The sequence below is a fragment of the Lentzea sp. NPDC102401 genome (assembly GCF_044765805.1).
Classification (GTDB): domain Bacteria; phylum Actinomycetota; class Actinomycetes; order Mycobacteriales; family Pseudonocardiaceae; genus Lentzea; species Lentzea sokolovensis.
This window is the reverse complement of sequence record NZ_JBIWKS010000022.1, coordinates 1-57,671: the sequence shown is the minus strand read 5'-3', so window position 1 is coordinate 57,671 and position 57,671 is coordinate 1. Positions and strand designations below refer to the sequence as shown.

General features: G+C 68.0%; 30 protein-coding genes (1 of these 30 running past the window's edge). 9 read left to right on the top strand and 21 right to left on the bottom strand.

Annotated elements, in window-relative coordinates:
• From ACIRG5_RS45500 to ACIRG5_RS45450, 11 genes are all read right to left on the bottom strand, one after another.
• On the bottom strand, positions 1–24,265 hold the 5' portion of the coding sequence (locus ACIRG5_RS45500) for a UvrD-helicase domain-containing protein (RefSeq protein ID WP_402917187.1). The gene continues 3,506 nt to the left of window position 1, outside the view; the window shows 24,265 of its 27,771 coding nt (coding positions 1–24,265); it begins with the start codon at positions 24,263–24,265; the stop codon falls past the left edge of the window.
• An 89-nt stretch (positions 24,266–24,354) separates the two neighbouring features.
• Positions 24,355–24,636, bottom strand: coding sequence for a hypothetical protein (locus ACIRG5_RS45495; RefSeq protein ID WP_402917185.1), 282 nt, complete (start codon positions 24,634–24,636; stop codon positions 24,355–24,357).
• Positions 24,637–24,672: 36 nt separating this feature from the next.
• Positions 24,673–25,386, bottom strand: coding sequence for a DUF4913 domain-containing protein (locus ACIRG5_RS45490; RefSeq protein WP_402917183.1), 714 nt, complete (start codon positions 25,384–25,386; stop codon positions 24,673–24,675).
• Positions 25,383–27,263 carry a type IV secretory system conjugative DNA transfer family protein gene (locus ACIRG5_RS45485; RefSeq protein ID WP_402917181.1) on the bottom strand — a complete coding sequence of 627 codons (1,881 nt, stop codon included), beginning with the start codon at positions 27,261–27,263 and terminating at the stop codon, positions 25,383–25,385. The genes ACIRG5_RS45490 and ACIRG5_RS45485 overlap by 4 nt, the downstream gene beginning before the upstream one ends.
• Entirely contained in the window at positions 27,260–28,804 is a 1,545-nt protein-coding gene (locus ACIRG5_RS45480; RefSeq protein ID WP_402917179.1) for a hypothetical protein, read from the bottom strand. The genes ACIRG5_RS45485 and ACIRG5_RS45480 overlap by 4 nt, the downstream gene beginning before the upstream one ends.
• Before the next feature lie 78 nt (positions 28,805–28,882).
• Entirely contained in the window at positions 28,883–29,977 is a 1,095-nt protein-coding gene (locus ACIRG5_RS45475; RefSeq protein WP_402917177.1) for a hypothetical protein, read from the bottom strand.
• An 84-nt stretch (positions 29,978–30,061) separates the two neighbouring features.
• Positions 30,062–31,555: an SCO6880 family protein gene (locus ACIRG5_RS45470; RefSeq protein ID WP_402917175.1), complete on the bottom strand. Its 1,494-nt coding sequence runs from the start codon at positions 31,553–31,555 to the stop codon at positions 30,062–30,064.
• Positions 31,555–32,925 carry a hypothetical protein gene (locus ACIRG5_RS45465; protein ID WP_402917173.1) on the bottom strand — a complete coding sequence of 457 codons (1,371 nt, stop codon included), beginning with the start codon at positions 32,923–32,925 and terminating at the stop codon, positions 31,555–31,557. The genes ACIRG5_RS45470 and ACIRG5_RS45465 overlap by 1 nt, the downstream gene beginning before the upstream one ends.
• On the bottom strand, positions 32,922–33,569 hold the full coding sequence (locus ACIRG5_RS45460) for a hypothetical protein (RefSeq protein ID WP_402917171.1): 648 nt from the start codon (positions 33,567–33,569) through the stop codon (positions 32,922–32,924). The genes ACIRG5_RS45465 and ACIRG5_RS45460 overlap by 4 nt, the downstream gene beginning before the upstream one ends.
• 41 nt (positions 33,570–33,610) lie before the next feature.
• Complete coding sequence (locus ACIRG5_RS45455; protein ID WP_402917169.1) at positions 33,611–33,937, bottom strand: hypothetical protein; 327 nt, start codon at positions 33,935–33,937, stop codon at positions 33,611–33,613.
• 38 nt (positions 33,938–33,975) lie between these two features.
• Positions 33,976–34,671, bottom strand: a complete 696-nt coding sequence (locus ACIRG5_RS45450; protein ID WP_402917168.1) for a hypothetical protein — start codon at positions 34,669–34,671, stop codon at positions 33,976–33,978.
• An 803-nt stretch (positions 34,672–35,474) separates the two neighbouring features.
• Between ACIRG5_RS45450 and ACIRG5_RS45445 the strand changes: the two genes are divergently transcribed.
• Positions 35,475–37,967 (top strand): ATP-binding protein, encoded by a 2,493-nt coding sequence (locus ACIRG5_RS45445; RefSeq protein WP_402917166.1) that lies wholly within the window; start codon positions 35,475–35,477, stop codon positions 37,965–37,967.
• On the opposite strand, the gene ACIRG5_RS45440 is transcribed toward ACIRG5_RS45445, so the two are convergent.
• The 3 genes from ACIRG5_RS45440 to ACIRG5_RS45430 form a co-directional block, all read right to left on the bottom strand.
• The gene (locus ACIRG5_RS45440) at positions 37,927–39,156 is read right to left on the bottom strand and encodes a cytochrome P450 (protein WP_402917164.1); all 1,230 of its coding nucleotides are present in this window, start codon (positions 39,154–39,156) and stop codon (positions 37,927–37,929) included. The two genes, ACIRG5_RS45445 and ACIRG5_RS45440, sit on opposite strands and share 41 nt — an antisense overlap.
• Before the next feature lie 560 nt (positions 39,157–39,716).
• Positions 39,717–41,216 (bottom strand): diguanylate cyclase, encoded by a 1,500-nt coding sequence (locus tag ACIRG5_RS45435; protein WP_402917162.1) that lies wholly within the window; start codon positions 41,214–41,216, stop codon positions 39,717–39,719.
• Positions 41,217–41,675: 459 nt separating this feature from the next.
• Positions 41,676–42,569 carry an MFS transporter gene (locus ACIRG5_RS45430; protein WP_402917160.1) on the bottom strand — a complete coding sequence of 298 codons (894 nt, stop codon included), beginning with the start codon at positions 42,567–42,569 and terminating at the stop codon, positions 41,676–41,678.
• Between the two features lie 290 nt (positions 42,570–42,859).
• Between ACIRG5_RS45430 and ACIRG5_RS45425 the strand changes: the two genes are divergently transcribed.
• From ACIRG5_RS45425 to ACIRG5_RS45410, 4 genes are read left to right on the top strand one after another with little or no spacing between them, the layout of a single operon-like run.
• Entirely contained in the window at positions 42,860–43,681 is an 822-nt protein-coding gene (locus tag ACIRG5_RS45425) for a hypothetical protein (RefSeq protein ID WP_402917158.1), read from the top strand.
• A complete protein-coding gene (locus ACIRG5_RS45420) occupies positions 43,678–44,316 on the top strand; it encodes a hypothetical protein (RefSeq protein ID WP_402917156.1) in 639 nt (212 codons plus the stop codon). Before ACIRG5_RS45425 ends, ACIRG5_RS45420 begins: the two co-directional genes overlap by 4 nt.
• Entirely contained in the window at positions 44,313–45,647 is a 1,335-nt protein-coding gene (locus ACIRG5_RS45415) for an MAB_1171c family putative transporter (RefSeq protein ID WP_402917154.1), read from the top strand. The genes ACIRG5_RS45420 and ACIRG5_RS45415 overlap by 4 nt, the downstream gene beginning before the upstream one ends.
• A 5-nt stretch (positions 45,648–45,652) precedes the next feature.
• Positions 45,653–46,516: an oxygenase MpaB family protein gene (locus ACIRG5_RS45410; protein ID WP_402917152.1), complete on the top strand. Its 864-nt coding sequence runs from the start codon at positions 45,653–45,655 to the stop codon at positions 46,514–46,516.
• 84 nt (positions 46,517–46,600) lie between these two features.
• Here ACIRG5_RS45410 and ACIRG5_RS45405 read toward each other — a convergent pair whose 3' ends face one another.
• Positions 46,601–47,524 (bottom strand): phosphotransferase, encoded by a 924-nt coding sequence (locus ACIRG5_RS45405; protein ID WP_402917151.1) that lies wholly within the window; start codon positions 47,522–47,524, stop codon positions 46,601–46,603.
• A gap of 114 nt (positions 47,525–47,638) precedes the next feature.
• Here ACIRG5_RS45405 and ACIRG5_RS45400 point away from each other — a divergent pair, with 114 nt between their 5' ends.
• Entirely contained in the window at positions 47,639–48,184 is a 546-nt protein-coding gene (locus ACIRG5_RS45400; RefSeq protein WP_402917149.1) for a hypothetical protein, read from the top strand.
• Positions 48,185–48,211: 27 nt separating this feature from the next.
• On the opposite strand, the gene ACIRG5_RS45395 is transcribed toward ACIRG5_RS45400, so the two are convergent.
• The 5 genes from ACIRG5_RS45395 to fxlM all read right to left on the bottom strand — a co-directional run bounded on the left by ACIRG5_RS45395 (position 48,212) and on the right by fxlM (position 54,434).
• The gene (locus ACIRG5_RS45395) at positions 48,212–49,009 is read right to left on the bottom strand and encodes a thiopeptide-type bacteriocin biosynthesis protein (protein ID WP_402917147.1); all 798 of its coding nucleotides are present in this window, start codon (positions 49,007–49,009) and stop codon (positions 48,212–48,214) included.
• A 16-nt stretch (positions 49,010–49,025) separates the two neighbouring features.
• Positions 49,026–50,120, bottom strand: coding sequence for a lanthionine synthetase C family protein (locus tag ACIRG5_RS45390; RefSeq protein WP_402917145.1), 1,095 nt, complete (start codon positions 50,118–50,120; stop codon positions 49,026–49,028).
• The gene (locus ACIRG5_RS45385; protein ID WP_402917143.1) at positions 50,120–52,924 is read right to left on the bottom strand and encodes a lantibiotic dehydratase; all 2,805 of its coding nucleotides are present in this window, start codon (positions 52,922–52,924) and stop codon (positions 50,120–50,122) included. Before ACIRG5_RS45385 ends, ACIRG5_RS45390 begins: the two co-directional genes overlap by 1 nt.
• A 70-nt stretch (positions 52,925–52,994) precedes the next feature.
• Entirely contained in the window at positions 52,995–53,132 is a 138-nt protein-coding gene (locus ACIRG5_RS45380) for a hypothetical protein (protein ID WP_402917141.1), read from the bottom strand.
• Positions 53,133–53,204: 72 nt separating this feature from the next.
• Positions 53,205–54,434 carry a methyltransferase, FxLD system gene (fxlM, locus tag ACIRG5_RS45375; RefSeq protein WP_402917139.1) on the bottom strand — a complete coding sequence of 410 codons (1,230 nt, stop codon included), beginning with the start codon at positions 54,432–54,434 and terminating at the stop codon, positions 53,205–53,207.
• Between the two features lie 863 nt (positions 54,435–55,297).
• Between fxlM and ACIRG5_RS45370 the strand changes: the two genes are divergently transcribed.
• The gene (locus ACIRG5_RS45370) at positions 55,298–56,152 is read left to right on the top strand and encodes a helix-turn-helix domain-containing protein (protein WP_402917137.1); all 855 of its coding nucleotides are present in this window, start codon (positions 55,298–55,300) and stop codon (positions 56,150–56,152) included.
• Between the two features lie 17 nt (positions 56,153–56,169).
• On the top strand, positions 56,170–56,409 hold the full coding sequence (locus ACIRG5_RS45365) for a DUF397 domain-containing protein (RefSeq protein ID WP_402917135.1): 240 nt from the start codon (positions 56,170–56,172) through the stop codon (positions 56,407–56,409).
• 330 nt (positions 56,410–56,739) lie between these two features.
• Here ACIRG5_RS45365 and ACIRG5_RS45360 read toward each other — a convergent pair whose 3' ends face one another.
• Positions 56,740–57,141 carry a hypothetical protein gene (locus ACIRG5_RS45360; RefSeq protein WP_402917133.1) on the bottom strand — a complete coding sequence of 134 codons (402 nt, stop codon included), beginning with the start codon at positions 57,139–57,141 and terminating at the stop codon, positions 56,740–56,742.
• A 52-nt stretch (positions 57,142–57,193) separates the two neighbouring features.
• On the opposite strand from ACIRG5_RS45360, the gene ACIRG5_RS45355 reads away from it, so the two are divergent.
• Positions 57,194–57,487, top strand: coding sequence for a hypothetical protein (locus tag ACIRG5_RS45355; RefSeq protein WP_402917131.1), 294 nt, complete (start codon positions 57,194–57,196; stop codon positions 57,485–57,487).
• Positions 57,488–57,671 lie beyond the last annotated feature (184 nt).

The following is a 57,671-nucleotide window of genomic DNA, read 5'->3' as shown; positions in this document are numbered from 1 at the left end:
CGGCGAGCATCGTCGCCATCGAGATGCCTCGGCCGTAGGAGATCTCGGCGCGTGCCCGCTCATCGGGGTTCATCTGCTGGTCGTGTGCGACGCCGTAGATCGCATCCCGGACCGTCCAAGAGACGACCTGTCCGAGCAGGTCCTCTCCCCCAGGCTCAAGCGCGCGCCACAGCGCGCGCAGGGCTGCAGACGAGTCGGGCAGCTCCAGCAGCGTCGCACGGACCAGGTCTGGATCGGCGCCGGCGAACAGGTCGCGGGCCACCGTGCGGGCCGGCGAGGCCTCATCATCGGCGGCGGGCAAAACCGCAGGAAGCGCCTCCGTATCGATCGGGAATGGCAGGTCCAGGCCCGCGGTCTGGGCCATGGCCTGGCAAAGCTGGAGCAGATGCTCGCCGACATCGGTCAGGCGCACGTCGCGCAGTGCCTGCCCGGCGTCGTCGGCGATGCCGCCGCGCCTGCGGATCTCCCAGCCCAGTGCGAACAGAGTGAACACAAGCGGGCCAGCGTTGGTCGACGGATTCGCGGGTTCGGTGTCGAGCTGACCGTGACCATGAACTGCGCTGAACGTGTCCCGCAGGATCGCCACAGCCCGCGGATCGACGACCTGCCCGAGGTTGGCGGGCAGCCGCCTGACGAGGCGCTGGCCGGGGCGCAGCCCGTCATCGCCGCCGCGCTGGATGGTCTCCCGCAGGCCTGCGGACTGCAGCGCGTCCAGCACGGCGGCCGCGTGAGCGTGAGCCAGCGGCCACGGCTGCGCCACGGTCTGCTCCAGGCGGCCGGCGACGAACCGCAACTGGTCGGACAAGCCACGGCCTTGCGGGTATCGGCCCAGCGGCGCGGGATCACCGGAGCGTTGTGCCGCCGCTGTGTCGATCGCGTCAGCGATCTGCCGCATGCGGCCCGCCGTGTGCAGTGGCGCGCGGTCGTTGCCCGCTACCTTGCGCACCGTCGCGGCCGTGTCGAAACCGCGCTTGGTCTGCAGCAGGCGATCAGTCACGCGAATCGCCAACCGCGTCGGCGCGTTCTCCGGTGCGGGCGGGAGCTCGCGTTCCCACGCTGAGAAGCGGTTCCGCAGCGTGACCGGGTCGGCCACGTCGCCGGGAACGACCGTAAACGGAAGGTCGCTGAGCAGGTCCGCAATCGACGGCACGATGGCCGGTGGCGGTCCGAAGAGCTGCTCGGCGGGGACACCGGCGTAGACGTCGACCAGTTCGCCGAATCGTCGTTCCACCTGATCTGCCTCAGCGACGAACCGTTCGGACAGCTCCCCCGCCGCGTCCTCGTGCGTTGCAGTGGCCAGGCGCAGCGTCACCCAGTCCTTCCCATGCAGGACCTGGTGGTGCACGCGGTACAAGCCGTTGGCCTCGCGGTCGGCGCCGATGAGGACCTCATCAGTCAGCACGGCGCGTACGCGCGCCTGATCCTGCGCCCCTGGCTGATCCGGGGGCCGCGTTCCGGTCGGCGCAGCAGGCAGCTCCGGTGCGGTTGCCGGCAAGAGGGGCCCCGCGAGCTCCGGCGCCTCCGCCTGCGCTTTGGCTCCCTTGGCGCGCAACTGGAACACGACGCCTGTCAAGGCAAAAGCGTTGATATGACTCAACGTACGGCTGTTGACCAGCAGTACTCGCTGGTCATGAAGCGGCAGCAGCGGCGCTTTCGCGTGCTCGGCGGTGGGCCGGAAATGCCGCACCGTGTAGCCATGTGACTCGGCCTCGCGCACAAGGGCCACGAACCACGAGCGAGTCGTGCGCTTATACCCGTCAGCGGTCCTGTCGTTGAAGACCTGACCGGTATCTGGGTCTTGGCGCAAGAGCTTTCGGACGCCCCGGTCACCTTCCGGGCCCCGAGTGCGTGTCCTGATCAACTCGGCGATCATGGAGGCGGTCACGCTAGTGACGTCCTGGGCGAGTGCGGCGTCGGCACCATGGTCCATGACGGTGCCCGAGGGCAGTTCGCGCAGCAGATGCGAGTCGTCCGGGCGGCCGTCGCCGAACAACGCTCCCAGCCCCGCACTACCGATCGAGTCAAACGGCTCCAGCCGTGGCTCTGGCTGAACGGTGACAGCACCACCGACGACAGGATTTCCCTGCGGGGTAGACACATCCTCGGCATGACAAGGCTCGTCAGCGGACTGGTTCGCGGCGGCCCGTGCCGGTGCTGGTTGCCGCGTAGCGTCCGAATCCGCCGCGACCTGGGCGCGTAGCTCTGCAAGAGCACCAGTGAGTTGGCTGGCGATGCCTGACAGAGGAATCTTGGCGTTCACCAGCACCACCCGAAGGTCTGTATCCACTGCGCGCTGGACGTAGGGAGGCTCCGAGACTGTCCGGAACAGCCGCACGGTGAAGTCGTGCGCGGTGATCTCCCGATTCAGCGCGCGGACCCACTCGGCAGCCACCCGCTGACTCTCCGGGTCGTGGCCCGCGTAGCTGCGGCTGGGATCGGCGGGGTCCGACGCGAGCAAGTCATACATCGGCTTCCAGCTATGCGGATCGAGGTCGACGCCCAGCCCGTGCAGCGCCAGCAACTGATCCACCTGGGAGGCAGGCACCGACGAGTTGCCCACGAGCACCGCCTCGGCGTCCGGGTCGAGATACGCCCCGTCAGGAAGCACCGCAAGGAGCGCTTCATCACCAGGCAACGGATCAGGTTCAGGGAAGTCGATTCCGAGCCCAAGACGGATCATCCGCGCGACAGCCCCAAGGTCACCCCTGCGGACGGCGTCAAAGATCTCCGGGCGCAGCATGATCTCGTCGTAGGTGCTCTCGGTGAACATCACGCCCGATGTGTCCGCGTAATCCGAGGCCGAGGCCTTGAATCCCGGGCTCGCGGCGACCTCGAACAGCGACCCCGCATCGGCCGCGGAGCCGTCGTGCGCGTCCACTGGTGTCGGCGTAGCCGGTCGGTCCGCGGTCGAGTCGGCAGTTCCCGCCTGTGCCGCCAGTTCCGACCCCTCGCCAGCCAGCGCTGCGGGTGCCGTGCGCGCCCGCACCTGGGCGAGCGCGCCGGCCAGCACGGGGATGGAGTCGAGGATCCTCGCCCTGCCGTTCACCAGTACCAGCTGCCGATCGTGATGCACGTCAGCCCGTGGCGTTCCGGCGTGTTCCGCAGCTTGGCGCGCCCGGCCACGCCCTGCCGGTGGTGCGGGTGGCGTGTCCGCAGCGAAGTAGTGCCGCACGGTGTAGCCGCGAGCCTCGATCTCGCGCGCCAGCGCGATGTGCCACGCGCGCCGCACCGCGGTGAGCGCAGGATGCATCCCGTAGTAGTTGTGGCCTGGCTTCTCCAGATCCGACTTCAGCAGGTTGTCCATCGGAATCCAGGTGTCGGGTTTGCCTTTGACGCCCTGAGAATGCAGCTCCAACAGGTGATCGAGTTGGGCGGTGTTCACCGACGTAGGCCCGCCAAGCCGCACATCTGCCATCACATCGAGCAGAGAGCCGGGCGGCAAGAGCGCCATCAAATCCGCGTCCGCGTCACCGGCCGACGTCGACGAGCGGGCTCGCAGATCCTTCAGCGCACCCCCCAGCGCTGCCGTCAGGCTGATAACCGGGTACGTGCTGTTGACCAGCACCACCCGAGGATCGTCGAGCACCTGCACCGAGAGCGATGACGGAGCCGTCGCTGGGATGAAATGCCGCACCGTGTAGCCGGTGGCCGCGATGTCGCGCGCCAGCGCCGCCCGCCACGCCCACGTCACCCGCTCGTGCTCGGGTTCTTCCGGCCGATACTTTCGGTGCGGTTCAGCGGGATCAGTCGCCAGGAGGTCCCACAACGTCGTTACGGACCAGCCCGCTTCGACCTGGTCGCGCAACTGCACGAGCTGGTCGATGTGCTTGGCGGTAACCGATGTCGGTGTCGCGAGCATGAAATCGGCAGCGGGGTCCATTCGGGACCCCGCGGGCAGCGTGGCCAGAAGCTCGTGGTCCGGCTCGGCGATGTCGTCAGGGGGTGGTGTGGCCAGGTCGTCTGTCTCCGCCGCACCTGGGGGGAGTTCGCCGGGCTGCTCCACGTGGGGCGCGGCGAGCATGACGCCTGGTGCGGTGGTGATGCTCGACGCGGGTGCTCGCAGGGCGGCAAGTGCCTTGACCAGGTCCCAGAAGTGGCTGTTGACGGGAAGCCTGCTGTTGATCAGCACCACTCGACTCGAGTGCAGCACGTGGGTCTGTGGTGCGCTGACGCCCAGAGCGGGCTGGAAGTGCCGCACCGCGTACCCGTGAGCTGCGATGTCTCGTGTGAGCGCCGCCAGCCACGCCCGCGTGATCGGCTCGTTGCCGCGCGAGGCCGTGAGCGGCTTGCTGGGATCCGCCGGGTCCCGCCGGTAGAAGTCATAGATCGCGTCGAACCGAGTCTGCCCGGCCTCGACCTGATTCCACCTGTTGACGAGGTCGTTGACCTGGTCAGGCGTGATGGACGTGCGCACCGACAGGGCGGCATCGGCGCGACGATCCATCCGGGTGTTCGCCGGCAGGACCGCCAGCAGATCCGCGTCAGGGTCGAGGACGTCAAACAGGCCGTCAGCGGCCTCAGCACCGTCGAGATGCGCGTCCGCCACGGGCGGCGTCGCCGCTTCGGCGTTGACGGGATCGTGGTCGACGCGATCGAGGGCCTTCTGCGCGCTGTTCGGATCAGCCGCGCCCGGTACGGTGCGCGCAAGGACGCTCACGAAGGCGTCGGTGAGGTTGTGCGCCTGAGTGCTGGTGTGCAGGCGTGTGTTCACCAGAACGGTCTTGAGGTCGTGGCTGATCACGTACGAGGGGTCGCCTTGTCGCGCTGGCGTGTAGTGCCGCACGGCGTACCCGCGGGACTCGATCTCGCGTGCGAGCGCGATGTACCAGGGCGCGAGTTGCTCGCCTGAACCTGGCCTGGCGTAGATCGTGGCCGAGGTGTTGTCCTGCTTGACCACGCTGGCGGGGTCTGTCTTGAGGTGGTCGCCCAGCGGCAGCCAGGTGCTCGGCTGGCCCATCACGCCATCGGCGTGCAGTTCGAGCAGTCGTTCCACCTGCGCGGGTGATGCCGTGGCGTGGGATCCAGCGAGGTGTCGATCGGCGTCCCGGTCCAGCGCCGCCCGGCTGGGCAAGACCGCCAGCAGGTCGGCGTCAGGAATCTCGGCACGTGAGAACAGGACATTCGCGTCTTCCATGCCACCCTCCGCCGGCACTGGGCTCGGCGCCGTGCCGGGCACGGGCGGGCGTTCGGCATCGGCGGCCGGGCGCGGCAGCGTCTCAGCGTTGGCCTGGTCAGGCTCGTGCCGCTGTGGGCGGGTAGCAGGATCTGCCAGTGGGACTGTGCCGTCGATCGGGAAGTCACGGTGCGTCTGGGTCGCGCCGTTTGCGTGGGGCACGTCGCGCTCGATGATCACCCGCATGCGGGCGCGTGGCTGCGGCGTCACGTCCACCACGACGCCGCGCACCGGGCGGACGGGCTCGACCGCTGTGCGCTTGAACTCGGTGAGGTCCGGGTCGGGCTCAGTCACCTCCGCGTAGTGACCGATGCTGTTGATCGGCAGGGATGGGTCCCCACCGGCCAACCTCTCCAGCGCTGCCCGCGCTCGCGCGACGTCGAACGGACCGGATGTCGCGCGTCCCACTGCGGCCGTGACCGCGCGCCGGTACACCTGCTCATCGAGCTCGGGCAGCGTGCGCAGCACATCGTCGAGGTAGACACCCTGCCAGCTCGTCTTCCCGGACAGCACCGTCGTGACCATCGCCGTGATCTTTTCGTCGGTGCTGCGGTCACCCAGGACGTGCGCCACGACGTGCTCTCGCTTACGCAGGTCCAGCTCGGGCATCGGCGTTGCGAGCACCACAGGCTCGCTCGTGTCGGCGAAGTACCACGTGTCCTCGACAGCGTCGGCGTGCCGCTGCACAAGCGTGGTGTTCTCGACGCGAGCCATGACGAGGGCCGCTTCGGTCGTGACGGACGGTTCGACCAGCCACTGGTCAGGATCAGATGCCCGGCGTGCCACTCCGGAGAGACCGCACTGCTCCACCAGCATGTGGATCTCCTGCGCGGACGCGAAGTCGACTTCCCACCAGTCCGCTGAGTCGAACGGCCCGAATCGGATCGACACGTATGGCATCACCTGACCGTCGTGAGTGACGCCGAGCGCGAGCGAGGCGTCGAGCCGCCGCCAGTGCTCGGTGGTGATGCCGGCCAGTTCGGCCGGCTGGTCCTCCATCAGCGTCCAGTGCTGATCACGCAGCATGCGGCGGATGTCGCTGATGCCGTCGACGACGCGGATCTCGTCGTCGTATCCATCCTCTTCCAGTGCGCCCCCATCACGGAGCTGCACAACGTCAGGCGCACCGGATATGTTGTCGCCCCGCGGGACTGCGGGTGATCCGTCGGCGCCACGATCGTGTTCCGTGGCCCCACCGTCGCCGCGAGTCTGCGCACCTTCCGGCTGGCCACTTACCTGTACGCCGGGTGCTGGGGCCGAGGCAGGTGTGGGCGCCTCTTGTTCTGCCGTGGCTGCGATCATCTGCAGCGCCGGTCGGGAGATGTCCGCTTCGGACTGCGCGGGACCACCGTGCTGGAGGACCCACGACAACGACCCGAGATCGAGCCGCTTCTTGCCGCGGGTCACCGCGGCGTAGCCGAGCCGCAGCGACTCGTCGTCCGGCATCACCAACTTCTCGGCCTTGTCGTCCCAGACCGGACCGAGGAAATCGCCGGCGATCAGGACCTGGTCCCACTCGCGGCCTTTGGCCTTGTGAGCGGTGCTCACGATCAGGTCGGGCTTGATGTCCTCGGCGGTTTCGTCCTCATCAGCCAAGGCCTTGGCCATGTCGATCACGGTGTCGGGGCCATACTTGTCGATGAGGAGTACCAGCGTCAGCAGCGATTGGGCCTCCTCGTGGTCATGGGCGTAGTCCTGCACTGCCTGCCAGTCGGGGAAATGCCGCAGGTCCTCGTGCCACGTCCGTTTCCCTCGTTTGAGGAGGATTGCCGCCTTGGCGATGTCCTCGATGGCCTTGCCGCCGCCGACGAGCGCGACTCGCTTGCCGTTGTCCATCGCGTCCAGCACGGCCGCGACGGCTCCCGCGTTGGTGCGGCACAGGATCGCGTCCGGTTCCTCCACTGGGCCGAGCACGGTGGGGATGGCCGGTGTGCCTTCCAGTCGTAGATCGGCCTTGAGTAGCTGCAGGAATCGGTTGCCCACGTTCTCCACCGCCGCGCCGAACCGCCACGACTGAGTGAGCGAGAGCCGTACCTCCGCCGGCCAGCGGGTCAGGTAGTCCTTGGCACCACGGAAGCCGTAGATGGACTGGTAGCGGTCTCCGACGACCACGACCTGTGCTGACTGCGCCTGCACGACCATCGCCTGGACCTCGTTGCAGTCCTGGACCTCGTCGAAGAAGATCACGTCCGCAGGCAGCCGCGGGTTGCTCAGCGCCCAGACCTTTTGATAGTCGTCGTGCACCAGGTTGAGCAGGCCTCCGTCCGCACTGGACTTGTCCGCCCAGATCCGATGAGCGAGCTCCAGCACTGCCTCGTCGACCCGGGTCAGCGCTTCAAGGGGCGGTTCGTGCCCGAGGTGCTTCATGCCCAGGTCGACATCCGCGCTCTGCCGGTAGCGCTCAACCACGCGCAGTGCCAGCCGGACGAGGGTCTCCGCTTCGATCCACTCTCCGGCAAGGCCGGAGCTCACCGCGAGGTCGGTGACGCCGAGGGTTTCCGCGATCTTGCTGGGAAATCCGTCGTTCTTGGAGATCGAGGACAGTCGGGCGCCGTAGGGGGTGTTGATCAGCGCTGCCCGCGCGAAGCCGTGCATCGTGTTGACCGCGACGTTGCTCTGGAACTTCTCCTCGGCCTCGTTCGCGATCGCTCTGTTGAAGGCGACGTACACAATTCGCAGGTGCGCGACCATGGCGGCCAGCATCAGCAGGGTCGTCGTTTTTCCCGTTCCTGCCAGTGCCTCGACCGCGATGTCCGCGCCGGTGGCGAAGGCATCTCGGATCGCTTGCTGCTGCGGGGTGGGCGGGAACGCCAGCACCTCCTCACGCTTCTTGGCCTGCACCTCGCGGTTGCGCGCCTTCGCCTCGGGTTGGCGCGCCTTCGCCTCGCGGTTCGCGACGAGCTCGGCCAGGTCGAGCGCCGCGATCTCGGCCAGCACGTCCTTGACGGCTTGGGCGGCATCGGCCAGGCTCGTGCCTCCCGTGCGCGGAACCTTGTAGCGCCACACGTTGCCGCTCTCGCGCCGGCGGAACACGAACTTGTGCTGAGGGTCCTTGAGCACATCGCGAAGGCGCTGTTCATGGTCGACGCCGGTCGTACCGCGCACGACCACGGCGTCGCGGCCGATAGTGACCTGGATTCGGCGTGTCCAGTGGTTGCCGGGCAGGGACACGCTGTCCTTGGCCGGAGGCGTGTCGACCGGCGAGTGCTCAGCGTCCGAATGAGTCTGCTCGCCCGCGGTGTCGGCGTGGCCGCCGTCGGCAAGAGGCGTGCCTGTCGGTGTTGTGGGGGCTGACGTAGGGCTCCCAGGTCCGGCCTGCGGTGTGCCGGTGTTGCCGCCCTCGGTGACGCGGGCGGCCGCGATCCGCTCCGCCAGTTCCACAGGGTCGACGCCCAGCTTCGACGCGGCGCGCGCTCCGTGTGCCGCCACTGGCCCTGGTTCGTCGACGCGGTTGCCCGGCAGCAGCGTGAACAGGTCGACCACCAGGTCGACCACGGCGGGATCGTCCCTCCACGCCGAGTCTGGCCAGCTGTCGAGCATCGCACCGAGCACGGCGTCGCCCAGCGCACCGATCTGCAGCGGGTGCGCTTCGCCCGCACGGCGCGTGCTCGCGCCGATGTGGCGCGGGGGCAGCGTGGCGATGAGGGCGGCGGCTTCGCGGACCGCGCCGAGGTGACCTTCCACCTCGGTCAGCTTGTCGGCCCACCGTGCGACGATCTCGTCGACGAGCACGTCCTGCGCGGGACGGCTGTGCGGTGGCCCTAGATAGGCCGCGACATGGTCCTCAGGTGTAGCGCGCCCCGCGAACACGGCCGGGTCCATCCCGTCGGGCAGGGTCGTGATGGCCAGCTCCGGATAGACGCACACGGCGTCCCTCGCGGTCGCGAGGGCGGCCTTGTGGCCCGCGCTGTCCGGGTCGAGGGCGAGCACGCGGCGCCGGTCGAGCGGAACGACCGTGTCCAGCGCGGCAAGGTGCTCGGTCGTCAGCGCGGTTCCGCAGGTGCCCACGGGCATCAGTTGCCGGTCGTCGCCGGTGCGCGCGAGGATCGCCGCGGTGTCGAAAGGGCCTTCGACGGGAACCGGAACCGCCGTGCTCGCCTTGTCGCGTTGCTCGTAGAGTCCGAACAACAGGGTGCGCTTGGAGAACAGCGGGGTCTCGGGGGTGTTGAGGTATTTCGCCCCGTCGTTTCCGGGCATGGCACGGCCGATGAAACCTGCGACGCGGCCTTGCAGGTCCCGGATGCCGAACATGATCCGGTTGTAGAAGAAGTCCAGCAGAACACCGTTCTTGACCCGGGCGACGCCGGCATCGACCAGGTCCTGGTCCTGGAATCCTTTGGACCGTAGGTGCGTCACGAGACCGCCCCACCCGGCCGGCGCGTAGCCGATCAGCAGGCCGACTTCGCGAGCGCGCTCCAGCCCCTCGGGGGATCCGAGTCGGTCCGGCTCGGCGAGGTATTCGTTGGCTCGCACGGAGTTGCGCAGTTGCTCGTCGAACCAGCGAGCCGTCTCCTCGTTGATCCGGGCGTAGGTGTCGTCCTGGTGCGTCGGGGTGATCAGCGTGGGCTCGGCCTGCGGTTGTGCCGTGGTCGCCAGGCCCTGCTCGTCGCCGGCGTCCTCGGGGACGGGAGCACCGGCGGACTCCGACCGCACGTGACGGGCCTGTGCCTCCGCGACCGCGTGCCGCGCGCGCTGCCACCGATCGTGACGGCCTGGGTCGGCGAGCTCGGCCAGATCGAGCAGGTCCAGCGCGGTGTCGAAGTCGCGATTGGCGTTCGCGACCGAGGCCTTGCTGAAGTGACTGTCCGCTGCACGTTCTGCGTCGGCCTTTTCGGTGTCGCGGCGTTGCTGGATCGCGGCGTGATTGGGCAGGCCGCGGGTCACCTCGGGGTGCTGGCGGACCCACTCGGTGATCCACTCCCATTCCTGCCAGCTGCCGTTGAGGTGGCCCTCAGCGGTCAGATAACGGCCGACATCGGTATCGAGCTTGTGATAGCCGGAGGCATGCTCACGGATCTCGCGCAGCACAAGGGCTTCTCGTTCCGGCGTGAGCGTCAGCGGCCCGGCGAGGATCTCGGCCTCGCGCATCGCGTTCTCGGCCGCCCCGGCGTCGTAGACCTGCTCCAGCGCCTCGCGGACGAGTGTCTCGATCTCGAAGGCGTGCGGTGACTCGGCCAGCATGTGCGGGGCCAGTTGCGCCAGCCTGCGCGGCCAGTCCCGCACCGTGGTGTCCGCGGTGAAGTGTGCCGCGTTGAGAACGAGTCGGTGAGCGGCGAGATGCTCAGCGGCGGAGCCCTGCAGTAGCCGTCCAGCACCGTCGAAGATCTCGCCTGTATCGGCCTTGTACGACAGCACCGGAGGATTCGGGGCTGCGGGCTCGTGAACGGTGACGAACGCCGCGTCGCCAACGCGCACGACAGTCGCGTGCAGCCCGTACTCGGCTGCCAGAGCCCGCCAGGCGCGCAAGGTCCCCGGCAACCGCGGCGTGGTGTCGTGCAGCCCTGAACCGAGCGCGGGAGCGGCGTCACCAGGGTCGAGCGTGCCGGGAACACCCGTGCTCTGCAGATGCGGGGGCAGATCCAGAACGAACGGCAGTGCTGCCCGCGCGGGCCTCACATGCGGGTGCGCCTCCGCACCGGTCAGCAGGGCGACGTCGACGGGCTCTGCGGCGATTCGCCGCGACAGCCACAGCACCCTGTCGCGCACCGGCAGCGTCGCGACGAGCGCCCACTGCTGGCCCTGCGCCATGGTGGCGTCAGGACCGGTGTTGTCGAGCAGCACCCCGTCGTCGTCGACGCGTGCGACCAGGCCGCGGCGGGCAGCCACCTCGACCAGGCGCCGCCACCGGTTCTCCAGCCGCTGCGGATCGATCGCGTCACCGCTGATGAGCGCGTCGCGTCGGACCCGCAGGGAATGCGCGATCGCCTCCGCCATCGTGACGATGTTGAGCGCGAGCTGTTCGCGAGGCTGAGAGCCGCGCACCCGAGCGGGAGGGACCGAGACGAGTGCGCGGGCGTGATCGACCTCGACCGTGCCCGTCGTCGACTCCACCACGGTGAACCCTGCCTGGAACAGACGCATCTCCAGGACATGCGCGATCTGCCCGGCCATCTCGAACACAGGCTCACGCGGCTCACCCGCGCGCAGCGCCCAGGCGACCAGCGCGTCGGGGTCGGACACGGACGGCGGGTCCAGCGGTTGGGAGCTAAGGCACTCCTCAACCGTGGGCAGGTGTCCTTCTGCCATCAGCCGGAGCAGGTTCCTGTCGTCATCGGCCGCGTTGCCCGTTGCGCCGGCGATCACCTGCGTCAGCGCTGCTTCCAGTATCGACACCGAGAACATCGCGCTGTGTCCGGTTTTGACGTCGATCGCGCCGTTCTCATCGAAGTGCGAGCCGCCATAAGTGCCTGTGCGGACCACCTGGGTGTCCAGTGCGTGTGCCTCGGCCAGCAGCAACCTCCAGCGCTGCTCAAGCTCGGGGCCGGTCATCGTCATCAAGTCGGCCCGGTGCCCGCGCAGTACTCGCTCGCCCAGGGGCGCGTCGGCGAGCAGTTTCAGCGGCTCACGGTCGAGATCCGACACCGCGAACAACTGCTCACCCGTCACCTGGACGGCTTCGCCCGGACCGCTGGTCGCGGCCCTGTACTCGTCGATCAGAGCGATCACTCTGTGCCGCAACACGTCCGCTCTGCGCCCGGCATCAGCGCAGGCGTGCACGAGCGTCGTGCGGATCTGGTTGCCGCCCTCGGCGGAACCCAGCCAGGTCTCGTCCAGAACGATGCGTTCGACCTCAGGGTGCCCAGCGACCGACAGCTCCGCGAGGACGTGCCCGTGGCTGCTGACGAAGTCGATCCCGACCGATCCCCAGGTCAGTTCCACGTTTCCGCCGAGTTCTGGCTGGAAGCCGTCGCGGGCGCAACGAGCAAGGTAGGCGAGCAGCTCTCCGATCGTGTCGGGGTCTGCCCACCGCGGCTCAGGCTCCGGCGCGAGGCCGAATCGCGCGTCCGCGACCAGACTGTGTGGTGCGGACGCCGCGGCGATCAGGTCGAGCGTCGCGGCCTGAGCGGACAGCGCTCGGGCCTGGGTGGCCCGGGGATCATCGCCCGATACGGCAGCCAGCAGTGCCTGTTCCTGTTCGGCGAGCCGCTCGCGCAGCGCACGAACCTCACGCACTTGCTCCTGCAGCACGCCCTTCAACTCGAAGAACGGCAGGTCCCTGTTCGTGTAGACGTCGCGCGTGCTGTCCCGGCGCACCACGTCCTCGGACTGCGTCGCAGGCCTCCACGCGTAGCTGGCCTGCTCCAGTTCGATGAGCAGCGTGCGGCGCAGCTCCTCCAGGGCGTCTTCGCGCTGACCTCGCCGGGCCAGCACGTCTTGCGCGACGTCGTCCTGCTCGGTGACGGAGCCAGGTGCGCCGGCCAGGCGACGCGTCAGCTCCACATCGCTGTTGTCTGTGGCGGAAAGGTCGCGCAGGTCGAGGTCGACCGCGATACCCGCGAGCCGCAGCGCCGCAACGACGCCCTGAACGCGGTAGACGATCCGGTCCTCGGGGTCGTCGCGGATCGTCGCGGCAGACGGGGTTCCCGTCGAGCGTGGCAGCGTCCACGCCAGCGTCATGCCGACCGGAGTGTCGACGGTGCGTGGCTGCCACCCGGCACGCTCCCCTCGGATCGCCTCGGCGGCCTGGCTGCCTCCACCGCCGTACACCAACGCGCCGAACTCACGGGAGTAGTGGACAGTCACCCTGGGCCCGTCACCGGCTCCCACAGAACCGGTCCTCCCGGCACCGGCCGTCGTGGCGCTGGCCGGTGGCGGCCAGGTCAGCTCGCCCGAGTTCATGAACTCCAGCAGTTGCGCGCTCGTCAACGCGACGCCATCGACCTTGTAGACCAGGCGCGAGTCGCGTCCGACCTGCTCGCTGCTCACCTCGATGTTGTGCCCGTTGTCCTGGCCCCAGGCATGAAGCCGATTTGGCAGAGAACTGCGAGTGTGCTCCACGACCACCGACGGCGCCGGATCACTCGCCGCCATCTGGTCACCACTGTCGATAGGGCCATCAGTCCTGGCCCCGGCAGCGGCGTGCTCCGATCGGGCTTGTCGTGCGCGGGCACCTGCCGAGTCCGCCCGTTCCGTTAGCCTCTCCCTCAGCGTGGGCGACGCTGGCTGGGTGAGCCACGCCGGGTCGATGCTGAGGGTGTCGAGCACCGTGCCGACGGGCGAACACAGCTCGACCACGGAGTCGCTGAAACGCAACCGCAGGCCGCGCCACCGAACGACATCCGGTCCCTGCCCGAGGCCCAGCCGTGGGGGCGCTGTGCCGTCACGTGCCGCCCGTGCGTATCCGACAAGTGCCCGGTCGGCTTCCTGCACGTGCAGGATGTGGGACATCACGCCGTCGACGACGAAGCGATCCGCGTGCGGTTCGCCTGCCAGCGCGCGTTCGCTCGTCGCTGCGAGTTCTTCCAGCGCCGTGGCACGCTCAGCCGACATGGTGAGGGGGATCGGTCGATCCTCGGCAGCGCCGGTCTCGGTACCTGGTTCCGGTGAGAGGCCGTCCGCGGGCACATCGCCGCCGGCTTCAGCGGCCTGTGGCTCATCCAGGGTGCTGTCACCGTGCACTTCGCTGGTGTGATGCGGTTCGGTGACGGGGGCGAAGGCGAGTGCTGCTCGCAACGAGCGCTGACTGAGGTCTTCCGCCGATTGCGGGAGGTCGGTGGCGTTCTCGAACACCGCCCAGCCGTCGGTCGCTGCGATCCAGTTCAGGCGTGTTCGGGTCGTTGGGCTGGGCTCGAAGTCTGGATAGGACACCTCGACGAAACGACTCATCCGGTCGTCGTGCCAGGTGGTCGGCACGCGCAACACGGCTCGGCCAGGATCCTCGGCCTGGCCGTTGTCGTTGACGCGGTCCACGGAAATGTCGGTCCACTTGCGATCCGGTGTGATGGCGGAGACCCGCCACACGGCGAGCTCTTGCTCGCCGTCGGCGGACAAACTCGTCCAGGCGACGTGGTCACCGGCCTGCGCACGTGAGAGCCGTTCGATCTCGGACGGTTGCGGCGAGTGCAGCTCCGCGATCACGTTCGCCGCGCGGCGCAGGACCCACGCCCTCGGCTGCCTCGGGTGAAAGCGGTCATCGTCCGCGACCACGTCCGCGCGCTCCCGCAGGAGGCCGACGGCCTTGTGGGGATCCCCGCCGAATCCGAGCGCGATGGCGACGCGCAGGAGGCGCATCGACTCCTCATCGGCCGCCTGCAAGGCGCTGGCACGTTCGTATGGCACGTTGAGCGGCTGGACAATCTGCACAAGTCGGGTCAGCGTCTGCAGTTCACGCCATGAGGGCTCCGACAACCGGCCGCCGATCGTGTCGGGTGTGCGTTGCGCCAACCGGTCCACCGCGTGCGCGAACTCGTCGGTGGCGGTGACCGTGGGGAAGGCGGCCGCGAGGTGCATGATCGCGGCCGAGTGCAGCGCCGTGACGCCGGTGTTGCGGCCGAGGCCAGCGGCAGGCATGGACCCGTCGTCGTTGAGGTCGGTCCACTGGCGCACCGCGCGCCGCACGTCGCCGGCGCTCTGGGTCCAGTCGATCTGGCGGCCGGTGATGTCGGTCAGGCACTCCAGCGCCTCAAGGTAGCCGGGGATGGCCTCGTCCGGCAGGGTGAAGCTCGCCGGAGTGCGGTCGTGGTTGGACTCGCGGGTGCTGACCTCGTCGATCTGGTGCGGGGCGTGGTCGACGCTGCGCACCAGGGTGCCGACCTGCATGCCGGAGGCAACGTGGACCACGAACCACCGTGTAGGCCCGTTGTGGAGCTTCGCCCGCCAGGCCCACAAGGCCCCGGACGGTGACGCCTCCGCACGGGACTTGGAGAACGAGCTGACCGTCGGCTTGCCGATACCCAGCGTCTGCAGGTGTGCGACCGCGGCCTTTTTCGTGGAGAACGGCGACATCGCGATCGGTCCAGGGCTTGCCGGACGCGACACGATTTGAAGCAGCCGCCCACCGTGCCCGGTCTGCGTGGCTCGCGCCGGAGGGGCTGGAGTGGCCGCCATGAGTGCCGGGTGGTCCGGGTGCGCCGGGGCCTGCTGTGCCGGGTCCGCCGCGTCCGCAGCGGGAGCGGGACCGGCGTCGTTCTCGCCAGGTGCCGCCGCCGGGATCTCGACCGACGCCTCGTGTGCCATGGGGATCGGCTCCGCCGCCGAGGGTGCGGGCAGGTTCCACACAGCGCGTGCTGCCCGGACGAGTTCCTCGTCGGGGTCGAGAGTGAGATTCGGGTCGTTGCCGTCCAGGAAGAACACGTCGAACGTGCCGTCGTCGAATCGCACGACCTGCGCTGGGGCCCGATGCGTCGGGTCGTTGGGCCGCACCATCGCGTCACCGGTGACGCGGCCCACGCGCGGGCGCCCATCGAAGCCTTCGGCGGCGGGCGCAGTGAACAACACGACTGTGCCCGCAGGGACGTGCCGCTCGTCATCAGCGGGCTGCACGATCTCCCGGTCCGCACCCCACGTTCCATGCGAGGTCGGAGCGGACAGCCTCCGCCCCATGCCCGGATCGAGCCCGGCGCGCTCGTGATCGGCCGCCCCGAGGAAGCGGACGTCCACCCCGGGATTGCCGGCGAAGTCGAACTGGTGAACCCCGCCGTCGGTGAACTCGATGCGGTAGGCCTCGGTCATCGGCGTGTGCCCGCGGTTCATGCCCTGCGCGCGCCGGCGCTTGCCCTGCAGCCAGGCCTTGCCCACGCTGGCCGCGACAGCGACGTGGTTGTCGAGGCGGACCTCGTCGCCAGGCGCGACTTCGGTGATGTCGCGGCGAAGGTGGAAGCCCTCGACATCGACCGCGCCACCGACTGGGCCAGGTGCCGCCGCCAAGCCGCGGCGGGGCACATGAACGATTCCGTGTCGTTCCGCCCACGCGCTGGCGATCTCGGCGCGCACGTCATCGAAGCGGCGCCCGGCGCCGTCCCGCCAGCCTGCCACCCAAGCGTTGCCCTCGGCGGTGAAGGGAATCAGTGTGCCGTTGCCGCCCCGCAGGTCGGCCAGCTCCTGTGCGAGCTCGGCCACTGCTTCCCGACTGACCTTCGGCGGCTGGCGGCGGTCGGCGCGGCGGAAGTCACTGCCCTCCAGCACAGTCCAGCCGTTGGCGAGCAGACTCCACTTCGAGGTGTCAGGAGAGGTGATGAACAGGCAGCCCTCGGCGGCGCGGTAGGACTTCGGTGGCTGCTCGAACGTGAGCGGCGCGGCCTCCGCGATCTCCTCGCTGGCGATGATCTCCCGCTGGCTGCGCTCGAACTCGCGTCGCTCGGTGCGCACGTGGCTCGCACGCGTGCGGCGAGCCTGTGCTCGCGTCCAGCTCGCGCGATAGGCCTGATCGTCGTTCTCCCGAGGCACCACGACGTCCGTGTCGCGTGATGGGGTGACCAGCCGCTCGGGTAGTTCTCGCTCTTCAACCCAATGACCGCGCACAGCGCTCACCAGCGCCTGTGGCGTCGGCGGCCGTTCCTCGCTGTCAACTACCAGAAAGTCGATCATGCCCTGGGAGGACGCGACGAGCGTGAGCCGCTGCTCCCCCCGATACCACTGCGAGGACCGCGAACCGGCCGACATCTCAGGCCGATCGTCACGACTCCACTCGTGCGCAGTGAGAAGCACCTCCCACAGCCGAGTGCCCATGGCCGCATCAGGCGCAGTCCCGCCGGGCAGGGCACTGCCCGCGCGGGCGACCTGCCCGATGACGGCGTGACGCCACAGCTGCGCGGAGGCGCCCGCGCCCTCCACGGTGTCCACGATCGTGGCGCGGATCGAGTTGCTGTCGCGGCTTCGCGACTCCGGCAACCGCACCCCGTAGCCCAACCGCGGTTCCTCCGCGGCCGAGATCCGCGCCCGAAGCCCATCGCTGTGCTGGACCATCGTGATCTCAAGGCCCGCCCACTTCCACGGACCGCTACCGACTCCCACCCAACGGGAAACCGCCTCATCGTGGGTGATCTCCATGCCGCCCGGCGTGTACCAGGGAGTGGCGTCGATAGAGGCCGCGTGCGCCGACAGGCGCGTCAGCGCGGCAACCTCGGCCAGACGATCCCGCGTCCACGACAGGGTGCGCCCGCGCAGACCGGTCGCCGCCAAAGCGGCGATCTGCGCCGGCCGAGCCTGCGGATCGGCGAAGTCAAGCTCGCCGAGCAGGGAGTCGACCAGCTGAGCGGCAGCCAGGTAGTGGCGGTGCTCGCGCACCTCGCCCACCTGTGAGGCGAGTTCGAGGACCTCATCCTCGAGTCGCGAATGGCGCGCGGTGGCCACGGTGCGGTTGCGGTGATCCACCCGGCTGCCTCCGGCGCCGGCGCCGAAGGTGTGGACGTAGCCGTTCGCCGCGAGCTCGGCGAGCAGCACCGACATCCTGGCCCAGGACGGATCACTGTCCTCGTCGACGCCGAGGGTGTCGAGAACGTCCTGCCCGCGTCGTGCGACCGAGGGCTCCGCCACGGCGAGCGCGGAGGCCTGGTTCGCCTCGCCGCTGCTATCGGAGTCCGGTGTGACTGCCACTGCGTGCGGAGAGGACTCCGTCGCCGTAGCCGCGACGTCGCGGGAAGAAACGTCCTCGGTCTGGTCAAGCGGCTCGTTTGAACCAGGCAACTCAGTGGCTTCGACCACGAGCGGCGGCAGTCGCATGCTGCGCGCCAGTTCGCGCACCACCTGCGTCCAGAGCTGGTCTGTGGTCTCGTGCGCGGACTCGATCGCAGTGGTGATCGTGTGGAGAACGGTCGAGCCCTGCTCGCCTGCCGAGCCAGGCAGCCGGATCCACACCGACGCGGCGGGTTCCGAGGCGGGCGTCACCTGGGCGGTTCGTCCCGCCGGAGAGGCGTGCAGTCTGATGTTGAGGTAGCCGAACGTTATCGGGGCGCGGTCATAGCCGGTCCAGGCGTCGAGGTCGGCGTCGGTGGTTACTGGCTGCTGATTGGGAGCGAGCACTCCTGCCGCTGGTTCGGCGGCATACGAGGCCGCGACGCCCGCCCACGCGGCAGCATCGGACAACCTCTCGCCGGCGAACTTTGCCGACGGTCCCCGCACACCCGCCTCCACGATCCGGCGAATGAAGTCCAGTCGGGATTCGCGTCCGTCATGGTTTGCCAGGATGTCGCGGACTACGGACTCGGCGCGGGCTTGATTGAGCCGTGTACGCAAGACCTCGACCTGCCCTGCGATCTGATCTAGTTCGGCTTCAGGGGTCTCATCGGGGCCAGTAACAACCTCGCGTCGCTCGAGGTCGAGGTAGGCCCACGGGACCTCGCTGTTGTAGCGATAGGTGTAGCCGGCACTGGCCAGCTCCTGAAGTAGGTCCTCACGCCGCGCTGCCACCTCTGCATCGGACTGTGAGCCGCGTTCCTGCTCGAAATCCTCAGGTGGCTGGCGGTCGGAAGGACGGCTTGGCGGTCGCAGGCGGGTTCCAGCCACCGGCGCGGGCGGCAGAGGATGCTCGTGCTGGGCCGCGGACGCCTGCTCGGACAGCGCACGGTCGGTTGGCGCAACGTCGATGCGTTGTGGCTCTGCCGTGGAGGCGAGTTCGGTGGTGTCGGCTGGTGGCGCGGTCTTGGCTCGCGTGGGTGTGGTGGCGCCCATGGGGGACAGCCGGGTTCGTCCGTCCGCCGCTGGGCGGCCGATGCTGAGCCACACATCGAGGGCGGCGTCAGCGGGTGGGCGTTGTTCGGCGAGGACTGGTGAGGTGATCTCGGCGTACCAGCTCCCGTAGACCTCGGCGACCTTGTCGGGCAACCCGGCCAGTACCGCGGTCTCACGCGCGCGGGAGGTTAGTTCGCTGCGTTGCCGCATCCACGCTTCGGCTCGTTCGCGGCGGGCGATCGCCGCGGGTGAGTTCGGGTCCTCGTTGGGGTCGTGCCTGTGGTCCTCCTCGTCGTGGCTGAGCTCCGCTATCAGCGCAGCTCGGCGTGCACTGACCTCGCTGAGTCGCCGCTCACTGCCGAACGGCTTCCCCAGGGCAGCGCGAGCCTGCTCGATGCTCTCCTTCTCCTCAGCGATCTCGGCGCGGGTGCGGTCCCCGGCGCCGGAGATTTCCTTGAGTTTGTTCTCCAGCCGGGTTACCGGCCCCAGACCACCAGGCAGATTCGAGACGTCGAGGTAGAACCCCTCGGCGCTGTTTCCAGCGGCGGGGAACCTGATAAAGATGCCGTACTCGTCGACGTCGAGCGTGTAGTAGGTCGCGGTTACCTCGAGCCCGCCGATCATGCCCAGGGTGGTGGGGAAACCTTGGGTGCGGCGCGGTGCAGCGGCCATCGCGGCGGTCAGCTGCGCGCGAATCGCGTTTGCAGCCTCCGTGCGCTTGGCGTAGGTGGTTTTGCCGACCCGCATCGAGAAGTTCTCGCCGTCCGTGTTGATCAACGTCGCGGCGAGAGCGTCTTGCTGTTGTGCCTGCTGTTCCAGCCTCGGGATGAGGGCCTCGCTGTGCGCAATGGACAAACGCAGCGCCTGCTGGGTGCGGCCGTGACTGGATCGCTGGCGAGTCAAGGTCTTGAGCTCGACGTCGAGTTCGGCCTTCTCCTTGTAGCGGCGGTCGCCAGTGGCCGCGGCCATGGTGTCGGCGAGGCTGTCGGCCTCCTCGGTCTTGATCTCGCGGGTCCGCTCCGGCGGAGTAGAGGAGTACAGCGGCGCGAACATCTGGTGCTTCTGGGCGGTGATCTCCCACTTCTTGGCGTCCATGCTCGGCGCAAGAACGACGGGTTTCCAGAAGTAGGTTGGATTCTGGTTGCCCTGGCGTTCGATACGGCCACGAGCCTGCGCGGGGATATCGGGCCGCCAAGACCCAGTGATCACGTAGCCGCCGATCCCCCGGGTCTGCACGTTGATCCCGGCGCCCATCTTCATCGTGGAGCCGACCAAGACCGACACCGCGCCCTCGCGGGCGGCGGCGAGCAGATCCGCCTTGCGCTGCGGGCTGCTCGCCTCGTGAATGAAGCGGATGGACTTCTCGGCCATGCCGTGCATGACGAGCAGCTGGCGCAGCTCGGTGTAAAAGTTCCAGTGCGGGCTGGGAGTGGACTCGTCACAGAAAACCAGGATCAGGCCACCGCGCACAGGGTGTTCTGATCCGTCATCGCGCAGGTAGACGTTGTCCTTGGCTGCTGACCACTCCATGAAGATGTCCTCGGCGACGACATCGACCTTTTGCGGTTCGGACGTGGTGATGCCGACGGTGCGCAGGTCGGTCGCGGCCAGCTGACCGTCGTGGGCGATGACCAGGTGGTTGTCCGCGCCCTTCTCGGGTTTGCCGCGCAACTGGCGTTCTCGGCGCGCCAGGTCGAGCGTGAGGACACGCTTCTGCACCGAGGCGGGAACCTCGATGATCTCGTCGCGGCCGCCGCGCAGCGCCGGCGTGGGCAAGTTGAGGTCCTGCTTCATCTTGACGTCGGAGGTCAAGCGCAGGGACCGCCAGAGATCCGTTTCGTTGATCGGGCTTCGCGTGCGGATTTTCGGCCGCAGTGTGCCGCCGGGAGTCATCTCCAGGTACGGCTGGGGAATGACGTAGGTCCGCGCCCAGGTGTCGAACCGGGGCATTACGTGCCCCAGCCGCCGTTGCCACAGGTACACCTCGGAGTACTTGCCGGTCCACGGGGTGGCGGTGGCGAGCACCACGCGCGCGGTGCCGTACTGCTCCTGCAGGTAACCCAGCTTCATGTCCAGGTCGATGGCGCGGTTGCTGCCCTCGATCACCAGATCGGGAATCGCGGACAGGACCAGGCCGTTCTTGTAGTTCTGTGCTTCGTCGACCACGACGAAGTCGAAGCCCGCGTCGACGAAGGTCATGCCGGCGGTGTCACGCTCGATCTCGGCGAGCCGCTTCTGCAACCGTTGCTCAAGGGACTCCATCGTGCTCTCGATGCGTTTGGTCATCGACCGGCTCAGCTCGCCCTCGCGTGCCTCCTTCTCCGCCCGCACGTCGGCCAGTTCGGCGCCGAGGAACTGCTCCTGGATGTCCGGGGGCAGCGGAATCCTCTGGAAGGATTCCTTCGTCATGATCACCGCGTCCCAGCGGTCTGTCGCCACGCGCGCAACGAACTCGGCGCGTCCGTTACGCCCCTTCTTCTTGTCGTCGGCCAGTTCGGCGCTGCCACCGGTCAGCAGGCGCGCCGCCGGGTAGGCCTGCAACCACTCGCGCTCGAACTGCTCGGCGATGGAGTCGTTAGGTACGACAACGACCGGTGTGTTGGCCAGCCCGCGCCGCCGCCGTTCCATGACCCCGATGATCATTTCCAAGGTCTTGCCCGCACCGACTTCATGAACCAGTCCTGTGCCGCCCTGGTAGATGATGCGGGCGACGGCGATCTTCTGGTGCTGGCGCGGCGGCAAGGCCTGGGACAGGCCGGGAAGGGCCAGCTCGATCCGTGAGAAGTCGACTGGGATCTCGGCGTTGAAGGTGTCGTTGTAGATACGCATGACTCGCTGCGCGCGAGCGGAGTCCTCCCAAACCCAGTCGGCGAAGCGATCGGAGATCTCCGCCGCCTTGTCCATGGCTTCTTCGGTGGCAGTGGGGTCCAGGATCTCGCGCTCATTGCCGTCGAAGTCGGTGATGGTCGTGGTGATGCGGATCGGCGCGCCGATGAGGAGCCGCTCGGTGAGTTCGTAGGCGTCCAGGCCGCCGCCACCCCAGACCTCGTTGGCCTTGAGCACTGTTGCCTTGGTCTGTTTGTCGTTCTTCGTGGACACGAGCCACATGCCGGCAGCGGTCTCGACGAGCACGTTGGGGTCGTCGAGCAACTGCTTGAGGAACTCCTGGACGTACTCCGGGCCGATCCAGGAACCGAGCCGGACCTCGATGTCCTTCGGGCCGAGGTCGGGCGGGATGACGGGCCGGAGAGCGGCGACGTTGACCTCGAACCGGGAGTCCTCCGCTGCGGCGAGCTCGGCGCGGGCCAGTTTCTGTCGCACGTTCCCGCCGAGGTAGAACGGCGCCCACACCGGTTCGTCGGTGTCGGGATCGTCGAAGACCAGCTGCCCGAGCGCGGCGCGCGCTTCCTCGGCGCTGTGCAGACCCAGCAGCCGGGCGATCTCGTCCAGGTCGATCCGTGAGTGGGTGTCCAGGCAGATCGACAATGCCTCTTCCGGTGTGTCCGCGCCCAGCCGGGTACGCGGCGGGTTGATCACACGTTTGGTGAAGATGTCGGCCTTGCGGGCGCTCTGGGTGGTGGGGTCGAACTTCTCCAGCGCGCGCGCGACGTTGGCGAAGGGGTCGTCGCGGAATCCGCCCTGCGGCGGACGGACGATTTGCGTAGAGCGCAAGCCCAGAGCGTCGAGGTCCAGCCCTGGATCGGTGACCTCCGGCGCTCCCTCGATCACTTCCCGGCCGGCCGCGATGGTGGACGCAGGCAGGCGGGGATCGTCGACTTCGGCGATGTTGAGCAGATCTTGCCACGAGCGCTGGCGGGCAGCGGCGAGCGTATCCTCGCTGACTCGTTTGGGTGGCACGCCCTCCGATTCGGCCGCCAGCAGCCGTGCACCTTTCTCCACCGCGCGGTCGAATGCGTTCTGGTGAGCCTTGGTGATGCCGTCGAGGTGCCGCTGCAGGCGGTCCTGGCCGAGGCCGCTGACCCGGAGCTCGGAGAGGTATGTGAGGACCGTGTCGGCCGAGGCGGGCAGCTTCGCGCGATCGTTGCGATCACACCACTCTCCGAACACGTGCCAGGCTGCTCGCGTCTGGCGGCGTTCGGTGAACCTGTTGATCGGCCCGAACTCGGCGACGTAGCGGTCGTAGGTCACGTTGAGCTGGCTGCGCAGCTCCAGCACGTCCAGCGTGTCGTCGACCGTTGCCTGCTCGGCGCGGATGAGCGCCATGGCGACATCGCGCACCGCCAGCAGAGCCCGCAACTCCTCCACCTGTGTGGCGGGTGGCTCGTACGAGACATCCTCGGCGCCGACCCTACGGGTGAACGTGCCGTCCGGATGCGCGGTCAGTGACCCCTGGAAGCGCGCGGCGTTGGGGTCGATGACGGCGACAGTTGCTGCTGGACGTGGTGTCGTCGCGGTCCGCGCGGTCATGGTCAGGCCGCGTTCGGCGGCCTGGTCGGTGATGCGCCGGACCGCCGCCGTGAAGTCGCGGCCCAAGTGCTCGATGTCTCCGCGCACTGCCAAGGTGTCGGCGTTGTGCATGCCGTGGCCGAGCGCGAACGTGCCGAGGACATGGTCGGGGTGGTCGAGGAAATACTGGTTGATCTCGACCTCGGCGAGCGCGTCCTGGCTGCCGATCGCGGTCGACTGCACATACTCCCAGGTGGCGGGGTCGACCAACGCGGGGGCGTCGTCCTCGCGGCGGCGCAGGATCAGCAGATCGGTGACGGCGTCGGTGCCGGCTACGCGATCGTGCGCCCCGGTGGGAAGCCGCACGGCGCCCACCAGGTCGGCAAGCTGCGCCATTTCGCGGCGGGCGGCCGGGTTGCGGGCGTCCATTGTGAACCGGGAGGTCAGCACGGCGACCATGCCACCGGGCCGGGTCAGCCGCAGTGACTTGATGATGAAGTGATTGTGGATGGAGTGCTGTCGGCCGGGATTGTGCTTGTCGTCGTTGAGCTTGACCCGGTCGAAGGGCACATTTCCGATCACCGCGTCGAACGCGCTCTCCGCAGCGTCAATCTTGGCGAACGACGCGCGCAGAACTGTCGCGTGTGGGTAGAGCGCGGCCGCGATGTCGGCGCTGACCGGCTCGCGTTCCACACCGGTCACGCGCGCGGAGTCTGGTGCCAGGCCGATGAAGTGCCCCGAGCCGCAGCCGGGTTCGAGGACCTCGCCGCCGGCGAACCCGAGTTGCTCCAGGCCTTTCCAGATGGTGGCAGCCAGGGAGGCGTCGGTGTAGTGAGCATTGGTCGCGGACAGTCTCGCGGCCGCGTACTGCGTCTCGGTCAGCAGGCTGGCGAGTTCCTCACGCTGTGCGGCGAACTCAGGCTTGTCGAACAGTTGGCCGAACGAGCCCCAACCCGACCAGCGTGCGAGAACGGCCCGTTCCGCAGCGGTGGGTGTCCGTCCGGTGCCGGGCCCCCAATCCAGGCGACCATCACCGCTGGCGGTACCGATGCCATCGGCTGTGCCGCGCAGGTGCACGAGCAGCTGCAGCGCGGCGAGGTTGGCGTTGATCCGTGCCTTGCGGCCGGCGGGACCGAAATCGTCTTGGCTTTGGGGGCGAAAACGCTCTAGCTCAGCGCGTCCGGCTCGGTGAAGGCCATCTCCCTCAGCACTTCGCCCTCCACCGAGTGCCGCACGTTGTTCAAGCTCCCGAGGTTGTCCAGGAAGCTCTCGCTCTGCCCCGCCCCGCTCGTCCGCTCCAGGGTGGAGCAGCGCAGGTCGATCTCCGCCGCGATCTGTTTCCCCAGGTCCGTGAAGAACCGTGTCGGATCCTCGAGTTGGGCGTACTCCGCCGCCCGGTGCACTCTCCAGTGATCCTGCGCCCGTGCTCCGTACTGGTTCATCGTCACGGCCTCCATTGTGGCCAAACAGGTCGGGCTGGTCGCTCATGGCGTCTCCCCCGTATGCGGCGGAAGTTCGGCGTGGCCGAGTTCCTGGGATCCGGTGCTGTGCCTTTGGGGGGTGCAGGCGTTGAACGGGCCGATTGGGCTGGTCAGGACGGACAGGTGCGGGTCGAGGTGGTCGCGCAAGAAAACGCTGAGCCAGGTCGCCGACTCCTCGGCCGACAGTTCGCGGAACGCCAGGTACAGCGCCATGAACCGCTCCACCGCGTCGATGTGCTCCCACCACTGCCGGCACCAGCGGATCCCGCCGCCCTCGCCGGTGGTGGTCGTCTTGCGGGTCAGTGGCGCGATGTGGGTGTCGACCCACGCGTACACCTCGGCGAGCTGGGGGAAGTCGTCGGCGGGCGGCGGGGGTGTCTGGCCGCCGGGGAGGGCGGGCGTGGCCAGCCCCAGGGTGGCCAGCACCGCGGCGTTGTCGGCGGGCCTGGTGTCCAGGTGGGCTTGACGTTGTTGCAGCGCGACGGCCATCGCGTCGGTGCTTTCCGCGGCGGTCATCGAGACCTCGGTGAGCACGGCCTCGAGTTCGTCCAGCCCGCGACCGGTGGCCTCGGACTTGTCGGCGGTGACGCGGACTTGCTCGGTGAGGAAGAACTGGTCGCGTTCCACCGCCTCAAGGCGCCGTTGCATGGCGTCCTGGGCGCCCGCGACCGCGGCGAGCTGTGCGGCCAGCTGCTCCAGCGTGATCGGCGCGCTCATCGCAGACCACCCGCCATGGCGGCGTGCTCGGCGCGCAGCGCGGCCGCGACCGGGTTGTCCGGGCCCAGCTGCTCGACCGCCGCGTTCTGGATCAGCGCGGCGGCTTCCTTGGCGTAGTGGGAGATCTCCTGCTTGGTGCGGTTGTCCTCGGCGTACCAGGGCCGCAGAGTGAGCATCGCCGGACGGCGACCTGAGGTGAACAGCAGCGCGTTGGTGCGGTTGAGCGCGGCGATGTCCGCGGCGGTGAGGATCCGCTCCGTGCGCAGGCTGCGTGAGGTCGAGGTGCCGCCCGCCGAGTGGCTGGTGGAGGTCTCCTCGATCTTGTGGTCGCCGACGAGGCGGGACAGGTCCTCGCAGAAGTCCGGGTCCGCGACGCCCGCCCCGATCGTTTTGATGGTCGCCGCCGACCACAGCGCGTCGAAGCCGTCCTTGCCCCAGACCGCCCGGCCCTGCTCTCGCGACTGCAGGATCGTGGTGACCATGATCCCCATCGACCCGAACCACGAGTACCACGAAGGCAGCTGATCCAGGCCGCGCACGATGTTGGCCGCCTCGTCCAAGGGCACGGTCAGCGGCGGGTCCAGCCGCCCGCCACGGGCACTGGCGGCCCGCGTGGCGACCTCGAACAGCTCGCCGACGATGGCCGCCACGATCGGGCGGGCACTGCCCGCGCCCTCACGGCACAGCAGGTACAGCGTCGGATGCCGGGTCGCGGCTGGGTCGGGAATCAGAGTCCACAGGTCCAGCCGCGGGATCGAGGCCAGGTCGGCGGGCGGTTGCTTCCACGTGTGCGGTGGCGTGATCCAGCGCAGCACCCGTTCCGATTGCAGGCACGCCAGGGCGGTAGCGACACCCTGGTAGATGCCGCCCCGGGTCTCCCAGGGCAGTTCGGTGGTCGAGCGCAGCGCGACCGCCTGCTCGCCGTAGCCGACTGACTCCAGGTGTGCCGCGGGTTCATCTGACCGGGTGGCGACCCAGGACACGACGTCGCGGAAGGTCAGCTTCGCGCACGCCGCCGCGAGCACGAGCTGCTGCAGCAGCGCCGCCGACGCCGGGGTGAAGAACGGATCGGCGCGTTCGGTGCGGCCGACACCTCCGCCGACCTCGGACATGAAGTAGGCGGCCAACCGCGCGGAGGACTCGTAGTCGGTGACCGAGGCGAGCAGGTCGATCCACCAGGCCTGCGGCTGGAAGGTGATTCCGGAGGGGTCGAACAGGTAGACCGGGCCGACCTTGGCGCGCAGGCCCGCGGTCAGTGACCACACGTCGCTTTTGTTGCTGGTGGCGATGACCGCGCCGGGCGCGGTGAGGATCTCCGGGACGACGCGCGCCGAGGTCTTGTTCGATCGTGGCCCGCAGATGACGAGTTCGACGTCCTCGGGGGACTTGAACACCGTCGCCCCGCCGACATCGCCCAGCGTCGCGCCGATCTCGCGGGCTGCGAGCGTTTTTGGCTTCTGCTGCGCGAGGGAGGGCCGCAGTCCCTGTGCCCGGATCGCCATCGCCTCGTGCTGCAGCTCGGCGAACTCACGCGGCGAGGTCATCGCGCGCAGGCCGTCCTTGGGCCGGCGCCGGGTGGTGACGAACACCGCCACGGTCACGCCGGTGCCGAGCAGCATGATCGCCTGTCCGATCAGGACGGTGAAGAACAGCGGCCGGGAGCCGTCGGGGCCGATCAGCCCGGCTACACCGTCGCGCTTGAGAGCGGTGGCCATGTCCCCGAAGTCAGGCACCGAGGACGAGTCGCCGACAGCCAGCTGCGCGGCCACCCATACCATCGACAGGACGAGGAAGAACAACCCGACCGCGCCAGAGACCAGCCACGGAGCCACGGGCATGGCTCCGCCGGCGTGGCGGCGGCCGTTCGGGTTGCTCATGCCACTGCCCCGCCAGCGGTCTGGAACGCCGAGTCGGTGTTGTAGAGCGCGAGTTCGTTGGGGGTCAGCCGCATCCGTACCGGCAGTCCGGCGCGCTCGCCGGACTTGACCAGGTACAGGCCCCGGCCTGGATGGCGATGGCCGGGCACCCAGGTGCCTGCGGACTGCCAGCCCGCCAGCATCTGCGCTTCGCGGTGGGACAGGTGCACCGCGAGCGAGCCAAGCTCACTAGCCGGTAGGCCGCCGTAGATGTGGACGCCGCAGCGCGCGGCGATGCCACGGGCCTTCGCCACGTCCTCCGCGGTGGGCAGGGCCCGCAGATCGTCCATCGAGTGCGACAGGAACAGGCTCGCGACGCCCTTGTGCCGGTTGAGCCGGGTCATTCGGTCGCTGCGCTCGACCATGCCCGGTCCGGCGCGCAGGGCTCGCCACGCCTCGTCCTGGATCCACAGGATCGGCCGTCCCGCGCCCGCCTGGCGGGCCTCGATCATGCCGCTGCCCCACGCCCAGGAGCACAGCATCGCGGCGGCGACGATCTGGTCGGTCTCCTCGTCCAGCACCGACAGGTCCAGGCTGATCGCGGGAGAGTCGGCGTCCAGGCGGGCTGTGGTGCGCCGGTCGAACAACCCGCGCAGCGGCCCGTCGACGAGCAGGTCGAGCGCGGACAAGACCTCGCGCATCAACTCGAAGTAGCGATCGAGGTCGCCGCCGACCCGTGCGGCGTTGAGCATCGGCTCGGGCGGGTGGTCGAGGACCTCACGGACCTCGGGGATGGTGGGCTGGCCGTCGGCGCAGGCGTCGGTGGCGAGGTCGAGTGCGCGGCTGATGAGGTTGCGCTCGGTCGGTGTGGGCGGTCGATCCAGCTCCAGCAGCAGCAGCCCTTCCAACAGCGCGGTCTGCCGGGCCCGGATGTTCTCGCGCAGTGCGTCGCGTTCGCGGCCGCTGATCGTCGTGGCCAGCAGGTGCCGCAGCGGGCCGGGGTCGAGCGGGTTGATCGCGTCGTGGCCGCGGCCGAGCTTGATGACGGTGCCGCCGAGGCTCCGGATCAAAGGGGAGTACTCCCCTTTGATGTCGGCCGGGACGAACGTCAGCCAACCGAACGCCGACAGCCCGAGACCGAGCCGTTTGGCGAACGCGCTTTTGCCGACGCCCGGTTGCGCCTGCACCCACACGCCGGTGTTGGTGATGAGGCCCTCGCGCAGCCACTCCCCTGGATGCAGGCCCACTGGTTCGTGGGTGTGCAGGTCGTGGCCGATCGGGACGCCGCGCACGCGGGCGCCGGAGCCGCCGACGAACGGGAAGAGCCCGGCGAGTTGTGTGGTGGTGCCCTGCCACAGGGTCGCACTGCCGACGTGGTGGTCACGGCCACCGCCCGGCACCGGCCAGCCGCGCGCCGGCGGCACCGGCATCGCCCGCAGGTCGGCGAGCGGATCGGATGGCGCCGCCGCGCGTTGCGCCGCGGCGTCGGCCACGGATCGTGCGATCTCGCGGGCCGGGTCGGGCGCGTGTGTGGTGCGGCGTCGGAACAATCGGAGCGTCATGAGTGTCGTCCCCCCGGTTGACACAAGGTGTTGCGGTGATCCGCGCCAGGTCCCCCCGGACGGCGCGAGCGGACGCGGCTAGCCGCTGGTCATCGCATCGAGCCCCCACACGGCGGCGATGTCGCGGGCGATGACGGTGTTGGCGATGGCGGCGTCGGCCGGGCGACGGCCCAGGCCGCAGCCGCCGGCGATCGCGGTGACGGGCCCGCCGAGCAAAGCCTCGACGAGGCCCAGCGCGAGTTCGGACCGCGCGCGGTGCCGTTCGGCGACCACGCCCGCGATCAGCCGGACGTCGCGGTGCAACCGGCGCAGCGGCCGATAGAACTCGACATCGAGTGACGGCGCGTCGTCACCGGTGGCCATCGGAATGTGGATCAGCGGCACCGTCTCATCGAGGCGGTCGCACAGGTCGGCCAGCGCGTTGGCGAACAGCACCGCCGGGGTGAGATCGCGGGGCTGGAACAAGGGCTGGTGGTCCAGGTCGCCGTAGCACAGGTGCACCACCCACCGGACGGAGTGCGGTGCCCCGATCAGCAGATCGACGACCTGTCGCGCGAGCCTGCGTGCCAGCGCAGGCCGCGCCCAGGCGGGCGCGCGGTGCAGCAGCGTGAGGATCGCCGGGGACTCCAGTTGCACTTCGAAGTCGCCACCCCACTGGTAGACGCACGCGGAGACCTCTCGCGCCACCACTTCCTGGAACACGCTCATCCAGCGCAGCACCGCAGCGGGGTTGCCCAGTGTGAACAGCGCGAGGTCCAGTGCGTGCGGGACACCGACTTGCTGGGGCGGCAGCAAGTCACGCGGATACTCGAACCGCAGCTGCTCCCGCACGGCCATCGCCTCGGCCAGCGCGCGCTCCCGGCCCAGGACGAGCTCGTCCGGATCGAGCTCGAACCCGCGCCGCACCCGGTAGTAGCGCGGGTCGCTGTAGTCGCTGTAGTCGCCGTGACGCCGCACCTGCAGGCACCGTGCGGCGGTCAGGCCGAGCACGTAGTCACGGATCCAGTTCGGGCCCGGTTCCCAGACCAGCGCTCGCAGCCCGGCCGCGCCGACGGTGTCCAGCTGCCAGCGCAACGCGGTCGTGGGATCCGCGCACAGCGGCTCAGGCAGCGACCCGACCAGATGAACCCGGCGCGCCGGGACGGATGTCGGTGGCCTGCTGGTTGCGGTCATGGTGGTGTCCCCCTGAAAGTGATGCGCGAGTGCGCGGCAGAACGCGAGAACGGCGGCGATCGGGCCGGGGCAGGCGGTGGTGGTTCATCGCGCCCACCTGCCGCGCCGCGCGAGTTCGGTTGGATAGACCCCGCACCCGAGTGAGGCCGCGAACGCCACGTGCTGCCACCCCCACGCCCTGCGCAGTCGCAGCTTCGCGTTGCGCGCGCGGGACTCGAGGTCGGCGATCGCGTCGGGTAGCTCTCGTGGATCGGTGACCGTGGTGGTCACGTACATGGCCCACAAGCCGACGCCGGCGCCGTGGGCCTCTTCCTCGGTGGCCTGGATCGCGCGCTGTTCGTCGGCGCGGTCGCGGGCGGTCTCGTCGACGCCGCGGCGGCGGCGCAGCTGGCGCCGGAAGCCCGCGCCGGAGGCCTCTTTCGTGACGACTTCGGCGGCGGCGTCGGCGGGGTAGGGCTGGTAGGTGATGGCGACGCGCCGGTGGTAGCGGCCGGGTGTGACCAGTGGCGCGAGCACGGTCGAGGTGACCTGCTGGTTGGGCAGGTCGGCCATTGCCCACGACACCGACCAGCCGGACCCGTGCCAGTAGTGGTCGTGCAGCGATTCGCTTTCCATCGGGCCGGCGTCGGCCCAGGCGAGCAGGTGGTCGGTCTCGGCGAGGCGGGCGAGCTCGCCGCGGGAGTCCGGGTCGTAGGCGCTGCGCAGCCAGCGGGTCCAGTGCCCGGCGGTGGCTCGGCCGAGCGTGGCGACCCCGCACAACGGCAGGTCACCCTCTACTCCGGACAGAGCGCGGCTGACTTCCGCGACGCGTTCGGCGTCGTCGCGGGGCTGGGGCCGGGCCCGCATGGGCGAGAAGGTGAAGTTCACGCGCACGCTGATGTCGGCGGTGGCTCCCCGGTGCGCGTCGGCGATCTCGGCCATCGTGGCGCGCGCGATCGCCGGTGCGCTGGGGTCGAGCTTGTCGGCCACGTAGTCGGCCAGCTCGGTGCCGGAGGAAGGCGCGGATTCCACCACGATCGCGACCCAATCGATCGTGGGTTCGAAGCCGAGCGATGCCTTCCAGGAGGCGAAGTTCCCGATCCACAGGTCGGTGCGCTCCTGGTCGGCCAGTACCGTGCCGATCGGCGCCACCCGCACACTGGCGGTCAACCGGCCGGTGCGGCGATCCCACAGCACGCCGAACGGCTGGCCCAGTCCGTCGCGTGTGGACAAGGGCATGATCGGCGCGAGCACGCCGGGCAGCTCGTGGCGCCGGGGATGCTTGGTGAGGACCCCGCTCTCCCAGGTGTTCCAGCCTTTGCGGCGTGCGGTGTAGGTGCGGGCGGTGATGACCAGGGCACCGCCGAGCGAGGTGCCGTGACCGCGATGCGGGATCAGGGTGAGGGCCGCGCCGACAAGCGCGGCCGCCACCGTGATCGGGAGCACCAGCAGCGGAAGCCGGAACGTCGCGATCGCGACCCAGCACCCCAGTGGAACGAGGACGCAGGCCGCGACGACGGCGGTCTGCGTCTCGCTCAACCGGCCGACGCCGAATCCGCGTCGCGGCCGCCAGCCTCCGTAGGTTCTGATCTGCGTCATCAGTTCGAGTCCCCTGACGTGTTGGAGCCACTGGTCATCGCGTTCGACACCGCGCCCGTGGCGGCGCCGCCGGTGTCCTTCGTGGCCTCTGCGGCCAGGACCGCCGCGCCTGCCGGAGTCGCTCCGGCCGCGGCGGCTCCCGCACCTGCCGAGCCCGCTGTGGCGGAGCCGCTGGCTCCCCCGGTGGCGGCGGTTCCCCCGGCTGAGCCGGTGCCGGCTGCCGACGTGACCTCGCTGCCAGTCGGGCCGCTGGTGCCCGCGTTGCCCTGGTTGGCGCTGTACACGCTGGGCTCGCTCGGCGCACCGGTCTGGCCTTGGGGGTTCGGTGCGGGACCTGAGGAGCCGTCGCCCTGGTGGGCGGACTGCACCGAGGGCGGCGCGCCGCTGTTGCTACCTGTGCTGCTGGCCGGGCCGTTCTGATCCATGTAGCGGGTCATCGCGTTGCCGCCGGAGCCGAGGCCTTGTGCGAGCTGGGACATACCGCCGGCCATCGCCGCGCCGACGCCGCTGCCGGAGCTGCCGCCGGAGACCAACGACATGCCGCCCCAGGCGAAGAACCGGTACATCGCGGGCATCGCGACGGTGGCGAGTCCCACCGTGGCCACTCCGGTGAACGCCGTGCCCAGGGACTGACCGTCGCTGGTGAGCTTGAAGCCCACCGCGTAGATGACCGAGCCGACCGGCTGGTAGCAGACGATCACCAAGCACCACGAGATCGTTTTGGGCAGCCAGGGTTTGGTGGATTCGGTGAGCTGCCCGGCGGCCGCCGTGGGCAGCAGCGACAGAAGGATCACCAGGGCGCCCATCTTGATGTAGCCGAGCACCCACTGGATCAAGCCGAGTACCCACAACAGGCCTGCGACGAAGAAGATCGTCCACGGCCCGCTGGTCGGGTTGGCCATCATGTAGGCAGTCATCGCCCCGGCGAGTTTCTCGGGGAAGCCGTCCAAACTGGACTTCAGCACCTGCGTCGACAGCACCACACCGCACTGGTAGAGCAGCAGCGCGATAGTCGTTCCGAGCGAGGACCAGCCCAGGAACTTCAACAAGCCCATGGCGGTGGTCACCAGCGGATCGGCTTTGCGTTTGATCATCATCTGGACGCCCTGCCACATGACTCCGCCGGTCAGCAGGACCAGGCCGACGAACAGCAGCAGGCCGCGGATCTCGTTGATCGCGGGCTCCTGCAACATTGACGAGCGGTCCTCGTCGGTCCACCAGGTCAGGGCGTAGGCCAAGGTCTCCACCGCGCTGGCCGCGAGATTGTTGACCTGCTCGGTGAACCAGTCGCCGACCGCGCCGCCGAGGTTGCAGCCGATGTCGAGGGCGCCGCACTCGTCGGCGGCCTGCGCGAGTACCGCGGTCGTCATGACACCGCCCCCGGGATCGCGCCCAACGACGCAAATCCCGTGGTGCTGGACGCCGCGTGCGCGCGTCGGCGAGGGAGCTGGACCTTCCAGTCGCCGCTGTTCCAGCGCAGTACGACGGTCAGCTGCGCGTACTGGCCAGAAGCCGTGGCCTGCGCAGTCGCGGCGAGCAGTTCAATCTCCACCAGGTCGCCGGCCGGATCCCCGGCGCTGACCCTCGACCACCACTGGGTCGGGCGAACCTCGGCCGGGCGGGCGGTCGTCGACTCCCCCGCGAGCTCGGCGACCGCGGCACGCGAGTCCCCGACGGTCTGTTCGGCGAACGTCGGGTTGAACACCGCCGGGCCTGCCGCTGCCGACAGCCGCATGGATAAGTTGATCGCGGCGAACACCGCGCCTTGCTCGTCGTGGGAGAAGCCCTTGGCACGTCCAGCATTGGTGTAACGGGGGCCGTGGCAGGCCGAGCGCGGCACCTTGGTCAGATCGGGCGCGGTGAACCACACGATCGCACAACGGTCCACTGAGGACTGTGCGGTGGACGGCGGTGGTGGTGCCGGGTCCGCTGGACCTGGCGACGCGGCATGTGGCTTGTCCTGGAGCAGCCACACACCGCCGACGGTCGTGAGCACCAGCAGCACCGCGAGCACAAGCCATCGTGCGCGAGGCCGGAGAGGGCGAGACTCGGTGATCATTGCGATGAAACGAAGAACGAGACCAGGGACGCCGAACCGAGGATCAACGCGATGCCGCCGATGATCCACGGGATGCTGATGGCGCCTTCGATGGCCATGTTGTTCCTGTTGCGACGGCCGATCGCCATCATGATCCCGGCAGCGACGCCCGCGAGGACCGCGCCGAACAGGCCACCCCACTTGATCCAGGACAACAGCGTCTCCGCACCGCGCTTCAGCGGTCCCGGTGGTGCTGACGGCGCTGGATCGAGGCCGTCGAGCACATCGGCGGGCTGCTGGGCCAGAAGATCGAGTGTCTGTGCGAACAAATGCAAGGTCGACATGTGACGTTCCCCCCGGAACCTCGCTGCGGGCCCCACGATCAGCCAAATCGGCCAAGGGGCATTGCGTCGTGGTGAGCGCCGTTGGCCGACGCGTGCGGGGGCGGCGGACCGGCCCGAATCGCCGGATGCCCACCAGCCAGGCCGAGTTGGTGCGCGGGGAACTGGTGCCGCATCCCAGGCGACATCTGTGCCGACTGGGGCACCGCTGGTGTCGGTGGCGGCGTGGAAGTGGCGGGACCGCCGAGATACATCTCTTTGATCGCCTGAGGAATCGCGACGAGCGCGTCCACGATGTCCTTGTGCGACAAAGCGGCATCGCCAGGTGGCTGCTGCATGAGGAGCCACTCCGGCTTGTGCCGGATATGCAACGTCGTCGTGAGATGAGGCTGGACGGTGATCAAGTCGGCTTTCAGCGTGCGCACAGCACCCGCGACCGTGTGCATGACGACCAGCACCGGTGGTGGCTGGTGGTAGCCGTTGCGGTCGGCGAGCTGCTGCATTGTTCTGAGCGTCGAGCCGATCCGGCTGGTCGAAGCTGCGGTGTTGGAACTGACCAAGACGTCGACGCGGCCGTTGGTGTAGGCGGCGACGCGCCCGTTGACGTAGATCGGGACGCGCCCGTTGGTGTAGTGGCCGTGGTCTTTGATGTCGATGCCGAAGGCGCCACCGTGCGCGGCGAGCCAGAGCCGTACCCAGGTCGAGGTGCCTACGCCACCGGCCACGCCGGCGACCACCAGCGGATCGAAAACTGACTGCCCATCCGTCACCGTGCCCCCCGACACCGGTTGCCCGACGCCGTCATCGGCGTCGAGGTCACCGCCGCCCGGATGGGCCAGATACGACGGACTTCGTGTTGTGCTGCCGCGTCTGCGGCGGCGGCCCTGTTCTATGGCCGCGCGGCTGCGTTGTCGCGCGAGCTCGCGGACCCTGGGCGGAACCGGACTAGGTGCGCAACCGCGAACCCAACCCAGTCCCGCCCAGGGCGTCGCCTCCCGATCACGGGAACGCCGCGTTCGAAGGAGTCTTCAACTACTCGTGAACCGCCTCAGCCCCCCGCCCAGGCCAGTTCACGCGCAGTTCGTTTGGTCACTCACCGTTGCCGAACTCAGTTCGACCGCGCCGGTGGCCCTCTCCGCCGAAGTGACCCGTTCGGCCGCACTGCCTACGACCGATTGCGAGTCAACTACACCGCGTTACCGCAATCCCCCCTGAATGGAGGCCCTTCGATGTCTACATCGTTGCGCTCAGTGAGCGCCAGTCTCGATGCCGACTCCAGTTAGATTACCACTCGAATGGAGTAATCAGTCAGTTAGACAGTGCAATTTGTTCACGGACCGTGTACGAAGTACAAAAGTCGTCGTGGCGTGGAACGTGGGGGTCCGACGTCTTGGTCCAAACGAGGGGGCGGCTGGACATGTCCACCACGAGACGTGATCACGATCGCGAGGCCAGCGGCCTAGATGGATCACGGCGCATAGCGCCGAATGTCGGCAACCGAGCGGACTGACACGTCATGGCGTCGCCGACACGAGGACCCGTGACCACCGCGCCCACCCGCGGACTGCCTGCCGACACCACGTCGTTCGTGGGCCGCGCCGACCTGGTGGAACACACGCGTGAGCTGGTGGCTCGCGAACGATTGGTCAGCCTCACCGGACCAGGAGGTGTCGGCAAGACGCGGCTGGCCGTCCGGGTCGCGTCGACCATGACGCGTGCGTTCACCCACGGCGTGTACCTCGCCGATCTACGGGTGCTGGCTGGCGACCCCGGCACGGACCTGGCGGGCGTGGACGCCTCGGCAGGTGAGCGCGCGGTCGTCGCCCCGCTCGGCGCACTGTCCCGGGTTGTCGCGGACGCCCTGAACTTGCGAGACCACTCGGACAAGCCGGTCATCGCGAGACTGCTTGAACACGTTCGCGACCGGCAACTGCTGTTGGTGCTCGACAACTGCGAGCACGTCGTGCACCTCGTGCGCCGCCTGGTCGCGGTGCTTCTCCGCGAGGCCCCCGAGTTGAAGATTCTCACCACCAGCCAGCACCGGCTTGGAGGACCTGATGAACACCACGTGCCGGTGGAGCCACTGGCCTGTCCCGATCCGGGCTCGCGGGCGTGGACGTCGGAAGCAGCGCACCGCAGTGAGGCCATAAGCCTGTTCCGCGAACGGTCCGCCGCCGCCGGGCACCGGATCGCCGAAGACGAGCTCAAGGATGTCGCCCGGCTGTGCATGGCGTTCGGCAGTTTGCCGCTCAACATCGAACTCATCGCCGGGACCATGAGCACCTACTCCCCCGCCACGTTGCTCGCGCGGCGAGAGGAGTTGATCCGGCAAGGACGCTTCCTGCAGCCGGTCGAATGGAGCTACGAGAACTGCGATTCTGATGCCGAGCGCCTGCTATGGCGGCGACTGTCGGTCTTCTCGGGCGCGTTCGACCTGGATGCAGCCGAGGCCGTCGCGTGCACGGACGTCATCGCCGACGAGCGGGTCCTCAGCCTGATCGGCGGCGAAGAGGCTCCCGGCGCCAGCGCTGTCACCTCGTGCGAGCCTTTAGCCAGTGGTCAGGTGTTCGACCTCATCGAGAACCTCGTGCACCACTCCGTACTGTCGATCGACCGCAGCACCGGAAAGGTGCGCTACCGGCTCCTCGAAACACTGCAGGCCTTCGGGGCCCGCCGCCTGGCCGAGTCCGGTGAGGACACGACGGTGCGCCTGCGGCACCTGTTGCACTGCCGTGACCGAGTCGTCGAGGTCGCGCAGAACTGGTTGTCCCCCAAGGAGACGGTCCTGCTCGACCAGCTCAGGCTGGACATGCCTGATGTGCGCGCGGCGATGAGTTTCGCCCTGTCCGCACCACGCGCGGCCATGCTCTGCGGTCTGGAAGTCTCGACCATGCTCACCGTCGGGCGCGCCTGGTTCTTCTTCGGCTCCCTCTCCGAAGGCCGAGACTGGCAGCTGCGTTTCCTGGGCGCGCTGACCGACGTGCCGTCGGCCTTGCACGCGATCGCTCTGACACAGCTCTACTGGATCGGTATCTGCCAAGGCCGCGTGGAGCTCACCGACGAGCGCTTCAAGGAGGTTCTCGCCCTCGCCGAGGCCACTCGCGATCCGTTCGCTCTGGCCAGCTACAGCTTCCTGCGCGGAACACACCTGCTGCTGGGCACCGGGGAACCAGAGGCGCTGCAGTGGCTTGAACGAGCGACCGCCGAGTTCGACGCGGCGGGCGATCCGACCAAGGCCTTCATGCCGAGGATGTTCGCCGCTGTCGCGGCCTCGCTGATGCACGACGATCCCGACCTGTCACTGCGGCTGGCGACCGAGGTGACGAAACTCGCCGAAGAATCCCAGTCGGCGCAGTCCGTGGGATGGGCACGCTTCAGCCTCGCGATGGCCTTCCTGCAGCGCGGCGAACACGCACGAGCCCGGATACTCGCGCAGGAAGGCTTGCGCATCCAGCGCGACATCGGTGACCTTTGGGGACCATCGTGGTCGCTGGACGCCCTGAGCTGGACCACCGCGGACGACCGACCTGAGCTCGCCGCCGAGCTCGCCGGTGCCGCCGACAGCGTCCGCAGGGACACCGGCGCGCAGATCGAACGGTTGCCGGCACTCGCAGCCCAACGAACGCGGGCGATGGCGACGATCCGTGTCACGCTCAGCGCGCCCGCCTGCGCCACCGCCTACGCACGAGGTGCCGCGCTACCTCCGGACCAGGCCATCGAGTTCGGAATCTCCGTGTTCACCGCGGAGGAGCGGGATTTCCGGCCTGTGGATCAGGCGATGGTCGAACTTGCGCGCAAGGGCGTCACAGAACGAGAGCGTGAGGTGGCGTTGCTGGTCGAGCAGGGCCTGACCAACCCTCAGATCGGCGCACGACTGCACGTGGGCTCCCGGACCGTGGAGACGCACGTGCGCAGCCTGCTCAGGAAGTTGGGCTTGACCAGCCGGACGCAGGTCGCGGCGTGCATGGCGGCCAGTCGAGTGCCCGCAGTGGTCACTGCAACCACACCGGGAGCCGATGAAGACCGTTCATGATGGAACTGGCCCGCCTGCGCACGTCCTCGAGCCCCATCGCCAGCCGCGCGCTGGGAAACCGGGCCACCAGTTCGGTGAACGCGACGTCGCCGACCATGCGCGCCTGCGCGGCACCCAGGCAGTAGTGCATGCCGTGGCCGAACGCCAGATGAGCGCTCACCTCACGGGAGAGCCGCATGTCGTCAGCGGCAGCGAACTGCTCGCCGTCACGGTTGGCCGAGCCGAGGCAGATCAGCACGATGTCGCCGGCAGGGACGATCGTGCCATCGACGTCGATGTCCTCGCGCGCGAATCGGGGTGAGGCTGCACGCACAGGACTGTCCAGTCGCAACAACTCCTCCACCGCACGCGGCACCAGCGCGGGCGTCCGTGCCAGCTGCTGCCACCGGTGAGGATGCCGCAGCAACCAGAAAGCGCCGTTGCCGATCAGGTTCACCGTGGTGTCGTGCCCCGCCACGATCAGCAGGAAGCAGGTACCGAGCAGCTCCTCAGTGCTGAGCTGGTCGGAATCGACCGACGCCGATACCAGCGCCGACAACAAGTCCTCGCCCGGCTTGTCTCGTTTGGACGGGATCAGTTCGGTGAAGTAGGCCTCCATCGCCACCGAGGCGGGCTCGGTGTACTCCGGCTCATCTCGCATCAGGTGCTCGGTCCACGTCCTGAACTGCACCCGGTCGCTGTGCGGCACCCCCAGCAGCTCGCACATCACCATCACCGGCAAGGCGATCGCGAACTCCTCCATGAGCTCCGTCGGTCGTCCGGTGTCCCGAGAACGTGTCTGTGCGGCGTCCAGAAGAGACTGTGCCGTCGCGGTCACGCTGGGCCGCAACGCTTCCACCCGTTTCGGCGTGAACGCCGAGGACACCAGCTTGCGTAGGCGCCGGTGCTCGGGCGCGTCGGAGTTGAGCATGTTGCGCTTGTACATGCCGCTGAACGAGACATGCCGGTGCTCGCCGGCCATGAGCGTGCTGATCGCCGCGCGCAACTCGTCGGCGTCCTTGCCGAGCGCGGGATTCAGCAACGCCGCTTGCGCCTCGCGGTGCCGCACGATGAGTGTCACCGGCATCCCGTTCGCCAGACGCGTCCGGTGCACCGCACCCACCTCACGCAGATCCGCGAAGATCTCCTCGGACCGGCTCCACACGTCGTCCGCGAACATGCTCGCGGCGACGTTCCTGACCTCCGCCATCTATCCCCCTTGGAACCGGCCGGCCCCCAGTGCCGGCCGGGTCACGCTCTGCCGTGGCCGTTGCCCATCGGCGCACGAGCAGTTGTGATCGATCAGGAGGTTCTGTCGCGAAGGCTCGCGCCTCGCCACGAGGAGGCCTGTGCAGGTGAGTGATCCCTCGGAGCCTGCACAGGCCCGCACCTCCCCCGATTGGCCTGGTGGCTCCGCGATTGCCCGATCGCGGCACCTGGCCCATCTCCGGTGTCCCCCCATGTGGATCACGCTGGCCGCGATGCTTGCCACGCCCGCTAACGCTCATCGTGATCCGCCCCTGAGGACGAGCACAGCCTGCCGGGGACACCGGGTTGCGCACATCCGTCATCTGCCGGAGCCGGGCCCTCTCGCCTACTGATTTCGCTGGCCGAACACGCGCCGACCTACGTACCGCTCACCCGTAGATCTCGGCTGCCCGCGGATCAGGACGCGATGCCAGTCATCCCGCTCAGGCCGGTGATAGCAGGCCGCAGAACGGATCGGGGCCCCGGCAGCATTGCTGCCGGGGCCCCGATCCGTTCTGCGGCTCAGCTCTCCGCGGCCTCCACCAGCGAGGCAGATGCGATCGCCACCGGGGGGACCTTCCAGCACGCAGAGTCCGCAGGGTTGTCCGAACCTTCCGCAACGACGACGCGATTGCGGCCGAGGGTCTTGGCCCGCAGCACTGCCTGGCTGCCGTAGTGCGCCAGGACGTCGAGGGTCGTCCCGTGTGTGGGTGACATCGCGACACCGATGGACACGGTGCGCCCCTGCCCCGGCTCGCCGTGCGGGTTGATCAGGTGCGTCTTGTCCCCCGCCGGCAAGCGGACCTCGATCGTCAGGCAGGCGACGTCCTGGCGGATGCGCTCGGCCAGCGCGACGGCTTCGTCTGTGCCGGTGCCGGGAAGGGCGACGATGAACTCCTCGCCGCCGAAACGGCCCACCACGTCACCACTGCGGATGCTGGCACGGATTCTGCGCGCCACCGCCTTGAGAACCTCGTCCCCGCCGAGGTGACCGAACTCCTCGTTCACACGCTTAAACCAGTCGAGGTCGATGAACAGCAACGCGGTGTCTTTGTCCAGCGCTTGGTCAGTCGCGAGAGCCAGGGCCACCTGCGGCTCGAATCCGTGTCGGTTGCTGACCCCGGTCAGCTTGTCGGTCCACGCGTCGGTGGTGCGCTGGTCAAGGTCAATGCTGAGCTGCTGAATGCTCTGCTGCGCCCTGGTGGAGTGCACCGCGACCACCACCATGATCACCGGCAGTATCACGCTGACGGTGATCAAGGTGCTCGCCATCACCGCCATGAACAGTGTGACCAGGATGAACGAGTTCGTCCGTGCGTCGCCAACGAGATCGGCGACGCTCGTGCGCCCGGTGGTCACCAGGGCGCGGGCCATGCCCACGATCACCGCCTGAGCCAGAAAGTACGCCGCGACCGCGGCCACGATCGCCGCAGCGGCGGTGAGCTGCTCGGCGGCGGTCACCGGCAGCCGTTGGTGGCCGGTGATCCACGCGTGCAGCGGGGTCCAGCGCGCGATCCAGTAGACGCCGAGCACGCTGGCCGCGATGGCCGCGGTCGTGAACACGAACCTGTGCGGGCTTTTGCGCGCGTACCGGTAGCGGTCCAGCCGCAGCGCGACCAGCAGCGCCAGCACCAGCGGCGCCGGCGACACGATCGCCGCGGTGAACAGCCAGATGCTCGTCTGATCGACGTGTTCACCGCCACGGGCGGCGCCACGACGCCGTTCTTCTGGTTCCCGCGTCGCGATGACGTGGGCGAGCGCGAATGCCGCAAGCGGGCCGAACCGCAGCAGGTCGTCGATCCGGACTACGGCAAAGGCGCTGGTCACCGCTGCGCACGCGCCGATCATAACGTCGACGCTGAGCAGCCACACGATCAGCGTGGACGGGTTCTTCCACAGCGCCCACTGCGTCGGTCGCAGATCTATAGCCCCTCGGATATACCGCTTCAGGCGCGTCCACGAGAGACTGAGCGCGCCTGAAGACGATGTGATCCCTCGTGCGAGCGGCGACTGGTTGCCCACCGGTTTGTCGGCGCTGTCGCACGCCCTGGGACGCCCACCCGGTGGAGGTGACGACCGTGCCCGAGTTCGAGCCTGGTGACCGCGAGTTCTGACCATCTCCTGTTTGCCCCCCATTTCCAGCCCCCCAGCAGGAGGTGACGACCGTGCCCGAGTTCGGCGACCGCGAATTCTGAGCTGCGCGCTCTTCTCATTTCACCTGGCCAGACCGCACCCCCCGGTGCAGAAGCAGGGCACTGAGCCCCGCGATTCCCAGCCCTGCTGCTCCGGCCAGAGCCACCGCCGCCGAGGCGGACCCCAACCACAGGGCCGCGGCGGCGCCCGCGAGCACCGCGAGACCTTGTCCTGCGGACAAACCTGCGTTGAGCAGGCCGTTGGCGCCCGCCGTGAACCCAGGTGGAACACGCTCGGTGATCTCTGCGCCCGCCCCCGCCAAGTAGGCGGCGCCGAGGCCGGAGACGATCAACAGCCCCCCGCGACGAGCAGTGGCGGCTGGAAGAAGAACGCGACCAGCGGTGCCTGGCACAGCAGCGCCAGCGGCACGACGAGGCGGCGCTGGCGATCCGAGGACTGTCGCTCCAGCCAGTGCCCCATGATGATCACGCCCACGCAGTCGGCCGCTAGGAGCACGGCGACCATGCCGTCAGGGCCGTGCGTCTGCTCGACCAGCGGCGCCGCCAGCCCGTCGGGTACCGCCGCGAAGCCGATCAGGACGATGAGGATCGCCATGAGACGTGCCTGGCGATCCTGGCGCAACACGCGCGCGAACATCCGCACCGACGATGTCTTGGGACGCGCCGCCGCTCCCGCGGAGATCGTGCGGGCGGACGGACGAGGGCGCAGCCCCCACCACAGCAGCGCGGCGGCGATGAGGAAACTCGCGATGTCCAGCAGCAGCGCTGCGATGGGGCCGATCGTGCCGATCACGGCCGCGGCCGTGGCGAGGCCGAGAAGTTGTCCCCACTCCCGCACCACCATCAACCGGGTGCGCCCGGACTTGTGGTGCTCGGCGCCGAGCACATCGAGCGCAACGGCGGCTCGCGCGGCTGCATAGAGCGCCTGCACACCCGCGACCGACACGGCCGCGCCGGCAAGCACAATCACCGACACACCAGGCAGCGTCATCACACCTACCAGGCCTGCCTGCACCACGCAGCTGGCGACCAGCACCTCCCGCCGAGGGAGACGATCCGCGAGCGGTGTCAGCACCACTCCCGCGAGCAGCGGCGCCAGCAGCATCAACCCGTACGTCGCGCCGCTCCAGGCCGCCGAGCCCGTGCGGTCCAGCACCAGAAGCGCTATCGCCACTTTGGCCAGCTGGTTCCCGATGACCGAGGTGGCCTCGGCACGCCACAAAGCCCTGAACTCCGGCCCCAGATTCGGGCGCGCGGACCTATCCTGCTCCACCCCCGCCCCCCGTAACGTCTAACTGGCAGCCCCCGACATTCCACCCGAGAGGCTAGAGCAGTTAGACGTTTCTCGGTCAAGCGTAAACACTGTCAAACACCAATGGACTAATCGAGTGACTGTGTGTGAAACTGGTTGATGCCACGCAAGTAAACGCTAACGCACCGTAGTTATTCGCTTTCGCCGTGCTCTCAGAGGCCAGTTAGACGCGCGGCATCGCGAAGGTCTGGGGGACCGCCATGCCCGCCAAGAAGCCACCCCGCCCGCCCGCAGACACGTTCGGTGAACGACTCCACCGAGTGTGGTCGGAACATCGCGTCCCGAAGAACAAGGCCGCCGTCGACGCACTCCGCGCCGATCCCGCCGCCGACGTTCCGATGGGCGAGCCCACCTACGAAGAGGTCGCCGACTTCATCACCCGCACACACGTCAGCGTCAGCGCCCCCTACCTCGGCCTGCTCCGCCGTGGCGAGCGACCCAAAACCGGCAATCCGAGCCTGGAGATCGTGGATGGGCTCGCCGCCTACTTCGACGTGGACGCCGACGAGCTGCTCGGCCGAAACAGCCGGGACATCGGCAACAGCTTGCCGAACGACCAGGAGCCCAGCGAGAACACGGTCCTGGTAGACCGCCTCGACCGGCTGTACCAGACGATGCGTCCCGCAGGGCGCACGGAGCCGCTCACCGACCAGGAGGTAGCCGGCGCCATCGGCGAGAACGCGGACATCTTACGTGCGGCGCGCCGCGGGGAGCCGATCCACGACCGGGCCGAACTCATACTCAGGCTCGCGCGTTACTTCGGCGTACCGGTCGAGTACCTGGACGACGACGCGGATCCGGAGCTCGTGGCCAGGATCGAGGAGCAACTAGGCCGCTTCCAGGCGATGCTGCGGTTGCAGGCCGACGGCGCATTCAACCTCGGAGCGTTCGACGTCGCGCTCCGCGCCTTCTCGAGTGTCAAAGAACCCGAGACCCAACAGGCACTTCTGCGTATTGTCGAGACCATTGCCGCGGGAGAGCGCGGCGGCAGTAGCGGCTCTGGGGGGCTTGACCAGCGATGACACGCAACACGTCCGGCGCGCCCGACCGTGCGGTGCGCCGACGTGTCGGGCGTATCGCCGACGACCTGCTGCACGCGGTAGCAGTGCCCAACCCGTTCGACCTCGGCGGATTCTGTGCCGCGCTCGCCGAGCACCGCGGCCGACCACTGACCCTGGTCGGGCTGCGCACGCTGCTGGGCGACAAGCCCGTTCCAGCGCAGTTCTCCGGGCTGTGGCTCGCCGGCCCCGACGTCGACTACCTGTTCTACGACGACACGACCACGCCGCTGCACCAGCGGACCAGCGTGTTGCACGAGATCGCGCACATGGTGCTTGGTCACCGATCATCCGAACGGCCTCAGGACGTGCACCTGACGTTGATGCGGATTCTCCTGCCCGACCTCGATCCCGTCGTCGTGCGCCGAACGATGGCCCCTGGGCTGTGCCGGGCCCGCGACGTGCAGACCATCGACGGCTACTCCGATGTTCAGGAACGTGAAGCGGAGACACTTGCCACGGTTCTGATCGACAGGCTGCAGTTCCCTGTGGACGCCGATCTACGACGGGAATCGCCCACCGCGATCAGCGGCGGCGACGCCGACGTGCTGTCCCGCATGGCCGGAGGGTTGACCGCACGCAGGCAGGAGCGTCCATGATCTTCGTCGGGCTCCTTGTCGTGCCGCTTGTCGTCGGCGCGCTCGTGCTTTTGGAGATGCTCGTGCAGCGTGTCCGCACGAGGCTGGTCAACGGCCCCGGTTCCGCGGTGCGGGTCGCCCCGGCGGCGCGCGCCATCGCCATGTCGTGTCTGGCCCTCGGCTTCGCCGTCGTGCTTCAGCTGACCCCGATCAACTCGGCCGTGAACCGGATCGCCGGGTTCAACCTCGTCTGGCCGCTCCAGCACGCCCTGGTCCTGCTCTCGGGCTACATGACCCAGCTGTTCTTCTTGTTCTCCATCGAGCCTGAGGACCAGCTCGCTCGTCGGCGCGGGCGACGACTCGCGATCCCGTTCGTCGTCACGCTCGTCGTGGTGATCACGCTGTTCCTTCTCGCACCTGACGCTCGCGACTTCGTCTACGGACCTGCAGGCCGCAACGAGTCCGGCGGACCAGGCAATCCGATCGCCCAGTCCGCGTTCACCCTCTACAGCGCCTATCTCGGCGTCACCGTCGCGATCCTTACCGTCCTGTCGTGGCGGTGGATGAGCAAGGCGCGCTCACTGCCGTTCCTGCGTACCGGCTTGTTCCTGTCCGCACTGGGATGCGGCTTGAGCACCGTCTACTACGGACACAAGCTCGTTCACGAGGTCGTTCTGTTCGCCGGGCACACACTGCCCTGGACCGAAAGCAGCGTCGGTCTGCGGTTGATGCCCATCGCCGTGACCCTGGCGACGCTGGGCGTGCTCATCGGGAAGTTCGGTGACCGCGTCGCGCTCCGAGCACGACCCCTCACCAACCGCGCCAGAGAAACGCGGATCGCCCGGCGTCGGGTGCAGGCCTACCGGGACCTCTTCCCGCTGTGGAACCGATTCGTCGAGCAGCTACCCGGCATCGCGATGGACCCCCGAACCATCGACGACGCCGGCAACGCACCCGACGACGCCCGCTACCACCTGACCCGGCTGCTGATCGAGATCAGCGACGGCGTCCGGCAGATCAGGCCGCATGTTCCGACCTCCGTCTACGACCAGGCCGAACAGCTCGCTCGTCAAGCCGACCTGGACGCCGAACAGAGCGACGCCGTCGTCCAAGCCTCGGTGATCAGAGTAGGGCTAGACGCCCGGCTGGCCGGCGACTCCCCCGTCGCCACAGGAGCGACGCGCTCCTTCGGACCGAACGAGCTGGCCAACGAGGTCGCCTGGTGGCGTCGGGTCGCACACGCCTACGACAGCCCGATCGTCGTGCAGGTCCACACCGACCACCTGCGTACCGCAGGCGCGGAACACGCTGAACAGGCAGCATCCAGCCCGAACAACCGAAGCGAGACCTGAGTTCGATGGCGCGTCGCACCCACCTCACCCAGATACGCAGCCTCAACGTGAGCGAGGACTACGAGGCAATCCACCGGCTCACCGTCACCCGCGAGTTCCCGTTCGACGTGACGCTGACGTGGCAACTCGCGTTCTACCGCGTCTACGGCATCCCGCGCATCGCAGAGTTGCTCCACCACACCGGCCACATCACGGGGCACGCCCTCTCCCGAGCCGAAGACACCGGCCTGATGATCTACGAGATGGTCGAACACGGACTCGACCATCCTCGGGCCCGCACCGTGCTGAGCATGATGAACCGCATGCACCGCCGCTGGGACATCGCCAACGACGACTACCTCTACGTGCTCGGCACTTTCATCCTCGTGCCCATGCGTTGGCTGCAGCGCTACGGCTGGCGCAAACCCAGTCCGCAGGAACTCGACGCCGCACATCACTTCTGGCGCGAAGTCGGCCGCCGCATGAACATCACCGGCATTCCCTACAGCTACGCCGACTACGAGCGCTGGTTCGACGCCTACGAGCGCACGCACTTCAGATTCACCGCTGCGAACGCCGAGCTGTACGCGGCCTCCCGGCAGCTACTCGCCGACCGCTTCCCTGCCTGGATGACACCGCTCGTGCGCCGCGCGGGTGACACCCTGCTCGACGCGCCACTGCGAGCCGCCCTGGGCGTACCGCAACCGCCGTGGCTCCTGCGAACCGCCGTCCACCTGGCATTGCGGAGCCGTGCCACGGTCGTGCGCTGGTTGCCCGAACGCCGCGACAGCATCTTCACCCCAGGCGGCGTCACACTCTCCCGCCCCCACGGCTATCAGCTCGAAGAACTCGGGGTTCGCGAACACTTGCAGCGCAACACCTCGGACTAGCCTGGTTGCCTTCCAGATCGGGGGGTGGCGTGGCGGGCACTCGGTGAGCACGCGGTTTTGGTTGTGCAGGGCAGCTTGCGCCTCTTAGGCGAAGAGGCCGCGAGCCCGATCGAGCTGCCGGATGAACTCGTCGGAGCGGCGGGTTCGTTGCGTCCACAGCACCGCGAGCCAGCGCAATACAATCGTGCGGCGGGCCGCGTCGAAACGGGCCCGGTTGCTCTGATCAACACCGAGTTCATCGGTGAGCGCGAGCCAGGCGGAGTCTGGGATGTGGTGAGCGCTGATGTGCTCGATGTGATCAGCGGCGTCGACCGCGGGATCGCTGTAGCCAGCGAACTCGAAGTCCACCACGCGCAGGCCGTCGTCACTGTGCAGCCAGTTGAGCAAATTGGCGTCACCGCGGCTGAATACCGTGGGCACAGGTCGTGCAAGGAGATCAGTGTCGTTACCGTCGTGCCAGCGCTGTAGCAGCGCCAGCATCTCCGGGGTGTGCTCGTCGCCAGGTTCTTCGGCAAGCTGCTCGGGCCAGATCTCGGTGAGGCGCGCGATGTAATGCGCGATGGAGTCGACACGCGGCAGCGATGCGAGAGGTTCGGTGAGCGGAATCTCCTGAATCGCTCGGGTTGCGCAAGCAAGATCGGCGAGTACGGCGGACGGAAAGGCGTCTTCGTCAGCTGGGCTTCCCGGGACCAGGCTCATGCCGAGGGCGGGCCGCTCGTCGTGCTCGTCGAGCCAGAGTGGCAGGGGTGCGACTCCCAGGGCAGAGACGTGGATCAGGCCGTGCCACTCGCGTTCAACGCGGTTGCCGTCTGTCTTGCGGTAGAGCTTGATGCAGGTGTCGTTCCAGGCATACACGTCGTTGTTCCGGCCACCGGTTAGAGGACGCAGGGACCAGGCCTCGAGGACGTCGTTGAGATTGTCGGGATCGCCGTGCTGTGCCGTGCGCAGGTCGGCCAGGAGGTCACCGGGAACGGTCCAGTGAGTGCTGACGGCGACGGCGTTCATCATGGCGCGGGGACTCTCCTGGGAGGATGCGGTCGGCGGGCTTAGTTTATGAGGCTGTGCCGGGTGCGTGGTGCACCTTGAGCGCGGGTCGGGGGCACGGGGTACGGGGTACGCTTGGTGAACGAGCTGGTGGACATCGGCTGGCTCGCGATCGTCGATACACAGGACTGCGACACCAGGATTGTCGGCGGCCAGGATCTCGTAGGCGTTGTCGACTTGCTTAAGGTACGCGCGGTGATCGGCTGGCTCGCGTCTCGCTGGGAGGTACGCCGCACGGCGACGTCGACCGCGGAACGAAGCCACAGCACCTGGCCGGGCAGGCGTTCGGTGAGCGCGGTGAGCGCGGTCAGCCAGCTCAGGGCGGCTTCGGGGGTGGTGCGGGTGCGGCGCAGAAGTCCGGCCAGGGGCGTAGGAGGCCATGGTGTTCTCGCCGCAATCCTCGATCACGATGCCGTTGGGCCCGGCGGTATCGAGGGCATCGGCCAGGACGCTGGCGACGAGGTCGGCGCGGATGGCGGCGGTGAGCAGTGTGTCCACGACCGGGTCGTTTCCTCGCAGGTACCGGTCACCTTCGTCGGCGAGCACGGTGAAGAGCTGGGCGGCGGCCGGGTCGCTCTGGAGTTTCGCCAGGTCGGAGAGAGTGACGACATGGGTTCAGGCTGAGTACCTCGTCGTGGACCATGTGCCTGCTCACGCGGGCACAATCGCGCCGTCTTCTGCACCGCCGAGGATCGCCTCCTTCGCCGCCCTCGCCAGGTGAGCCTGGGCAGGCGCATCAAGACCGAGCCGGTTCCAGTGAAAGATGATGTGCAGCGCGATGACCGCTCTCAAGCCGCGGGTGAGAATCCCCCGCGCTCGCAGCACTTTGAGCGCACTCCCCGCATCCGTGAACGCCGCGATCCAGCCTGAGTCGATCAGTTCAGGGCGAGCGTTGCCTCGCAGCAGATGAGCGGCTTGCCTCGTGAAGGCGGCCCATGTCTCAGGCGATACCGACTCGGTCTTCACCGCGGCACGGTAGTCGGTCAGGACTTGCCCCCAGACGTCGCCTTGCTCGTTAAAGTCGAGCCCTGCTGCCCTCATCAGAGCGGTGCACAGGACGAGCGAGTGCTCTCGCCGGTCGCCCGGATCGTTCACGAGGTAGGGCAGCAGATGGCGGCTGTCTCGGTGAAACAGCTCATGAGCGATCCGCATGCTCTCCGGTCCGCCGAAAGGGTGTGTCTCTGGCTCGTAGACGTCCGGGGTCCACTCGAGTCCGCGGGTGACGATCCGGTGCACCGGATCGTCCTGGGCGTTGGTGGACGGCTCAGCGAGACGGTAGCGGACCCGCCACGCGCCTTCTTTGCGTATGAACCACACGCTGGTGATCAGCTCGCGCTCGTCCACGGTCGTGAGAGCCTGAGTGAGGTGCGCGACCGCTTTGTGTTCCTGGTCTGCACGTGTGTCGCCGGCGAAAACGAGGTTTCGCTGTCTCCAGAGTTCGACTTTCACTGAATAGCCTTTCGGGTCAGCTGAGCAGTAGACAGGCGTCCCACGATGTCGCTGTTGTCGCAAGATCGGCCAGCGTGGCCCCCGCCGCGCCGGTGAGGAACCCACTGGGTTCGTCTGCGGACACTGGGGTGTGTCGATGCCAAGTCAGGATCGGTGCGAGGTCGACGTGCGTTCGTGCGTCGGCCGCGATGCGGCGTGCGGTCGTGAGCACGCCTCCGGTGCCATGGCAGAGGTTTCTTTCCGTGAGTCGGGCGAGCTGAGCGGGGTCGGCCAGGCAGTCCGACAACGCCGATTCGACCTTCTCCTGGCGGATGTCATCGCCCAGGGCTCGTGCTGCCGCATGGAGTGCGCGCGTGATACCTGGAGTGCCGTAGCACCAGGATGGCTGGTGTGGCTGCGCCTGGAGAGGTCGCCCGGATTCGATCTCAGTGAGGGTGACGGTCTTCGGCCACCACAGGTCTCGGCCGTCGAGGTCTTGCTCCCACTGGTCGAGCCACTCGCAGATTCGCGTTATGGCCAGTACTTGGCCGTCGACCTCGACGCCGTCGTTGCGCGTGAGGGCCAGCAACGTGAGGGGCCCGGTGATGCCGTGGGCCAATCCATGGTTGGAGTGTCCACCTGGGGGCGCTGGCTTGCTCCGTTGATAGCTGTCCGGGGTCCACCACCCCGGCAGGCCGTCGATGGGCTCGGTCAGCCGAACCACATAGGCGAGGATCTGACGGAGGAGGTCATCGTTTCCGCTGCGGCGGACTACGACGCCGAGGCCGGTCAGCCCGCTGATGAGATCGTACTCAGTGATTTTGGGGCGCTCGCGTCGATCGATGCGCTCGTGAGCGGCCTTGAGGCGTTGCTCAACGATCGCGACCGTCGCTGTGTCCACTGTGTCCTTCGCGTGCAGGAGACCGGCGTGGTCTGCGGCACCGTGCAGGACGAACGATAAGGCCGGCGCGCCGTGATACAGGCTGGCATTCATTCCAGTGCTCACCCCGTCGGCAACGGCATCGGTCAACGTGGCGAATGCGGAGTCCCAGGGCGCCGCGCCGATGCGTGCCTGCTCGAGGTGCAGAAGGGCGATTCCCGTCGCTCCGCCGCTGAGGGATTGGCCTGACATCACGAGGTGCTCCTGATGAGCATCGTCTTGGCGGCAGCTCGCGCGACGCGGAGGCAGTACAACTCGGACGCGAGGTCGGGACCGATGGTCCTGGCGTGGTGCAGGTGCAGCAGATCGCCGAGCGCGCTGTCGGCGTTCATCCCATCGTCGTCGACGCGCGTCCGGTAATGAGCGAGTGCGAGCTGCAAGGTGAGATCCTGGTGACTGCTGGCAGTGTCGATGACGGCGTCGCGATGGTGTTGGACCTGTCGGTCGGTCGATCCCTTGCCACGATGATCGACGTGATCGAGAAGCCAATTCAAGCCGTCGTCTGCGAATCCGCGAGCGATATTGATCATTCCAGCGGCGGTCTGCACGACTGGATCGCTCTGCGAGCGAGAGATGATGGCGCGCGAGTCCGCGGCGAACACCGCCTCGGCGGCAGCCAAGGTAGGGCCGGTACCAAAGCGGGTTTCCGGCCGGTAGGTGTCGATTGTGTAGTCGGCGAGCAGACCACGTCCACGTAGCTGGTCCGTCCAGTCCCTGAGCCGTTGCGCGGTGCGCGCGTACTCACCCTCGTCACGGAGCGCGAGCCGGAGACGCAGGTGAGGCACAGGGGCGTTATAGCGGAGGAACCACGAGCCGCGGTTGTACACGTCGCCGAGCTGCGGGATCTCGCGAAGTATGTCTCCGACCAGGCCGTACAACTTCGTGTAGAGCCAAGGGGAAAGACCTGGGCGGTGTGTGGCGGTGCTCGCGCGCCGGGACCGAGCACGAGGGCGCTGGCTGTTTGTTCTGCGTCCCAAGGTCAGAACGATCTCGTGTGCGCGTCCCTGCAACCAGTCTGCGTGCCCAGCCGTCTCGGTCAGCGTTGCGGTGGGATTGCGGTTGAGGTGGGTGCGCAGGAGCGAGAGATGCGCCGGCTCGTCCAAGTTCAGTCGGATGCGGGTGTCACGGGCGCCGAGGAACACTTGCGCGGGAATCCGGTAGGTGCCGCGAAGCTGTTCCCACCTCTCGCGCCACCTATCGCGACTTTCCTTGCCAGGCGGCAGGTCGGCGGCCTCCACCAGCCAGCGCGCCGAGTGCAAAATGGAGCGTCCGTACCGGATTCGAGGCAAGAAGGGAAAGTCGCGTCCCACCGGTCCCCAACTGAACGGACGGCATGGAGCTGCCAGCGCGGTACAGACCTCGGTGATGAACCGGGCCAGCGGTTGCTGGCCGGTGGGCAGGTCGACCGCGTTGAGCAACAGCGGTTCGACAGGGTGATTTCGCGACAGGGACGTCAGCCACATTCGCCGCGCGTCGGCAGCAACGGCGAGGTCGTCGACGTCGACGTCTGCGGCCTCGTGGTACTCGCCCAGCGGCAGGATCGGCAAGATCGCAGGAACGCGCGCTACGGCTGTCATCTTCGGCACCAGTGGTGGCACGGAGATCTGAACGGGGACGGCGTCAGGGAACTGTGTGGGAAGGCATGTGTACACGTGCCGGAATCGCTCGCGTTCGGCTTGGCTGAGCAGGTGCAGGAAGCGACCGACGGTTACCCCGGCGTGCCGGGCGCCACTGAGGACGGACAGCGTGAACTCGCCGCGGTTCAGATCACGCAGTGACGATGCGGCGAGGCTGAACCGCAGTTCGGTGTGCGGGACGGGCTCTCGGCTCTCGCCTGCCAGGCGTTCGATCAGATCGTCGTCTAGGACTATCTCGTGTTGACCGCGCAGTGCCGCGCGTTGGGCGAGCGTAGCCAAGATCGTGGTGCGGGAGTCGATGCTCTGCACATCGCGCCGTTGAGACCCGCGATACCCGGCGGGATAGCCGAGGCCCGACCCGCCGAGTAGCTCCCGGAGGGGCACGGCGGCGTCGGTTCCGTATCGCTCTAGGAAGTCCTGGTGATACTTGCGCCATCCGCTCACGTGTGGGGCGATGCGCGTGAGGGTCGATGCAGCGAGTTCTGCTTCCCGAAGAACCGCGTCGGGCAACGTGATCGAGCAGTCGAGCCTGAGGTCAGCGGCTGCCGGCTCCAGCGAAGTGGTGGAGGTGGTGAAGCGGGCAACGTGGGCGACCGGGTCCGTTGCCGTCATCGGTGGCCGCACAGCCGAGATCAACACGTCGTGCGCCACGAGCTCGGCGAGCATGGTTTCAATGACCACGGTGTCGACCTCGGGCGCCTGGACGGCGATTCTGTCCGTGAGGTCGGTGAACGGTATGGGCGAGCGTGCCGCCATTATCGCCAGCCGGACTGGTCCGCTCAGCTCGACCTCAACATCACAGAGGCGGTCAGTCGTGCCGGACACGTCGCTCCCGGCGCCGGGAACGACCCAGCGGGAACCGCGAGCGAACCCCAGGGAGTTGGTGACGACGTTGGCCGTCCGCAAGAGTGGGAGCTGCGCTTCGAGGGCGTGGAGCTGTTCGTACAACGTCGTCGCGTCCGGCCGCAGCACCACTCGATGGTCCGATCCCCATCGCGTGGCAGCCGTCCCACCGATGTTGATGGGGGCGACCCCCGCGAACAGGCCGTACGGTGTGGCTCGACTTTGCCATCTCAACAGGTAGCGAGCGACCGCTTCAGCCGTCCTGCGCGGGCCTCGTGGTGACGCGTCGGCTCGTACTGGGCTGCTGATCAACTTACGCACTTCGCTCGACAGAACCGGCGACGCGTGTTCCACCGCGGCGACGAAGTCGTTGATCTCCCAGAGCTGTCGCAGCCAGTCTGTCCACCCCGCGATGTCGTCGTCGGTGAAGTCTGGCCACGCTGGAAGATCGATGTCGCTAGGGATCGTTGTCGCCCTGATAAGGGCCGCGCCCAGCACTCTGTACGAGCCCGTCACCGGTTCCGTTCCCCCTCGTGTGGAAGGCCCGGCTCCAGTGCGGAACCGGGCCACGCAACTACGTCTGGGATCAGCCGTTGGTCGTGCAGGCATCGCTGCCCGTGTTGCCGGAGCCGCAGTTGTCGTCCGTGCAGTCCCCGGTCGGGGCCGTCGATGCAGTTCCCGCGTCCACGAGGTTGATCGTCAGGCTGAAGTCAGCGTTCTGCATGGTTGTTCCCTTTCAGAAGGTTCTGTCGGCTCCACTTCCTGCGAGTGGAGCCGTGCAGGATGGAGCGGTCTTTCAGTTCCACGCGAAGAGCAGGCGGCTGTGTCGCTTGGCGAGTTCCTGCACTTGCGGGAGTTCATGGTCGGGAGATCCTGTCGGCGTCACGTGGAGCGTGGGCGCAGGACGGCCGGCAGCGTCCCAAGCGCGGATCTGGTCTGTCATCCGCTCTGCAGCCGCGGCGGCCTCGGGGCCGTGGCTGTAGACGACGTACTCGAACTCGGTGTCGCTCAACGGCCGAAGCGCGCCTCGGTACGCGAGACTGCTGCCGTGAGCGAGCGCAGGCGTGCCGAACCACGATGACGGGCTGACCAGGCCGCTCCCGAGCGCCTCCTGCTTCGTGATCATCATCGCGAATCGATCCAAGTGGGTCGCGAGCCACAGGTCGAGGTCTGCGGAGCGCCTGCCGCCGGGAACGACGACTCCGGAGGCGACCTCGTGGCGCTCGTGGGCGAACACGCCGTCCAGGTCCGTGTCGTCGAACTCCCGCTGATGGGTTTCGTTGAGCCACAGGTTGATTTGCTCGTGCAGGCGAACGTTCCAGCCTTCGCTGCGCCCTGCGCCCTGCATCGGCACGAAGCCGGCGAGCATGTTGCTGAGGCTGACCAAGCCATCGGAGCTTCGCAGCAGTTCCCATGAGCGGGTGGTGCCGTAGGTCCGCAGAGGTACGACGAGGACGCCGTTGTCGGTTAGCTGGTTGATCCACGCTGGCGGAATGTCCCAGGCACCGACGGTGACGATGATCAGGTCGTAGCGACGGCCAGCCTCGATTTCGAACTCGGCGTCCGCGCGGATCACCCTGACATCCGAATAGCCTGCGCCGTCAAGACACCGTCGCGCCCGGTCGGTGACGTCCTGGTCGATGTCGACTGTGGTCACGCTGCCGGAATCGCCTACGAGATGCCGCAGCAGGGCCGCGTTGTACCCGCCGCTGCCGATCTCGAGGACGTGGGCGCCTGCGAGGCCGCGCGTGCCGTGCGCTTGGACCAGCATGTCCGTGATCAGGTTGGGTGCGGACACCGAACTGATGCCCATGTTGTCCTCCGGGCGCCGTTTGGTCACGACGGCCGTGTCCTCGTACGCCTTCTCCAAGGAGACCTCAGGGATGAACGCCTCCCGGGGCACCGTGCTCAGTGCCTGTTTGACGGCGGGAAACAGCGTGAGGCCACGCCTCAGCAAGCCTCGCTCGAGGCTGTCCACGAGCGTGTGGCGCAGTTCCTGCGCGCGGGTGGTCATGTCGGCGGTCATGGATGCCTTCCGGCTAGTTGATTCTGCAGAGCGTTTGGACGCGCCGATCGGCAGCGAGCACGCGGCCCGGCGTCGGTGATGTCCCAGCCGCACGTTACAGAAATAGGATCGAAGTCATACTGAGCGTTAGCGGTTTGCGGAGCAGGCAGCGCTGCGGGGCGAAGAAACGATCACGACCGCCGGCCGTCGAGCCCGTGATGCGCCTGGTGGGCTGAAAGCACTGCCCGGCAGGGGAACCGGCCTCCAACCGGCTTCCACCAGCGTCGGCGACAGGTCGCACAGCGACCGTTCTCGTCAGGCTTGTGCGTGGTCAGCAGGACTCGGTATGCGGCGAGCAGAGGTGGACCACATGTTCGTAACGCCCGCAGCACACTCTCGTCGTCGCCGTCCCGCACCAGCCGCTCGAAGCGAGCGAGGTCTTCTGCGAGGTCAGCGAGCAAGTCGACGGACATCACGCCACAGCCGTGGATTGCAACGTGCGCTTTAAGGCTTCGATCAAGGACTGCGTAGCTGCCTGAGTAGGCGACTTTCCCCCGCCAGGATGCGGGACCAAGGCGATACCGCCGTCGCGTTCGATCACCATGAGCGCTCGCCGCCAGACCACGGCATCGGCGCACGGGATGAGGACCTGAGTCCTGGGTCGGCCGAGGCGGCGCGCCGAGATGCACTGCTCCTCATCAGAGATCACCTCTCGCTAGGTCGTGTGTGTCGCCCTGTGGGCTCTGCCAGACTGGGGTGAAAGTCACCGAACTAGCAAGTGCGCAAGTAGGGATTCGCTAGTTAGCCACTCGATCGGGGTAACAGAAACCTAGATCAACGAGCCGTAAGGTGGAGTCGCTCATGAGGTTGGGAGGGAGGCCACGGTGACTCAGCACGACGTTCCGCCAGATGTCCGCAAACGGCTGGCCGCACGACTGAAGGAGCTGCGTCCGTCCGGCATGACGCAGCAAGAAGCGGTCGCGCTCCTGCTGGCGCTGCAGACCGGCAACAACTGGTCGGTGAGCCGCCTCAGCAAGATCGAGACCAACGAAGGTCGAGTTCTGCCCGACGAGATCGACGAACTCTTCGCCGTCTACAACGTCGATGACCGCGTCGAGCTCGACAAGCTCAAGCGGTGGGCTCGCGTGGCGAAAGCGAAGGGGGTGTGGACGCAACGCCGGCCCGGACTGCCTGACAACCTGAACGAGTTCGCGAGAGCGGAAACACGTGCGACCAAGCAGCGCATCTGGGAGCCGCTCCTGGTACCCGCGCAGTGTCAGACGCCGAGGTTCGCCGCGGCCTTGATCACAGCGATGGAGCCGGACCTCACATCCGACGAGGTTGCCACGCGAGTCGAAGCTCGAATGGCCCGACAGAACGTTGAGCAGGAGCTCGTCGTCATTCTTGACGAGGACGTCCTGCAGCGGCGGATCGAGCCCATCGAGGTCTGGGTCGAGCAGCTACGGCACCTCACCGACATGGTGGGGGCCGGACGGCTCGTACTACGGGTGATTCCCCGATCAGCCGGACCGCATCCCGGCCACGCGGGCTGGTTTGTGCTCCTCAGTTTCGCGGACCCGGAATACCAGGATCGTGGCTACACCGATGGCCCAGGCGGGAGCCTTTATCTGGAGGACGCCGAGGACGTCCAACGCTGTAGCCTGACCTTCGACACGCTCTTCGAAATGGCGTTGCCTGAAGACGAGACGGTCAAGCTGATTCTGGACCTCATCGACTAGCCCACCTTGGAGCTTGCGTGATCAAGAACCGGACGGGCGCTGGCGTGAACAGCCCGGACTTCTCCTCGGCCGACTGGCGCAAGAGCAGCAGGAGCGGCAGCAGCAACGGCGGCGGTGGCACCAACTGCGTTGAGGTCGCGGTCCTGGGCGCGCGCGTCGGCGTGCGAGATTCGAAAAACGTCGGGTCATGGCTCACGTTCAGCGATGTTGCGTGGCGGCAGTGGGTTTCGACAACGCTAGGCACTTCCCACACCTAGGAATGAGTATCTATCCAAGCAGCTAGATGTCCCAGGACACCAGCTGGATCTGGCGTTGACCCAAGCCAGCGCCCGGACGTCACCTACTCGCCTGTGGAGTTCAGCTTCGCGTTCAGCTGGCTGCGATGGCACCTCGACGACCTGAAACGCACCGCTGTGCGATCCAGCCGTACGACCCGCGACGGCACCGGTGGACAATTCGCCGATGATCGTGAACTTGGCTCCTGGGGCCAACCGCAACACCGTGCGGCAGATCCTCCGCGAGACCGCCGCAGCGGCCCAGACCCTTGCCAGCCCCGGAGAGTTGTCCACCGGGGCGTGGGTCATGCGCTACGTCTCCTTCGTCACCACCACCGGGAACGCACTGCGCAACCAGATCACGCCCCGGACATCGACCGTCTGCTGTGGACGAACCGCTTCCAGGTCCTCGTCACTAAAACCGGTGTCCTCACCACGAGCCACGAGCAGCACGCCGGCATCAACGCACTGCTCAGCGCCGAACTTCAGGACCTGCATGACGCGTTCTCCGCAGCGCACGACGCGCTCAACAACAAGATCATGGCCTGGCGGTCGAGCGACACGTTCGTCGCCCTCGACGGCAGCGCCTACATCAACGGGCCGAAGCTCGACGAGATCGAGCTCGGCAAGACCCTCGACCTCGTCCCGGGCACACGGATCCGACTGCTCGTGCCGATGGCGGTCGTCGACGAGCTCGACAACCTCAAGCAGCACAGCAAGCAACACCACCGGTGGCGTGCGGGCTACACCACCGCGGTGCTGGGACGTGTACTGCGCAGGAACCCGCAACCGGCCCGGACTGCTGAACGAGGACGACCCGACGGTCACCATCGAGGTGCTGTTCGACCCGCCCGGCCACATCCGGCTCCCGATCACCAACGATGAGATCGTCGACCGCCTGGTCCAGGCTCAGGCCCTCGCCGGCCAGCCTGTCACCCTGATCACCTACGACACCGGGCAGCACTTCCGCGCGCAGGCCGCCGGACTGCGGTCGCACCGGATGCGCAACGCCGTCGAGGACGAGCCTGAGCAGCAGGACAAACGCAAGCGCCCGGCCTAGTAGCGTGTCGCTGCTTAGTTATGGAGTCTTTGGCTGGGAGGCTGTGGTGATGGCCTCCCAGTTGAAACGGCCGGTCACGTTGTCGGCGTGGGATCGTGAAGCGTTGCTCCGGCTGACCACCACGGGCGTGCACTCGGCGTCGGCGATCCGGCGGGCGCGGGTGCTGCTCGCGCTGGATACTTCG

Bases quoted from the DNA above. Each gene is read 5' to 3' on its own strand.
- ACIRG5_RS45420 (WP_402917156.1), top strand. From the start codon at position 43,678: ATGACACGCAACACGTCCGGCGCGCCCGACCGTGCGGTGCGCCGACGT.
- ACIRG5_RS45485 (WP_402917181.1), bottom strand. From the start codon at position 27,263: ATGAGCAACCCGAACGGCCGCCGCCACGCCGGCGGAGCCATGCCCGTG.
- ACIRG5_RS45455 (WP_402917169.1), bottom strand. From the start codon at position 33,937: ATGTCGACCTTGCATTTGTTCGCACAGACACTCGATCTTCTGGCCCAG.
- ACIRG5_RS45480 (WP_402917179.1), bottom strand. From the start codon at position 28,804: ATGACGCTCCGATTGTTCCGACGCCGCACCACACACGCGCCCGACCCG.
- ACIRG5_RS45465 (WP_402917173.1), bottom strand. From the start codon at position 32,925: ATGACGACCGCGGTACTCGCGCAGGCCGCCGACGAGTGCGGCGCCCTC.
- ACIRG5_RS45425 (WP_402917158.1), top strand. From the start codon at position 42,860: ATGCCCGCCAAGAAGCCACCCCGCCCGCCCGCAGACACGTTCGGTGAA.
- ACIRG5_RS45380 (WP_402917141.1), bottom strand. From the start codon at position 53,132: ATGCAGAACGCTGACTTCAGCCTGACGATCAACCTCGTGGACGCGGGA.
- ACIRG5_RS45415 (WP_402917154.1), top strand. From the start codon at position 44,313: ATGATCTTCGTCGGGCTCCTTGTCGTGCCGCTTGTCGTCGGCGCGCTC.
- ACIRG5_RS45390 (WP_402917145.1), bottom strand. From the start codon at position 50,120: ATGTCAGGCCAATCCCTCAGCGGCGGAGCGACGGGAATCGCCCTTCTG.
- ACIRG5_RS45475 (WP_402917177.1), bottom strand. From the start codon at position 29,977: ATGACCGCAACCAGCAGGCCACCGACATCCGTCCCGGCGCGCCGGGTT.
- ACIRG5_RS45405 (WP_402917151.1), bottom strand. From the start codon at position 47,524: ATGATGAACGCCGTCGCCGTCAGCACTCACTGGACCGTTCCCGGTGAC.
- ACIRG5_RS45490 (WP_402917183.1), bottom strand. From the start codon at position 25,386: ATGAGCGCGCCGATCACGCTGGAGCAGCTGGCCGCACAGCTCGCCGCG.
- ACIRG5_RS45410 (WP_402917152.1), top strand. From the start codon at position 45,653: ATGGCGCGTCGCACCCACCTCACCCAGATACGCAGCCTCAACGTGAGC.
- ACIRG5_RS45470 (WP_402917175.1), bottom strand. From the start codon at position 31,555: ATGACGCAGATCAGAACCTACGGAGGCTGGCGGCCGCGACGCGGATTC.
- ACIRG5_RS45440 (WP_402917164.1), bottom strand. From the start codon at position 39,156: ATGGCGGAGGTCAGGAACGTCGCCGCGAGCATGTTCGCGGACGACGTG.
- fxlM (WP_402917139.1), bottom strand. From the start codon at position 54,434: ATGACCGCCGACATGACCACCCGCGCGCAGGAACTGCGCCACACGCTC.